This window comes from Streptacidiphilus pinicola, from assembly GCF_003258295.1.
Taxonomy (GTDB): Bacteria; Actinomycetota; Actinomycetes; order Streptomycetales; family Streptomycetaceae; genus Streptacidiphilus; species Streptacidiphilus pinicola.
The window spans coordinates 1-57,671 of the sequence record NZ_QKYN01000117.1 but is presented as its reverse complement, the minus strand read 5'-3'; the positions used below and the strand labels follow the sequence as shown (position 1 = coordinate 57,671).

Annotated in this window: 44 protein-coding genes and 1 pseudogene (1 of these 45 running past the window's edge); 26 read left to right on the top strand and 19 right to left on the bottom strand. The window is 71.8% G+C overall.

Annotated elements, in window-relative coordinates; all coding sequences use genetic code 11:
• The 3 genes from DN069_RS28290 to DN069_RS28280 form a co-directional block, all read left to right on the top strand.
• A protein-coding gene (locus tag DN069_RS28290; RefSeq protein WP_111505666.1) for an anti-sigma factor family protein crosses the window boundary here: on the top strand, window positions 1–375 show its 3' portion. It extends 354 nt beyond the left edge of the window; only the last 375 of its 729 coding nucleotides appear in the window; its start codon lies beyond the left edge, outside the window; its stop codon occupies window positions 373–375.
• Window positions 376–444: 69 nt separating this feature from the next.
• On the top strand, window positions 445–2,292 hold the full coding sequence (locus tag DN069_RS28285; RefSeq protein ID WP_111505664.1) for an ABC transporter ATP-binding protein: 1,848 nt from the start codon (window positions 445–447) through the stop codon (window positions 2,290–2,292).
• Entirely contained in the window at window positions 2,289–4,172 is a 1,884-nt protein-coding gene (locus DN069_RS28280; RefSeq protein ID WP_111505662.1) for an ABC transporter ATP-binding protein, read from the top strand. The genes DN069_RS28285 and DN069_RS28280 overlap by 4 nt, the downstream gene beginning before the upstream one ends.
• 5 nt (window positions 4,173–4,177) lie before the next feature.
• Here DN069_RS28280 and DN069_RS28275 read toward each other — a convergent pair whose 3' ends face one another.
• A complete protein-coding gene (locus DN069_RS28275; protein ID WP_133260064.1) occupies window positions 4,178–4,915 on the bottom strand; it encodes a hypothetical protein in 738 nt (245 codons plus the stop codon).
• Window positions 4,916–5,514: 599 nt separating this feature from the next.
• Between DN069_RS28275 and DN069_RS40385 the strand changes: the two genes are divergently transcribed.
• The gene (locus DN069_RS40385; RefSeq protein WP_165845676.1) at window positions 5,515–5,985 is read left to right on the top strand and encodes a hypothetical protein; all 471 of its coding nucleotides are present in this window, start codon (window positions 5,515–5,517) and stop codon (window positions 5,983–5,985) included.
• Here the strand turns inward: DN069_RS40385 and DN069_RS28270 are convergent.
• Both DN069_RS28270 and glgP read right to left on the bottom strand, forming a co-directional pair.
• Window positions 5,918–7,726: a bifunctional metallophosphatase/5'-nucleotidase gene (locus DN069_RS28270; RefSeq protein WP_111505658.1), complete on the bottom strand. Its 1,809-nt coding sequence runs from the start codon at window positions 7,724–7,726 to the stop codon at window positions 5,918–5,920. The genes DN069_RS40385 and DN069_RS28270 overlap by 68 nt on opposite strands.
• A gap of 184 nt (window positions 7,727–7,910) precedes the next feature.
• Window positions 7,911–10,583 carry an alpha-glucan family phosphorylase gene (glgP, locus tag DN069_RS28265; protein WP_111505656.1) on the bottom strand — a complete coding sequence of 891 codons (2,673 nt, stop codon included), beginning with the start codon at window positions 10,581–10,583 and terminating at the stop codon, window positions 7,911–7,913.
• 677 nt (window positions 10,584–11,260) lie between these two features.
• On the opposite strand from glgP, the gene DN069_RS28260 reads away from it, so the two are divergent.
• The 10 genes from DN069_RS28260 to pyk all read left to right on the top strand — a co-directional run bounded on the left by DN069_RS28260 (window position 11,261) and on the right by pyk (window position 28,184).
• The gene (locus DN069_RS28260) at window positions 11,261–13,246 is read left to right on the top strand and encodes an alpha-1,4-glucan--maltose-1-phosphate maltosyltransferase (protein ID WP_111505654.1); all 1,986 of its coding nucleotides are present in this window, start codon (window positions 11,261–11,263) and stop codon (window positions 13,244–13,246) included.
• Window positions 13,243–14,982 (top strand): maltose alpha-D-glucosyltransferase, encoded by a 1,740-nt coding sequence (gene treS, locus DN069_RS28255; RefSeq protein WP_111505652.1) that lies wholly within the window; start codon window positions 13,243–13,245, stop codon window positions 14,980–14,982. The genes DN069_RS28260 and treS overlap by 4 nt, the downstream gene beginning before the upstream one ends.
• A gap of 147 nt (window positions 14,983–15,129) precedes the next feature.
• Window positions 15,130–16,680, top strand: a complete 1,551-nt coding sequence (locus DN069_RS41030) for a maltokinase N-terminal cap-like domain-containing protein (protein WP_207892290.1) — start codon at window positions 15,130–15,132, stop codon at window positions 16,678–16,680.
• Between the two features lie 3 nt (window positions 16,681–16,683).
• On the top strand, window positions 16,684–19,035 hold the full coding sequence (glgB, locus tag DN069_RS41025; RefSeq protein WP_424556333.1) for a 1,4-alpha-glucan branching protein GlgB: 2,352 nt from the start codon (window positions 16,684–16,686) through the stop codon (window positions 19,033–19,035).
• A gap of 28 nt (window positions 19,036–19,063) precedes the next feature.
• Complete coding sequence (aroA, locus tag DN069_RS28240) at window positions 19,064–20,302, top strand: 3-phosphoshikimate 1-carboxyvinyltransferase (RefSeq protein ID WP_111505650.1); 1,239 nt, start codon at window positions 19,064–19,066, stop codon at window positions 20,300–20,302.
• 323 nt (window positions 20,303–20,625) lie between these two features.
• Window positions 20,626–22,119, top strand: a complete 1,494-nt coding sequence (locus DN069_RS28235; RefSeq protein WP_279387937.1) for an APC family permease — start codon at window positions 20,626–20,628, stop codon at window positions 22,117–22,119.
• 92 nt (window positions 22,120–22,211) lie between these two features.
• A complete protein-coding gene (locus tag DN069_RS28230) occupies window positions 22,212–23,192 on the top strand; it encodes a hypothetical protein (protein ID WP_111505646.1) in 981 nt (326 codons plus the stop codon).
• Between the two features lie 109 nt (window positions 23,193–23,301).
• Complete coding sequence (gene pta / locus DN069_RS28225; protein WP_111505644.1) at window positions 23,302–25,461, top strand: phosphate acetyltransferase; 2,160 nt, start codon at window positions 23,302–23,304, stop codon at window positions 25,459–25,461.
• A complete protein-coding gene (locus DN069_RS28220) occupies window positions 25,458–26,741 on the top strand; it encodes an acetate/propionate family kinase (RefSeq protein ID WP_111505642.1) in 1,284 nt (427 codons plus the stop codon). Before pta ends, DN069_RS28220 begins: the two co-directional genes overlap by 4 nt.
• A gap of 18 nt (window positions 26,742–26,759) precedes the next feature.
• On the top strand, window positions 26,760–28,184 hold the full coding sequence (gene pyk, locus DN069_RS28215; RefSeq protein WP_111505640.1) for a pyruvate kinase: 1,425 nt from the start codon (window positions 26,760–26,762) through the stop codon (window positions 28,182–28,184).
• 75 nt (window positions 28,185–28,259) lie between these two features.
• On the opposite strand, the gene DN069_RS28210 is transcribed toward pyk, so the two are convergent.
• From DN069_RS28210 to DN069_RS28185, 6 genes are all read right to left on the bottom strand, one after another.
• On the bottom strand, window positions 28,260–28,919 hold the full coding sequence (locus DN069_RS28210; protein ID WP_111505638.1) for a hypothetical protein: 660 nt from the start codon (window positions 28,917–28,919) through the stop codon (window positions 28,260–28,262).
• A gap of 60 nt (window positions 28,920–28,979) precedes the next feature.
• Window positions 28,980–29,606: a spherulation-specific family 4 protein gene (locus tag DN069_RS28205; RefSeq protein WP_243639824.1), complete on the bottom strand. Its 627-nt coding sequence runs from the start codon at window positions 29,604–29,606 to the stop codon at window positions 28,980–28,982.
• A 71-nt stretch (window positions 29,607–29,677) separates the two neighbouring features.
• Window positions 29,678–30,985 (bottom strand): hypothetical protein, encoded by a 1,308-nt coding sequence (locus tag DN069_RS28200; RefSeq protein ID WP_111505636.1) that lies wholly within the window; start codon window positions 30,983–30,985, stop codon window positions 29,678–29,680.
• Window positions 30,975–31,568, bottom strand: coding sequence for a DUF6114 domain-containing protein (locus DN069_RS41020; RefSeq protein WP_207892289.1), 594 nt, complete (start codon window positions 31,566–31,568; stop codon window positions 30,975–30,977). The genes DN069_RS28200 and DN069_RS41020 overlap by 11 nt, the downstream gene beginning before the upstream one ends.
• 123 nt (window positions 31,569–31,691) lie before the next feature.
• A complete protein-coding gene (locus tag DN069_RS28190) occupies window positions 31,692–32,327 on the bottom strand; it encodes a DUF6230 family protein (protein ID WP_111505634.1) in 636 nt (211 codons plus the stop codon).
• Window positions 32,328–32,875: 548 nt separating this feature from the next.
• Window positions 32,876–33,856, bottom strand: coding sequence for a tetratricopeptide repeat protein (locus tag DN069_RS28185; RefSeq protein WP_111505632.1), 981 nt, complete (start codon window positions 33,854–33,856; stop codon window positions 32,876–32,878).
• A gap of 302 nt (window positions 33,857–34,158) precedes the next feature.
• On the opposite strand from DN069_RS28185, the gene DN069_RS28180 reads away from it, so the two are divergent.
• The gene (locus DN069_RS28180) at window positions 34,159–34,782 is read left to right on the top strand and encodes a TetR/AcrR family transcriptional regulator (protein ID WP_111505630.1); all 624 of its coding nucleotides are present in this window, start codon (window positions 34,159–34,161) and stop codon (window positions 34,780–34,782) included.
• An 80-nt stretch (window positions 34,783–34,862) separates the two neighbouring features.
• Window positions 34,863–35,726 (top strand): hypothetical protein, encoded by an 864-nt coding sequence (locus DN069_RS28175; protein WP_111505628.1) that lies wholly within the window; start codon window positions 34,863–34,865, stop codon window positions 35,724–35,726.
• A gap of 78 nt (window positions 35,727–35,804) precedes the next feature.
• Here the strand turns inward: DN069_RS28175 and icmA are convergent, their stop codons facing one another.
• The 4 genes from icmA to DN069_RS28155 all read right to left on the bottom strand — a co-directional run bounded on the left by icmA (window position 35,805) and on the right by DN069_RS28155 (window position 38,912).
• Entirely contained in the window at window positions 35,805–37,508 is a 1,704-nt protein-coding gene (gene icmA / locus DN069_RS28170) for a coenzyme B12-dependent isobutyryl-CoA mutase large subunit (protein ID WP_111505626.1), read from the bottom strand.
• A 142-nt stretch (window positions 37,509–37,650) separates the two neighbouring features.
• Window positions 37,651–37,998, bottom strand: a complete 348-nt coding sequence (locus tag DN069_RS28165) for a DUF3817 domain-containing protein (protein WP_111505624.1) — start codon at window positions 37,996–37,998, stop codon at window positions 37,651–37,653.
• Window positions 37,999–38,032: 34 nt separating this feature from the next.
• Window positions 38,033–38,560, bottom strand: a complete 528-nt coding sequence (locus tag DN069_RS28160) for a MarR family winged helix-turn-helix transcriptional regulator (protein ID WP_111505622.1) — start codon at window positions 38,558–38,560, stop codon at window positions 38,033–38,035.
• Window positions 38,561–38,603: 43 nt separating this feature from the next.
• Window positions 38,604–38,912, bottom strand: a complete 309-nt coding sequence (locus DN069_RS28155) for a DUF3817 domain-containing protein (protein ID WP_279387936.1) — start codon at window positions 38,910–38,912, stop codon at window positions 38,604–38,606.
• A 98-nt stretch (window positions 38,913–39,010) separates the two neighbouring features.
• Here DN069_RS28155 and DN069_RS28150 point away from each other — a divergent pair.
• Window positions 39,011–39,760: pseudogene (locus tag DN069_RS28150) on the top strand (DUF2127 domain-containing protein); the annotation flags it as partial.
• 182 nt (window positions 39,761–39,942) lie between these two features.
• Window positions 39,943–40,464 carry a MarR family winged helix-turn-helix transcriptional regulator gene (locus tag DN069_RS28145; RefSeq protein WP_111505620.1) on the top strand — a complete coding sequence of 174 codons (522 nt, stop codon included), beginning with the start codon at window positions 39,943–39,945 and terminating at the stop codon, window positions 40,462–40,464.
• Here DN069_RS28145 and DN069_RS28140 read toward each other — a convergent pair.
• A complete protein-coding gene (locus DN069_RS28140; RefSeq protein WP_111505618.1) occupies window positions 40,461–41,291 on the bottom strand; it encodes a MerR family transcriptional regulator in 831 nt (276 codons plus the stop codon). The two genes, DN069_RS28145 and DN069_RS28140, sit on opposite strands and share 4 nt — an antisense overlap.
• 128 nt (window positions 41,292–41,419) lie before the next feature.
• Here DN069_RS28140 and DN069_RS28135 point away from each other — a divergent pair, with 128 nt between their 5' ends.
• The gene (locus tag DN069_RS28135; RefSeq protein WP_111505616.1) at window positions 41,420–41,788 is read left to right on the top strand and encodes a nuclear transport factor 2 family protein; all 369 of its coding nucleotides are present in this window, start codon (window positions 41,420–41,422) and stop codon (window positions 41,786–41,788) included.
• 7 nt (window positions 41,789–41,795) lie between these two features.
• Here the strand turns inward: DN069_RS28135 and meaB are convergent, their stop codons facing one another.
• Together meaB and DN069_RS28125 are read right to left on the bottom strand one after the other, a co-directional pair.
• Complete coding sequence (gene meaB / locus DN069_RS28130; protein WP_111505614.1) at window positions 41,796–42,749, bottom strand: methylmalonyl Co-A mutase-associated GTPase MeaB; 954 nt, start codon at window positions 42,747–42,749, stop codon at window positions 41,796–41,798.
• A 335-nt stretch (window positions 42,750–43,084) separates the two neighbouring features.
• Window positions 43,085–44,293 (bottom strand): acetyl-CoA C-acetyltransferase, encoded by a 1,209-nt coding sequence (locus DN069_RS28125; RefSeq protein ID WP_111505684.1) that lies wholly within the window; start codon window positions 44,291–44,293, stop codon window positions 43,085–43,087.
• A 229-nt stretch (window positions 44,294–44,522) separates the two neighbouring features.
• Here DN069_RS28125 and mce point away from each other — a divergent pair, with 229 nt between their 5' ends.
• The 3 genes from mce to DN069_RS28110 all read left to right on the top strand — a co-directional run bounded on the left by mce (window position 44,523) and on the right by DN069_RS28110 (window position 51,399).
• Window positions 44,523–44,960 carry a methylmalonyl-CoA epimerase gene (gene mce / locus DN069_RS28120; RefSeq protein ID WP_111505612.1) on the top strand — a complete coding sequence of 146 codons (438 nt, stop codon included), beginning with the start codon at window positions 44,523–44,525 and terminating at the stop codon, window positions 44,958–44,960.
• Window positions 44,961–45,234: 274 nt separating this feature from the next.
• Complete coding sequence (locus tag DN069_RS28115) at window positions 45,235–50,340, top strand: hypothetical protein (protein ID WP_111505610.1); 5,106 nt, start codon at window positions 45,235–45,237, stop codon at window positions 50,338–50,340.
• A gap of 123 nt (window positions 50,341–50,463) precedes the next feature.
• Entirely contained in the window at window positions 50,464–51,399 is a 936-nt protein-coding gene (locus DN069_RS28110) for a coiled-coil domain-containing protein (RefSeq protein WP_111505608.1), read from the top strand.
• Window positions 51,400–51,516: 117 nt separating this feature from the next.
• Here DN069_RS28110 and DN069_RS28105 read toward each other — a convergent pair whose 3' ends face one another.
• The gene (locus DN069_RS28105) at window positions 51,517–52,311 is read right to left on the bottom strand and encodes an alpha/beta fold hydrolase (protein ID WP_111505606.1); all 795 of its coding nucleotides are present in this window, start codon (window positions 52,309–52,311) and stop codon (window positions 51,517–51,519) included.
• Window positions 52,312–52,380: 69 nt separating this feature from the next.
• On the opposite strand from DN069_RS28105, the gene DN069_RS28100 reads away from it, so the two are divergent.
• Both DN069_RS28100 and DN069_RS28095 read left to right on the top strand, forming a co-directional pair.
• Window positions 52,381–53,340 carry an ABC transporter ATP-binding protein gene (locus tag DN069_RS28100; RefSeq protein WP_111505604.1) on the top strand — a complete coding sequence of 320 codons (960 nt, stop codon included), beginning with the start codon at window positions 52,381–52,383 and terminating at the stop codon, window positions 53,338–53,340.
• Window positions 53,337–54,101: an ABC transporter permease gene (locus tag DN069_RS28095; RefSeq protein WP_424556334.1), complete on the top strand. Its 765-nt coding sequence runs from the start codon at window positions 53,337–53,339 to the stop codon at window positions 54,099–54,101. The genes DN069_RS28100 and DN069_RS28095 overlap by 4 nt, the downstream gene beginning before the upstream one ends.
• 4 nt (window positions 54,102–54,105) lie before the next feature.
• Here DN069_RS28095 and DN069_RS28090 read toward each other — a convergent pair whose 3' ends face one another.
• Window positions 54,106–54,435 carry an ATP/GTP-binding protein gene (locus DN069_RS28090; RefSeq protein WP_111505600.1) on the bottom strand — a complete coding sequence of 110 codons (330 nt, stop codon included), beginning with the start codon at window positions 54,433–54,435 and terminating at the stop codon, window positions 54,106–54,108.
• Window positions 54,436–54,676: 241 nt separating this feature from the next.
• On the opposite strand from DN069_RS28090, the gene DN069_RS28085 reads away from it, so the two are divergent.
• Window positions 54,677–55,930, top strand: coding sequence for an LLM class flavin-dependent oxidoreductase (locus DN069_RS28085; protein ID WP_111505598.1), 1,254 nt, complete (start codon window positions 54,677–54,679; stop codon window positions 55,928–55,930).
• 28 nt (window positions 55,931–55,958) lie between these two features.
• On the opposite strand, the gene DN069_RS28080 is transcribed toward DN069_RS28085, so the two are convergent.
• Complete coding sequence (locus tag DN069_RS28080) at window positions 55,959–56,351, bottom strand: SCO5389 family protein (protein WP_111505596.1); 393 nt, start codon at window positions 56,349–56,351, stop codon at window positions 55,959–55,961.
• Window positions 56,352–56,712: 361 nt separating this feature from the next.
• On the opposite strand from DN069_RS28080, the gene nucS reads away from it, so the two are divergent.
• Entirely contained in the window at window positions 56,713–57,372 is a 660-nt protein-coding gene (gene nucS / locus DN069_RS28075; RefSeq protein ID WP_111505594.1) for an endonuclease NucS, read from the top strand.
• Window positions 57,373–57,671: the final 299 nt, after the last annotated feature.

Below are 57,671 nucleotides of genomic sequence, written 5' to 3'. Positions count from 1 at the left end.
CTGGCCGGAGCGGCGGCGGCCGTCGGCGCATGGGTGTACGTGGGGGGCGCACAGCCGACGACGCCCACCGCAGCGAGTCCCACCACGACGGTGTCCGCCGTGGACCCGGGCACCCACGTGACCGCCTCGGCGGCACTGACGCCGGAGAACTGGGGCACCCAGGTGCAGCTCAAGCTGGGCAACCTGCCCCTGGGGGTCACCTGCCACCTGGTCGTCCACGCCCGGGACGGCCGCACCGAGACGGCCGGCACGTGGGGGTCCGGCTACAGCGCGGCGACCACGGTCCCGGCCTCCACCTCCGTCGGCTCCTCGGACATCCAGAGCCTGGCCGTGGTGGACGGCAGCGGAAACGTGCTGGTGCAGCTGCCAGGATGAGGAGGGCCGCCCTGTAAGGGGCGGAAATTGGGATGAGGGCTGTCAGTCCCTCCGTCTACAGTCCGAAAGGTGTCGACGCAGCCGGAACCCCAGCCCTCCCCCCGACCCCCCGACCGGAACCGCAAGCACTCCGCGACCCGCTCGCTGCTGCGGCTGTGGCCGTACGTCCGGCCGATCCGCTGGCGCCTGACGGCCTCCACCGTCTCGGCGCTGCTCGCCTCGCTCTCGGCGCTGGTGATCCCGCTGGTGCTGAAGAACATCGTCGACGGCCCGGTCGCCCACCGGGACACCGGCGGGCTGTGGCAGCAGGGTCTGCTGCTGCTCGTGCTCGGCCTGATGGAGGCGGGCCTGTTCGGCATGCGCCGCTGGTTCGTGGCCCGCCCGCTGGCCGACGTCGAGCTGCGGATGCGCGCGGACCTCTACGCCAAGCTGCAGCGGCTGCCCGTCTCCTTCCACGACCGATGGGCCTCGGGCCAGCTGCTGTCGCGGGCGACGTCCGACATGTACACCATCCGGCTCTTCCTGGCCTTCCCGCTGGTCTTCCTGATCGTCAACTCCTCGGTCTTCCTGACCGGGATCGGCATCATGTTCGGCCTGGACTGGCAGCTGGCGCTGATCACGGTGCTTCCGGCGGTCCCGCTGATCCTGCTCTGCTCCTACTTCGAGCGCCGCTACTCGGCCGCCGCCCGCCTCGCCCAGGACCAGAACGGCGACCTGGCCACGGTGCTGGAGGAGTCGGTGCTGGGCATCCGGATCCTCAAGTCCTTCGGCCGGCACCGCACCATGGCCGCCCGCTACCGCGCCCAGGCCGAGCTGCTGCGCGAGACCGAGCTGAAGAAGGCCCGGCTGCTGGCCGACCTCTGGGCGGTCATCGTCGGCCTGCCCGAGCTCGCCCTCGGCGTCTCGCTGGCGGTGGGCGTGGTCCAGGTGGCCCACGGCAGCACCACCGCGGGCACGCTGGTCGGCTTCCTCTCCACGGCGCTGTCGCTGCGCTGGCCGGTCGAGTCGCTCGGCTGGTTGCTGGCCTACAGCAACGAGGCCGCCACCGCGACGGATCGTTTCTACGAGGTCATGGACGCCCGCCCGGCGGACGCGGCGGACGACACGGTCCCCGGGACCGAGGCCTCCGCCGACGCCCGCGAGCCGGTCGTCACGTCGACGCGGGACGGCATCCGGCTGGAGGGCGTGCGCTTCCGCTACCCGGACGCGCCCGCCGACTCCGCCGACCTGCTGAGCGGCCTCGACCTGCACGTCCGCTCCGGCGAGACGATGGCGCTGGTCGGCCTGACCGGCAGCGGCAAGACCACGCTGACCGCGCTGCTCCCCCGCCTCTACGAGATCGACGGCGGCCGGATCACCCTGGACGGCACGAACATCCGCGAGATCCCCCGCGCCCGGCTGCGCGAGCTGGTCTCGATGGCCTTCGAGGACCCGACCCTCTTCTCCGCCTCCGTCAGCGAGAACGTGCTGATGGGCGCGCCCGACGCGGGCGAGGAGGCGCTGCAGCGGGCGCTGGACGTCGCGCAGGCGCAGTTCGTCCGCACCCTGCCCGAGGGCCCGGCGACCCAGGTCGGCGAGCAGGGCCTGAGCCTGTCCGGCGGCCAGCGCCAGCGGCTCGCGCTGGCCCGCGCCGTCGTCGGCGCTCCGGACTTCCTGGTGCTGGACGACCCGCTGTCCGCACTGGACGTCCACACCGAGGCGCTGGTCGAGCAGGCGCTGCGCCAGGTGCTCGCCGGCACCACGGCGCTGGTGGTCGCGCACCGCCCCAGCACGGTGCAGCTGGCCGACCGGGTGGCGCTACTGGCCGACGGGCGGATCACCGCCGTCGGCACCCATCACGAACTGCTGGAGTCGAGCCCGGAGTACCGGGAACTGATGTCGGGCGAGCGAGCCGAGGACGGGAGCCTGGTGCGATGAGCGTCACCGAGACCGAGGAGAGCCGGGCCGTCACGGAGCAGGGCCCCTCCCCCGACGCGGTCCTCGCCGAGGAGGACCGGATCCCGCCCGCGTCCGCTGACGGCGAGGACATCCCCGTCCCGCCCGGCGCGCCCCGGGCGCTGCTGCGCTCGCTGCTCGGCCCGCACAAGGCGCGCGTCGCGCTGGCGATGTTGCTGATCACGCTCCAGCAGGCGGCACTGCAGGTGGGCCCGCTGCTGGTGTCGTACGCCATCGACCGCGCCATCCCGGCCCTGCGCGACCACGACGCCGGCCCGCTGATCGCGGTGGCCGCGGGCTACCTCGGCTGCGCGGCGATCGCCACGCTGCTGCAGCGCAGCTTCATCCGGCTCTCCGGGGTGGTCAACCAGGCCATCCTGCTGGAGATGCGCAAGCGGATCTTCCGGCACGCCCAGGCGCTCTCGCTCGACTTCCACGAGCGCTACACCTCGGGCCGGATCATCTCCCGCGCCACCAGCGACGTCGACGCCGTGCGCGAACTGCTCAACGAGGGTCTGCAGGAGCTGCTCTCGGTGATCCTCTCGGTGCTCTACATCGCCGTGCTGCTGCTGGTCATGGACTGGCGCCTGGGCCTGGCCTCACTGGCCTCGGTGGTGCCGATCTACTTCTTCACCCGCGGCTACCGGCGCCGCTCGCAGGTCATCTACCGGCGCTCGCGCACGGCGGTGGCCCAGGTCATCGTCCGTTTCACCGAGACCATGAACGGCATCCGCCCGGTCCAGGCGTTCCGCCGCGAGTCCGCCAACGAGCAGGCCTTCGCCGTCTCCAACGGCGAGTACACCGAGGCCAACGCGCAGGGTCTGCTGTCGATGGCCCGGTTCGTCGTCTCCTCGCGCGCCACGGCCAACATCTGGATCACCGGCGTGGTGATCTGGGGCGCGGTGCTGGTCACCCAGGGCAGCCTGCAGCTGGGCGTGCTGGCCGCCGCGGTGCTGTACCTGCGCCGGCTGTTCGACCCGGTCGACCAGGTGGCGATGTTCCTGAACAGCTATCAGTCGGCCTCGGCCGCGCTGGAGAAAATCGCCGGTCTGCTGGCCCACGAGCCGTCGGTGCCGGAGCCCGCCGAGCCGGTCACGCTGCCGGCCAGGACGGACGACGCGCTCCCGGGCCGCGCGGTCGACTTCGACGGCGTCGCCTTCGCCTACCGCACCGGCAAGCAGGTGCTGCCCCGCTTCGACCTGCGCCTCCCGGCCGGTCAGAGCGTCGCCGTCGTCGGCGCGACGGGCGCGGGCAAGTCCACGCTCGCCAAGCTGCTGGCCCGCTTCTACGACCCGACCGAGGGCCGCGTCACCCTCGACGGCGTGGACCTGCGGGACCTGGCCACGCCCGAACTGCGGCGCGGCGTGGTCATGGTGACGCAGGAGTCGTTCCTCTTCTCCGGCACGGTGGCCGAGAACATCGCCATCGGCCGCCCCGACGCCTCCCGCGAGGAGATCGAGGCGGCCGCGAAGGCGATCGGCGCGTACGAGTTCATCGCCGCGCTCCCGGAGGGCTTCGACACCGACGTCCGCAAGCGCGGCGGCCGCATCTCCGCCGGCCAGCGCCAGCTGGTCGCCTTCGCCCGCGCCCTGCTGGCGGACCCGGCGGTGCTGATCCTCGACGAGGCCACGTCCTCCCTGGACGTCCCCGGCGAACAGGCGGTCCAACGCGCCATGTCCACGGTCCTCTCGGGCCGCACGGCGGTCATCATCGCCCACCGCCTCTCCACGGTGGAGATCGCCGACCGCGTCCTCGTCATGGACCAGGGCCACATCGTCGAAGACGGCACCCCAGCCGACCTGATCGCCGGCACCGGCCGCTTCGCGCGTCTGCACGCGGCCTGGCGCGACAGCCTGGTGTAGCTCGCTCAGCCACGGACGGTGTAGTACAACCACGCACCGTCCGTGGCGACGTTCTCGTCGTCGCCGCCGTAGCGGACGTCGAACCGGTACAGGTGGCCGGTCTGCGAGTTGTCGAGCAGCAGTCCGACCCCCGCCCTGCCGGTCCCGTCCAGCGGCAGGGACACAGAGGTGGAGATGGTGCGCCAGGCCCCACGGACGTACTCCTGCACCCGAAAGACCACGGACTGCGAGGACTTGTCGTCGGGGGCCACCACGACGCTCAACTGCGGACGGCTCCAGGCGCGGAAGACCCGGTACATGGTGCGCCCGACGTGAGTGGTGCGGTAGTAGCCACCGAGCCGCTCGTTCAGGCCGGCCCGGACGGCGACCGACCGGGAGACCTGCCTCGAACCGTTGGCCTTGTCCCAACCGGTCACCTGGAACGTCGTGTCCTTCCAGAGGCGGAAGTACTCGACGACGTCTCCCTTGGCGTCGACGACACCGGTCTTGACCACGGGCCTCAGGTCATTGACCGACTCGGCGACGATGGTCGCGGAGTCGCCGGCGCCGGCGGCATCGGCCCCGACATGGACGGTGACCTTCGCCCAGGCCCCGTAGGCATAGGTGGAGGCGTCGGTGGTGACCGAGACGGGAGGTGCGAAGTCGGGGGCGGCCGCGCCCGCCTGGACGGTCGCCAACGGGAGACCGCTGCTCAGGACGCCGAGAAGCACAGCAGCTCGTGCGGCGAGACGGATGTGCGGCATGCGAAATCCCCTGGGTTGACGCGAAGCTGACGTTCGGGTGGGCTGGACAAGCAGCGCGCACCCTAGCGCAGGACGTGTTCTTCAGCCACTGGTGATCCGCAGGATCCCCGTAGGAGTAGGACGCGAAGGTCTGGGCGCCCAGGGGGCGGGTGGGGCCGGAGGCGGTGAAGGTGCAGATCCTGCCGTCCGCGAGCGAGAGTCGCGGCAGGGCGGCCGACTTGACGTCGCCGCTCCAGACGAGGTGGCAGCCGTTGCCGTCGGGGTTCAGGTCGACGCGGCTCAGGTCGACGCTGGCTCAGGCCGCCGGTGAACGCGGCGGAGGCGGGGATGCTCGCCGGGGCGCGAATGGTGGGCACACCGAAGAGGGCCGCTCGGCTGGAGAACCGGTGGAGCGGCCTCGAAGGACGGAGGAGTTCCGGTGCAGGCCGCGTCAGCCGACGCGGCGACAACTCGTGGTGGTGACACGGCCATGGTCCACATGGCGGCGGCTCACCAGCAGGTTCATGGCGTGCACCCTAGCCGCGCCGCGCGACCGGCGCGAGGGAGCGACCACGGTCCGAGACGGCGACAGCGAACGGCCGCGGTGCCAGCATGGAGGCATGGGCAAGCGAACGGATCCGGCCAGGGTCGTACGCCTGGCCGGACAGAGATCCCTCGGGTTCCTGTTGGACGAGGGCTGGGCCGGGCCGGTCGAGATCCCCGGTGGGTTGGAGTACCTCGGCCCGGCGCTGAGCGTGCGGCTGACGGTCGACGACGGGCCGACGCTGACGCTCGGAACGCCGGCGCCGGACGGACCGCGGGCGACGCTCGCCGCGGTGTGGAACGCCTGCGGGCTGCCCGCGCCGGTACCGCGCCCGCGGGTCGACGAGCTGACGGACGCGCTGCGCGCGGTGCTGCCCCTTGTGCAGGGCCCCGGCCGTGACGCCGTGTTGCGCGACGCGGCACGCGGACTCAGGAGGCTGAGCCCGCGTGCCCCGGGCGGTGTCCAGGGCCCGGCTCCCCTCACCCGTACAACGGAACACCCTGGCGGACCAGACGCCAGCCGTCCGCGGAGAAGTCCTTCGGGTTGATCTCGCCCTTGGCCTGCACCCAGGCAATGATCGTGTTGCGGATCTCGTCCGAGGAGCTCCACAGCAGTTGGGCCGAGGCCACGTGCGGGAAGTTGCCGCCTCCGTTGGCGCGGTAGTTGTTGACCGCCAGGACGAACTGCGCGGTGTCGTCCAGCGGAGCCCCCTGGAACCGCAGGTTCTTGATGCGTGAACCCACCGGCTCGGAGACGTCGATGTCGTAGGTGACGCCGTACACCTCGTCGAAGTTGTAGTCCGGGATGCCGCCCGCGTTCGTCAGCGCCGCCTCGTCGATCGGCGCGCCCACGGCGAGGGTGTTGAAGTACTCGGCGGTGAACTCCAGGTAGTCGCGGATCTGCGCACCGGTCATCAGCTTGGCTTCGAGGGTGTTCTCGTAGATGTACAGTCCGGCCGCGTCGCGCAGGCGGACCGTGCCCGCCGGGAGGTCGGCCGTCCGGTTGAACGGCGCGGCCTGTGCCAGCACCGGCAGCTTCGCGTAGGAGCCGCCCGCCAGTGCCGCCTTGACGGTGTCCGCCTGGACGCGGCCGATCAGGTCCACGATCGGCACGCACTGGAACGGCGCGCGGGCGATGGAGAGGTTCTCCGTGCAGGTGCCGATGGTCTGGTTGACGTAGCCGCGGACGGCGGCGTGCTCCTTGGCCACCAGGGCGGCGATGTGCGGGTCCTCGTCGACGGTGTTGCTGTTGAGCGTCGTCGCCGTGCAGGAGGTGACCTGCCACGCGTGGTCGACGAACGTCACCTCGAAGTCGAAACGGGTCAGGCGGTAGCCCCAGCAGTACGGCTCGGAGAGCACGACGGGCTTGCCGGTCGCCTCGTTCACCACGATGCGCTGCGAGACCTCCTTGTGGGTGTGGCCGACCAGGACCGCGTCGATGCCCGGCACCTGCGCGGCCATCGCGCCCGAGGCGTCCTCGGCGTAGGGGATCTGGTCGCCGTACGAGGTGGGCTCGTCGATGCCCGAGTGCGCGGAGACGATCACCACGTCCGCGCCGGCGCTGCGGACGCGTGGCACGTGGATCGCGGCCTGCTCCGGGATGCCGTTGAAGGTCATCCTCCCGGAGACGTTGTCCTTGTCCCAGATGGCGATACCCGGGTTGGTGAGCCCGAGGATGCCCACCCTGAGATGCGGGCCGTGCGGCACGCGGAGCTTCTTGACGACGTAGGGCGGGAAAGCGGGACGGTTGGTCTTCGCGTCGATCGCGTTCGCCGCCAGCAGCGGGAAGTCGCACTGCCGCTCGAAGGCGCGGACGGTCTCGATGCCGTAGTTGAACTCGTGGTTGCCCAGTGCCGCCGCGTCGTACCGCATGGCGTTCATGGCCAGCGCCATCGGGTGACGCGGCGCCTTGCTCTCGGGCTTGGCCGCGATCGGGTCGACACGGGCGTAGTAGTAGCTGAGCTGGGTGCCCTGGATGATGTCACCCGCGTCGATCAGCAGGACACGCTCCGCGCCGACCTCCTCGCGGATCTGCCGCACCAAGGTGGCGATCTTGGCCAGACCGACGTCGTTCTGCGCCTTGTCCTCGTACTCGGCGTCGGTGAAGTAGTCCCAGTTGAGTGCATGGCCGTGCACGTCGGTGGTGCCGAGAACGGTGAACGTGTACGTGAGCGGCCGGCGACGCTCCTCCGCCGCCTGGGCTGGGTCGGCGGACACGGTGGCGGCGACAGCGGCACCGGCCGCGACCGCGGCGGTACCGGCGACGAAGTCGCGGCGCTTCAGGGACATTCAGGGCTCCCGATCGTGGACGACGGATCTACGCGCGGTGCACAACGCGCGTAGAATTCTGCCCACAAAACTTCTGGGGGGAAAGGGCCCTGACGGATCTTCCGGTGACGTCCGCTCAACGGGCAAGCAACAGGGGCGTGGGGTCCGATGCGAGCCGGACCCCACGCCCCTGGTGGCGCAGCGACTACCGCAGCACGCCGTCCGAGAAGCCCGTCGTCTCCGCCGGAACGGTGACGAGGCCGAGCTCCGCCTCCGAGGCCAGCAGCCGGTGGCTCGGCAGGATGCGGACGGTGTAGCCGAACGGGCCGGTGCGGCTGAGCTCCAGCGGGCCCTCGTAGCGCCAGCGGCCGTCGACGTCGGCTCGGTCGGCGGGCTTGAGGGAGACCGTGGAGAGCTCCGAGATGACGTCGGACTCGTCGACGCGCCCCGAGACCGCCTGCACATCCACGTCGGCCGGGTCCAGGCCGTCGAGGTGGACCTGCACCCGCAGCGTCAGCGTGGAGCCGAGCTCCGGCGCGTCCGCGCCGCCCGCCGCCTCGACGTGCTCGACGCGGACCTGCCCCCAGCGGGCGCGGATCCGGGTCTTCCACTCCGCGAGCTCCCGCGCGCCCGCGTAGGGCTCACCGGTCTCGCCGACGGCGGCCAGCGCCCGCCGCGACTCGGCTGCCGGGGCGTAGAGCCGCTCGACGTACTCGCGGACCATGCGGCCCGCCAGCACCTTCGGGCCCAGGGTGACCAGCGTGTGCCGGACCATCTGGATCCAGCGGCGCGGCAGCTCGGTGGCGTCCCGCTCGTAGAAGCGCGGCGCGACCTGGTACTCGATCAGGTCGTAGAGCGCACCGGACTCGATCTCGTCGCGCCGGTCCTCGTCGACCTCTCCGTCGGCGGTGGGGATGGCCCAGCCGTTGGAGCCGTCGAACCACTCGTCCCACCAGCCGTCGAGGACGGAGAGGTTGAGGGCGCCGTTGAGCGCCGCCTTCATGCCGGAGGTGCCGCAGGCCTCCAGCGGGCGCAGCGGGTTGTTCAGCCAGACGTCGCAGCCCGGGTAGAGCTTCGCGGCCATGTCCATGTCGTAGTCGGGCAGGAAGACGATCCGGTGCCGCACCGCGTGGTCGTCGGCGAAGGCGACCAGCTTCTGGATCAGCGCCTTGCCGCCGTCGTCCGCCGGGTGGGCCTTGCCCGCCACGACGATCTGGATCGGCCGGGTCGGGTGCAGCAGCAGGCCGCGCAGCCGCTCCTGGTCGCGCAGCATCAGGGTGAGCCGCTTGTAGGACGGGACGCGCCGGGCGAAGCCGATGGTGAGCACGTCCGGGTCGAGCACGTCACCCGTCCAGCCCAACTCGGCGTCGACGGTCCCGCGCTGACGCCAGGAGGCGCGCAGCCGGGCGCGGGCCTCGGAGACGAGCTGGGCGCGCATCCGGCGGCGCATCTCCCAGATCTCGCTGTCCCCGATGTGGTCGATGCCGTCCCAGCGGCGGGACTCGCCGAGCATCATCGCGTCGTCGATCCGCTCGGCGCCGATCTCGCGGGCGGCGAGGCGGACCACCTCCGGGTCGATCCAGGTGGGCGCGTGGACGCCGTTGGTGATCGAGGTGATCGGCACCTCGGCGGCGTCGAAGCCCGGCCACAGGCCGTTGAACATGCCCCGGCTGACCTGTCCGTGCAGCTCGCTGACGCCGTTGGCGCGCTGGGCCAGGCGCAGGCCCATCGCGGCCATGTTGAACAGCGCCGGGTCGCCGCCGGACCAGCTCTCCGTGCCGAGCGCGAGCACCCGGTCGACGGGGATGCTGGGCCCACCCTCGGTGGCGCCCACCGCGCCGGTGGCGAAGTGACGCTGCACCAGCTGCCGCTCGAACCGGTCGATGCCGGCGGGAACGGGCGTGTGAGTGGTGAACAGGGTTCCGGCGCGGACCGCCTCCAGGGCCGCGTCGAAGTCGAGGCCGGCGCCGCCGTCCTCCTCCGGACGGGTGAGTTCGCGGATCCGCTCCAGGCCGAGGAAGCCGGCGTGTCCCTCGTTGGTGTGGAAGACCTCGGGCTCGGCGTGTCCGGTGAGCCGGCAGAAGGTGCGCACCGCGCGCACGCCGCCGATGCCGAGCAGCATCTCCTGCAGCAGCCGGTGCTCGCTGCCGCCGCCGTAGAGACGGTCGGTCACGTCGCGGGCGCGGGCGTCGTTCTCCTCGATGTCGGAGTCGAGCATCAGCAGCGGCACCCTGCCGACCTGGGCCTTCCAGATCTGCGCGTGCAGGGCGCGGCCGCCGGGCAGGGCCAGGGCCACGATGCTGGGGCTGCCGTCCGGCTCCCGCAGCAGGCTGACGGCGAGTTCGTTGGGGTCGAGCAGGGGGTAGCGCTCCTGCTGCCAGCCGTCGCGCGAGAGCGACTGGCGGAAGTAGCCGTGGCGGTAGAGCAGGCCGACCCCGATGATCGGGACACCGAGGTCGCTGGCGGCCTTCAGGTGGTCGCCGGCCAGGATGCCGAGGCCGCCGGAGTACTGCGGCAGCGCGGCGGTGATGCCGAACTCGGGTGAGAAGTAGCCGATGGCGGCGGGCAGCTCGCGGCCGCGCTGCTGCTGGTACCAGCGCGGACCGGCGAGGTAGTCGCGGAGGTCCTCCTCGGCGTCGTGGAGTCGGCGCAGGAACCGCCGGTCGGTCGCCAGGGCGGCGAGCCGCTGCCCGGAGACCGCCCCGAGCAGGCGGACCGGGTCGCAGCCGGTGGCCTCCCAGACATCGGGATCGACCGATCGGAACAGCTCACGCGTCTCCGGATGCCATGACCAGCGCAGATTGAGTGCCAACTCACCGAGGGCCTGGAGTGGTTCGGGCAGGACGGTGCGGACCGTGAAACGTCGGATTGCCTTCACGCAGCCGAAGATAGCCGCGCCGTCAGGCCCTCGCCGGGAGACGGGGAGGCGCACTGCCGCCGTTCGGCGCATTGGTGCGATCGGCGGCGCTCCGCTTCACTCGTGCGGGGGTACGGCGCACGCGGGCGCACGCCGGAGTGCGGGAGCGCACGATCGTAGGAATTCACGACTCCGTCACACGGCCGTCCAACCAGTGATGGCCAACTGCCGTGGTCCGTGGCCGAAATGCGCCGCTACCCGCGCGTAGCACCCGCGTTCGGTGCGAGGATCGGAGCAGGTCGACGCGGGCGCGCGGACCTGCGCTCCGCCGATGCGGAGCGGACGGTTCTGCGTGTCCACTGCTCGCGCGCGATCGTTGTCAACATGACGACGTTCGACAGCCGGCAGGTTGCCGGGCGGCGAGGTCGGGGAAGGCTCCTCTGGGTCGCTCCCGAGGCCTCTTCGTCGGGCCCCAGCACTGCCGCAACGCCCTCGGCACCACCCCCGGCACCACCTTCACCCAGCGTCACCCTCACTCTGCGTCACCATCACCCGGCTACGTGTTTCTGATGAGCCATTAGGTCGCTTGGCTCCTTTGACACCCCTTTTGTCCCAAGATCTCCAGCACCTCGGCTTTACCTTGTGTTTGCCCAACCCCCGCCCTGCGTGATGCCGCACGAAAGGACGACCAGCTCCAGATGATCGGCCGAATTCCCGTACTGGATGTCAGCCCCTCGGTGGACTGCGGACGGCGCCCGGCCAAGTCCGTGGTCGGCGAGGTCTTCGAGGTCAGCGCGACCCTGTTCCGCGAGGGTCACGACCTGATCGGAGCCAATGTGGTGCTGCGCGACCCGCGCGGCCGCAGCGGCCCGTGGACGCCCATGCGCGAGCTCGCTCCCGGCACCGACCGCTGGGGCGCGGAGATCACCGCCGGCGCCCCCGGCCGTTGGACCTACGCGGTGGAGGCCTGGGCCGACCCGGTCGCCACCTGGGAGCACGCCGCCCGCATCAAGATCGCGGCCGGGGTCGAGCCCGGCCTGATGCTGGAGGAGGGCGCGCTGCTGCTGGACCGCGCCGCCGCCGGGGTGCCGAAGAAGGACGGCAAGGCCCACGTGCTCGCCGCCGCCGAGCTGCTGCGTGAGTCCGAGCTGTCACCCATGGAGCGGCTGGAGGCCGCCCTGGGCCCGGAGCTGCGTGCCGCGCTCGCCCGGCACCCGCTGCGGGAGCTGGTCTCCGCCTCCCGCCCGCTGCCGCTGCAGGTCGACCGGCCGCGCGCGCTGTTCGGCTCCTGGTACGAGTTCTTCCCGCGCTCCGAGGGCGCCAAGGTCGACCCGACGGGCCGTCGCCGACCCGTCAGCGGCACCCTGCGCACCGCCGCCGAGCGGCTGCCGGCCGTGGCCGCGATGGGCTTCGACGTGGTCTACCTGCCGCCGGTTCACCCGATCGGCCGCGCCTTCCGCAAGGGCCCGAACAACACGCTGGACGCCGGCCCGCACGACGTCGGCTCCCCCTGGGCGATCGGCTCGCCCGAGGGCGGGCACGACGCGATCCACCCGGACCTCGGCACCATGGCGGACTTCGACGCGTTCACCGCCCGCGCCGCCGAGCTGGGCATGGAGGTCGCGCTCGACTTCGCGCTGCAGTGCTCCCCCGACCACCCCTGGGTCGAGAAGCACCCGGAGTGGTTCACCCAGCGTGCCGACGGCACCATCGCCTACGCCGAGAACCCGCCCAAGAAGTACCAGGACATCTACCCGATCAACTTCGACCGGGACTTCGACGGGCTGGTCGCCGAGACCGTCTCGCTGCTGCGCCACTGGATGTCGCACGGCGTGCGGATCTTCCGGGTGGACAACCCGCACACCAAGCCGGTCGTCTTCTGGGAGAAGGTGCTCGGCGAGATCGCCAAGAACGACCCGGACGTGCTCTTCCTGGCCGAGGCGTTCACCCGCCCGGCGATGATGCACACCCTGGCCAAGGTCGGCTTCCACCAGTCGTACAGCTACTTCACTTGGCGTAACACCAAGCAGGAACTGACGGAGTACCTGTCCGAGCTCTCCGGGGAGTCGGCCGCCTACATGCGGCCGAACCTGTTCACCAACACCCCGGACATCCTGCACGCCTACCTCCAGCGGGGCGGCCGGGCCGCGTTCGCGATCCGCGCGGTCCTCGCCGCCACCCTCGCCCCGAGCTGGGGCGTCTACGCCGGCTTCGAGCTCTACGAGGGCGCCCCCGCGAAGCCGGGCTCCGAGGAGTACCTGGACTCGGAGAAGTACCAGCTCCGTCCGCGCGACTGGTCGCGCACGGACACGCTCGCGCCGCTGCTGACCACCCTCAACCGGCTGCGTCGCGCGCACCCCGCCCTGCAGGAGCTCCGCAACCTGCGGTTCCACCCCACCGACAACGACCAGTTGCTCGCCTACAGCAAGACCCGCGGCGAGGACACCGTGCTGACCGTGGTCACCCTTGACCCGCACCACCCGCAGGAGGGCACGCTCAGTCTCGACCCGAGCGCCCTGTCCCACCTGGCAGGGGGCCCTGACGAGGAGTGGGGTGACGGGCAGTGGGAGGTGCTCGACGAGTTGAGCGGCGCCGTCTGGCGGTGGGGACGACACAACTACGTACGGCTGGACCCCCACACCATGCCGGCACACATCCTCACGGTCCGGAGGGCCGCTCAGTGATCGTCAACGAACCCGTCCCCGACACCTTTGCCGACACCCCACAGCGCGACCGCGACCCGGAGTGGTTCAAGCGCGCCGTCTTCTACGAGGTCCTGGTCAGGTCCTTCCAGGACAGCAACGGGGACGGCGTCGGGGACCTGAAGGGTCTGACCTCCAAGCTCGACTACCTGCAGTGGCTCGGCGTGGACTGCCTCTGGCTGCCCCCGTTCTTCGCCTCGCCGCTGCGGGACGGCGGCTACGACGTGGCCGACTACACGGCCGTGCTGCCCGAGTTCGGCGACCTGGCCGACTTCGTCGAGTTCGTGGACGCCGCCCACCAGCGCGGCATGCGCATCATCATCGACGTCGTCATGAACCACACCAGCGACCAGCACCCGTGGTTCCAGGCCTCCCGCACCGACCCGGACGGCCCCTACGGCGACTACTACATGTGGGCGGACAACGACAAGCTCTACCAGGACGCCCGGGTCATCTTCGTCGACACCGAGACCTCCAACTGGACCTACGACCCGATCCGCAAGCAGTACTTCTGGCACCGCTTCTTCTCCCACCAGCCGGACCTGAACTACGAGAACCCCCAGGTCCAGGAGGAGATGCTGGCGGCGCTGCGGTTCTGGCTGGACCTCGGCATCGACGGCTTCCGCCTCGACGCGGTGCCCTACCTCTACGCCGAGGACGGCACCAACTGCGAGAACCTCCCCGCCACCCACGAGTTCCTGAAGCGGGTGCGCGCGGAGATCGACGCCGAGTACCCGGACACCGTGCTGCTGGCCGAGGCCAACCAGTGGCCCGAGGACGTGGTCGACTACTTCGGCGACTTCTCCCGGGGCGGCGACGAGTGCCACATGGCGTTCCACTTCCCCGTCATGCCGCGCATCTTCATGTCGGTACGGCGCGAGAGCCGCTACCCCGTCTCCGAGATCCTCGCCAAGACGCCGGCCATCCCCTCCGGCTGCCAGTGGGGCATCTTCCTGCGCAACCACGACGAGCTGACCCTGGAGATGGTCACCGACGAGGAGCGCGACTACATGTACGCGGAGTACGCCAAGGAGCCGCGGATGCGCGCCAATGTCGGCATCCGCCGGCGGCTCGCCCCGCTCCTGGACAACGACCGCAACCAGATCGAGCTCTTCACCGCGCTGCTGCTCTCCCTGCCCGGCTCCCCCGTCCTGTACTACGGCGACGAGATCGGTATGGGCGACAACATCTGGCTCGGTGACCGCGACGGCGTCCGCACGCCGATGCAGTGGACGCCGGACCGCAACGCGGGGTACTCCGCGGCCGACCCGGGCCGGCTCTCGCTGCCGACCATCATGGACCCGGTCTACGGCTACCAGGTGACCAACGTCGAGGCGCAGATGGCGAACCCCAGCTCGCTGCTGCACTGGACCCGCCGGATGATCGAGCTCCGCAAGCTCAACCCCGCCTTCGGGCTCGGCTCCTATGCGGAGCTCCCGTCCAGCAACCCGGCCGTGCTCGCTTACCTGCGCTCCTACGGCGACGACCTGGTCATGTGCGTCAACAACTTCTCGCGCTTCGCCCAGCCCACCGAGCTGGACCTGCGCGAGTTCGAGGGGATGCACCCGGTGGAACTGATCGGCGGGGTGCGGTTCCCGGCGATCGGCCAACTGCCGTACCTGCTCACTCTTGCGGGTCACGGCTTCTACTGGTTCCGCCTGCGGCCGGGGGACATGCCCGTCCCAGTGAACTCTGTTCCATCGCACGCTCGTCCGTAACCGGAGCCTCGTTCCCCCGTCCTGCGCAACGCCGTCCTCGCCGGGCGTGCCGACGATGCCACGTCCGTCCGTTCCGGGAAAAATGGTTCAACCGGTGATGACCGCCCTCATCACCGGTTGTACCGGCCTTTCCGGGGAAAGGGAGACATGTCCGACACCTCCCGCCCGCGTGCCGTGACCACACCCGTCCCGCCCACTCCCGCGACCGGCTACCGCCCGCTGGTCGAGGCCACCCTGCCCCTGCTGCGCGACTGGCTGCCGCGCCGCCGCTGGTTCGCCGGCAAGGGCCACCCGATCTCGGCGATCACCCCGCTGGCCGTCACCGCCCTGCCCGGCCCGACCGGCCTGGCCCGGGGCACCGGCACGCTGCTGCACCTGCTGCTGCGCGTCGAGCAGCGTCAGCCGGGCGGCGGCGCGCCCGTCGTCGACGTCTACCAACTCCTGCTCGGCGCCCACCCCGACGGGCCCTCCGGCCTGCACGGCGCGGACGTGCCCCAGGACGCCGTGATCGGCCGGATCACCAGCGGCCCGCACGACGGGCTGGTCACCTACGACGCAGCCTACGACCCGGCACTGACACGCCGGCTGCTGGCTCTGCTCACCTCGCCGCAGCGGCTCGGTCCGCTGCGCTTCTCCACGCTCGGCGGACGCCTGCCCGCGGCGGCCCCCGGCCGGGTCGGCACCGCCGAGCAGTCCAACACCTCGATCATCTACGACGCCGGCGCCCCCGCCGAGGCGGCGATCCTCAAGCTGTTCCGGCGGGTCGCCCCCGGCCTCAACCCGGATCTGGAGCTGTCGCTGGCGCTCGGCCGGGCCGGCAGCAGCCGGATCCCGGCGCCGCTGGCCTGGTTCGAGGCGGAGCTGCCGGACGCCCCGCAGGAGGCCCCGGCGACGCTGGGGGTGCTCACCCACTTCCTGCGCGAGGCCGAGGACGGCTGGGAGCTGGCGCTGCGCCAGATCCAGCTGCTCGACGCCGATCCGTCCCGCGTCGGCAACTTCGCCGCAGAGTCGTTTCTGCTCGGCCGGGCCACCGCCGACGTGCACCTCGCGCTGGCCCGCAGCCTCCCGGTGACGGTGCTGCGCCGGGCCGAGGTCGAGTCGATGGCGGAGACCATGGCGCTGCGCCTGGACGCCGCCTGCCTCGCGGTCCCCGCGCTGGGCCGGCACCGGGACGCGCTGCGGCAGGTCTTCCGCGACCTGGCCCTCGCCGCACGCGGCGGCCTGCGGCTGCGCGCCCAGCGCGTGCACGGCGACCTGCACCTGGGTCAGGTGCTGCGCAGCGCCCGCGGCTGGGTGCTGCTGGACTTCGAGGGTGAACCGGCCAAGACGCTGGACGAGCGGCGCCTGCCGCAGCCCGCCGTCCGGGACGTCGCCGGGATACTGCGCTCCTTCGACTACGCCGCCGCCCACGCCCGCCTCGCCGACCCGGCCGTCGCCGCGACCTGGGCGGCCCGCAACCGCGAGGCCTTCTGCGCCGGCTACGCGGCCACGGGCGCGGAGGACCCCACCCTCGACCCGGTGCTGCTGCGCGCCTTCGAGACCGACAAGGCGGTCTACGAGGTGGTCTACGAGGCGCGGCACCGCCCCGACTGGGTCAGCATCCCCCTGGCCGCCTGCGCCCGACTGGCCACGACGACGGCACACCCCGCGGCCGTCACCCCGGACACCCCGACACGACAGACCCCGACGGAGGCATAGATCGTGACCCGGTTCGACGTACCCGCCACCTTCAAGGGAGCGCACACCAAGACCGGCGGGGGTGCCGCCGCCAGGAAGGCGGCCGCCGGCACGGACCGCGGCGCGCGGAAGGCGGTGGACGCCGCCGCGAGCGAGCCGCTGCCCGTCGCGGACGCGGAACGGCCCGTGCCCGAGGCGCCGCTCGCCCCCGGCGAGGTGGAGCGGCTCGTCGGCGGTTGGCACCACGATCCGCACGGGCTGCTGGGCGCGCACGACACGGTCTACGGCACGGCCGTGCGCGTGCTGCGCCCGCTGGCCGAGCGCGTCGTCGTCGACACCGGGACCGCCACGTTCGAACTGACCCACCAGCAGGACGGGCTCTTCACCGGCCTGCTGCCCAAGGGCAGCGTCACCGAGGGCTACCTGCTCCAGGTCGGCTACGCCGGAACGGAGCACGAGCAGGAGGACGGCTACCGCTTCCTGCCCACGCTCGGCGAGACCGATCTGCACCTGATCGCCGAGGGCCGCCACGAGCAGCTGTGGCGGGCGCTGGGCGCGCACCCGCGGCTGATCGAGGGAGTGAACGGCACCGCGTTCGCGGTGTGGGCGCCGAACGCGTCCGGGGTGCGGATCGTGGGCGACTTCAACGGTTGGAACGGGGCCGCGCACCCGATGCGCTCGCTCGGGGCCAGCGGGGTGTGGGAGCTGTTCGTGCCCGGCGTCGGCGAGGGCACGACGTACAAGTTCGAGATCGCCACCCGCGACGGGCGGATGCTGCAGAAGGCCGACCCGCTGGCCCGCCGCGCCGAGTGCCCGCCCGCGACGGCCTCCGTGGTCACCTCCTCGCGCTACGAGTGGCACGACGCGGACTGGATGGCGACCCGCGGCCGACTGCCGCACCACCAGGCGCCGATGAGCGTGTACGAGCTCCACCCCGGCTCCTGGCGGCCTGGCCTGACGTACCGCCAGCTCGCCGACGAGCTGCCGGGCTACGTCCGCGACCTCGGCTTCACCCATGTCGAGCTCATGCCGGTGATGCAGCACCCCTTCGACGGCTCCTGGGGCTACCAGGTCTCCGGCTACTTCGCGCCGACGTCGCGGCTGGGGACTCCGGACGACTTCCGGTATCTGGTCGACGAGCTGCACCGGGCCGGTATCGGCGTGATCGTGGACTGGGTGCCCGCGCACTTCCCCAAGGACGACTTCGCGCTGGCCCGCTTCGACGGCGAGCCGCTGTACGAGCCCGCCGACCCGCGTCGCGCCGAGCACCCGGACTGGGGCACCCTCGAGTTCGACTACGGCCGGGCCGAGGTGCGCAACTTCCTGGTCGCCAACGCCGTCTACTGGGGCGAGGAGTTCCACGTCGACGGCCTGCGGGTCGACGCGGTGGCCTCGATGCTGTACCTGGACTACTCCCGCGAGCACGGCGAGTGGCTGCCCAACGAGCACGGCGGACGCGAGAACTGGGACGCCGTCAGGTTCCTGCAGGAGATGAACGCCACCGTCTACCGGCGCTGCCCCGGCATCGTGACCGTCGCCGAGGAGTCCACCGCCTGGCCCGGCGTCACCGCGCCCACCGACCACGGCGGCCTCGGCTTCGGCCTCAAGTGGAACATGGGCTGGATGCACGACTCGCTCGTCTACATGAGCAAGGAGCCGGTGCACCGCAGGTTCCACCACAACGACATGACCTTCTCGATGGTCTACGCGTACAGCGAGAACTACGTGCTGCCGATCTCGCACGACGAGGTGGTGCACGGCAAGCGGGCGCTGGTCTCCAAGATGCCGGGCGACTGGTGGCAGCAACGCGCCAACCACCGCGCCTACCTCGGCTTCATGTGGGCCCACCCGGGCAAGCAACTGCTCTTCATGGGCAGCGAGTTCGCCCAGGGCGCGGAGTGGGACCACAAGGAGGGCCCGCAGTGGTGGGTGCTGGACCCGAAGTGGCCCGCACACGCCGAGCACGAGGGCGTGCGGGACCTGGTGCGCGACCTCAACCGGCTCTACCTGGACACCCCGGCGCTGTGGCAGCTGGACGGCGACCCGGCCGGCTTCTCCTGGCTCGACGGCGGCGCGGCGGACGACAACGTCTTCTCCTTCGTCCGCTACGACACCCAGGGACGGCCGCTGGTCTGCGTCAGCAACATGTCCCCGGTCGTCCGACACGGCTACCGGGTGGGGCTGCCGACGGTCCGGGCCGACGTCCGGGACGCGCGCTGGCTGGAGATCCTCAACACCGACACCGCTGTCTACGGTGGCAGCGGGGTGGGCAACCCCGATCCGGTCAAGGCCGAGCAAGTCGAGTGGAACGGCCGCGACACCAGTGCCGAGCTGACCCTGCCGCCGCTTTCCACCATCTGGTTGAGCCCCGCGTAGTCGAGCGTGCGGCCGTATCCTCGGCCGCATGACCGTCGTCGAGATCCCCGGGTCCAAGTCCGTCACCGCGCGCGCCCTTTACCTCGCGGCGGCCGCCCAAGGCACCACCACGCTGCGACAGCCGCTGCTCTCCGACGACTCGGAGGGCTTCGCCGAGGGACTGATCTCCCTCGGCTACGCGGTGGACCGGCAGCCGGGGGCCTGGACGATCGAGGGGCGCCCGGCCGGCCCCGGCGTCGCCGAGGCCGACGTCTTCTGTCGTGACGGCGCGACGACCGCGCGCTTCCTGCCGGCCCTGGCCGCGGCCGGGCACGGCTCGTTCCGCTTCGACGCCTCCGCGCAGATGCGCCGTCGCCCGCTCGGCCCGCTGACCGAGGCGCTGCGCGAGCTCGGCGTGGACCTGGTGCACGAGGAGGCCGAGGGTCACCACCCGCTGCGGATCGAGGCCCGCGGCATCAAGGGCGGCCCGCTCACCCTGGACGCCGGCCTGTCCTCGCAGTTCCTCACCGCGCTGCTGCTGACCGGCCCGCTGACCGAGCGGGGCCTGGACATCACCGTAACCGACCTGGTCTCCGTGCCGTACGTGGAGATCACGCTCGCGATGATGAACCGCTTCGGCAACCCGGCGCACCGCGAGGGCGACACCTTCGTCGTCCCGCCCGTTCCCTACACGGCGACGGACTACCTGATCGAGCCGGACGCCTCCACCGCCAGCTACGTCTTCGCCGCCGCCGCGCTGACCGGCAACTCCGTCACCGTGCCGGGGCTCGGCACCGACTCCCTCCAGGGCGACCTGCGCTTCGCCGAGGTGCTGCGGGAGATGGGCGCCGACGTCTCGATCACCGCGGAGGGCACGACCGTCACCGGCACCGGCGGGCTGCGCGGGGTCACCGTCAACATGCGCGACATCTCCGACACCGTCCCGACGCTGGCGGCGATCGCGCCGTTCGCCGACGGCCCGGTGCGGATCGAGGACGTCTACAACACCCGGATCAAGGAGTGCGACCGCCTGGCGGCCTGCGAGCAGAACCTCACCGCGCTCGGCGTCCCGGTCAGCACGGGCCGCGACTGGATCGAGATCCGGCCCGCGCAGCCGCGGGGTCCGGTCGAGATCGCCTGCCACGGCGACCACCGGATCGCGATGTCCTTCTCGGTCACCGGACTGCGCACCCCCGGCATCACCCTGGACGACCCGGGCTGCGTGAAGAAGACCTTCCCGGGCTTCCACGAGGCCCTCGCCGAGTTGCGCGCGGAGTGGGGCGTCTGAAGAGTCGTCCGCAACGGTTTTCGTGACATGGGCCGGAAATCGCCACCGATTCCGTAGCCCAGGAAAGCCACTGAACGAATTCCGCCAAACCATTGCCAGTTTCGGTCCGCTAGCGGCACCATGTGGCACGCGCTGGAGCCAGAGGTGTCCGAGCGGCGACCCCGCTTCCGGAAACACCAGCGACACAAGGCTGTTGCCCAGCTCGCGATCACACCTGCTTGAGTGCGTCCGGCATGCCTGCGTGCCCGCGCACATCCATCCCCACCAACCGCCGGCCGAGGCGTCCCTCCCCCACACCCTCGGCCGGCGCAGGAGAGGTTCCGTTGAGCGAGTTCACCCCGACCGAAGGCAGAGGCGGCCTCAAGGCCGACGTCCTCGGCACCTTCGACACCATCGTCATGGCCATCGCGGGCAGCGCCCCCGCCTACTCGCTGGCTGCCAGCACCGTCGCCCTGCTCGCCGCGGCCGGTCTCTTCAGCCCCGCCGCCCTGCTGTGGTGCGCGATCCCGATGCTGGGCATCGCCTGGGCCTTCAACTACCTCGGCCGGTTGGACGTCAACGCGGGCGCCAGCTACTCCTGGGTCGGCCGCGCACTGCACCCGGCGCTCGGCTTCGCCGCGGGCTGGTCGCTGGTCGTCTCGGCGCTGATCTTCATGGTCGCCGGCTCGCTCCCGGCAGGTCAGTACACCCTCTCCCTCTTCTCGGCCTCGCTCGCCGGCAACACCTGGGCCTGCGTGGGCGTCGGCGCCTTCGTCTTCCTGGTGATGGCCCTGCTGGTGCTGCTCGGCGCGCGGATCACCGCGCACGCGCAGTGGATCATGACCGGCATCGAGGTGCTGATCCTCGCTGGCTTCGGCATCGCGGCGCTGATCCACGGCGGCAGCGCCGCCCACTTCCAGTGGTCCTGGCTGTGGGGATTCGGCCACTTCGGCGGGTTCAGCGGCTTCGCCGGTGCGGCGCTGGTGGCCGCCTTCTACTTCTGGGGCTGGGACGTCACCGCCAATCTGAGCGAGGAGACCACCGACTCCAAGAAGAACTCCGGCATGGGCGGTCTGCTCGGTGTCGCCGCGGTCTTCGCGCTCTTCGAGATCGTCACCATCGCCGTCAACATGATGGTCAGCCAGAAGGACATCGCAGGCGGCGCGCCGTTCCTCAACACCCTGGGCGAGGCGGTCTGGCCCGGCGCCGGCGGCAAGATCATGGTGCTGGCCGTCGTCCTCTCCACCGTCGCCACCCTGGAGACGACGCTGATCCAGATCAGCCGCTCGCTCTTCGCCATGGGCCGCGACAAGACCCTGCCGGCCGTCTTCGGCAAGACTCACGCCCGCTGGCAGACCCCGTACGTGGCGCTGGGCGTCATCGTGGTGATCTCGCTGGGCCTCTTCGTGGCCTCCAGCGCGCTGGGGTCGGTCACCAAGATCCTCGGCGACGCGGTGGCCGCGATCGGTCTGCAGATCTGCGTCTACTACGCGCTGGCCGGCATCGCGGTGGTCGTCGCCTACCGCAAGGTGGCGTTCAAGTCGCTCCGCAACCTGATCTTCGTCGCGGTCTGGCCGGGCGCGGGCGCGGTCTTCATGGGCTTCCTCTTCATCGAGAACTGCATGAACCTGCCGCTCACCCAGATCCTGATCGGCCTCGGCGCCCTGGCCCTCGGCATCGTCCCGCTGGCGATCTACTGGGCCAAGGGCAGCAGCTTCTACACCAACCCCGGCGCCCGTCTGGACGCCGCGCTCGCCGACGCGGTCGACGCCGAGTTCGGCAGCTCCTCCCTCAAGACGACCGCCCCGCACGGCGGCGGCGTCGCCACCGATCTATGACGATCCACCAGCACCAGTAGCCGCAACCGGCAGTCGGAAACGACTGCCGGTTGTCGGCTTTCCGCATTCGGCACTCATGCAGGGGAGCCACCATGGCCCGCGCCTCACGACGCCGCACCACCGCACCGCAGTTCGACCCGACGTTGGGCGACGTGGACCTCGCCACGGCCCGCCGGGACCTCGTCGTCGGCCGCTGGCAGGGGGCGCGCGACCTGCTGCGCGACACCGGCGCCGACTGGGACCGGCGCACCCACCGGCTCCGGCTGCTGGCCGACGCCGCCGCCTCCACCCGCACCGTCGAGTCCTGGCAGGTCGCCGAGCCGAACAGCCACGACGCGCTGGCGCTGCGCGCCGAGACCGAGGTGCAGCGCCTCTTCCTCGCCGTCTCCGGGGCCGCGTCCAAGCAGAGCAGCGGCACCCCACCACCGGCGCAGGACGCGCTGGAACGGCGCGAACTCGACCGCACCGCGCGGATCTGCCTGCAGGCCGCGGAGCGGAACCCCGTCGACCCCACCCCGTGGGTCTCGCTGATGACCCTGGCCCGCCTCTACGGCGGCGGCCACCCGCACGTCTGGCACTGGTGGCGCGAGCTCCAGGCCCGCGACCAGTTCAACCGCGAGGGCCACCACCAGGTGCTGCGCCACCTGTCCGCGCGCTGGCACGGCAGCTACGGCGAGATGTACAACTTCGCCCGCGACAGCGCGGCGTTCGCCCCCGCGGGCTCCCCGCTGGCCGCGCTGACCCAGGCGGCACGCGCCGAACACTTCCGCCACCGGGTCGAGTCGGAGGGCGCGGCGGCGGTCGGCCTCACCTACCACTGGACCCACGAGGTCGCGGTCCAGGCTCTGCACGGCACCCTCCGCGGCTGGATCGCCCACCGCGCCCCGCGCGAGTTCGCGGCGGACGTCACCGATCTCAACCTGCTCCTGCACGGCCTCGTCTTCGCGGGCCTCCTCAGCGAGGCCCAGCAGGTCTCCACCCTCCTGGGCGACCGCCCCACCCGCGTCCCCTGGTCCTACTGCGGCGACGCGATGGGACTCTTCCAGCACTGGCGCACCCAGCTCGGCGGCTAGCAGGAGATGTGGGACCTTGGTCACCAGTTCCCTGGTGCGCGCCACGCTGTCCGAAATGCGAAGGTAGGCTCGAAGCCGCTCGGACAAGGACTGTGAACGGAGTGCCTCGGTGGCCCGCAGTGTCTACGTGACCGGTATCGGGAGGGGAGACGGCCGGCAGGCCGTCGAGCTGGGAGTCATGGAGCTGCTGACCCGGCACGTCGACCGGGTGGGTCTGTTCCGGCCCCTGGTGCACCCGCCCACCGACCACGTGGTCGAGCTTCTGCGCGGGCGCTATCGCGTCGACCTGCCGCGGGAGGCCCTGTACGGGCTGAGCTACGACGAGGCCGCCGCCATCCAGGCCGAGCGCGGCCAGGAGGAGCTGGTCGGGCTGCTGGTGGACCGCTTCCGCGCGGTCGAGCGCGACTGCGAGGCGGTGCTGGTCCTCGGCACCGACTTCGCGTCCACCAACATCCCCGACGAGCTCGCGCTCAACGCGCGGCTCGCGAACGAGTTCGGCGCGGGCGTCCTGCCCGTCATCGGCGGCCACCGCGAGAGCGCGGAGACGGTCGTCAACGAGGTCCGCAACGCGCACCGCTCCTACACCGACCTGGGCTGCTCCATCCTCGCGATGGTCGCCAACCGCGTCGCACCCGGCGACAAGCAGGCCGTGGCCCGGCGGTTGGCCAAGGGGCCCGACGTCCCCTGCTACGTGATCCCCGACGACCCCGCGCTGTCCGCGCCCACCGTCACCCAGGTGGCCGAGGCCACCCACGCGGAAGTGCTGCTCGGCGACCCGGCGGGCCTCGCCCGCGACGTGCGCCGCTTCGTCTTCGGCGGCGCGATGCTGCCCAAGTTCCTCGACGCGCTCTCCGACGGCTGCCTGGTGATCACCCCGGGCGACCGGGCCGACCTGCTGATCGGCTCCCTCGCGGCCCACGCCGCCGGAGCGCCGCCGATCGCGGGCGTGCTGCTGACGCTGGGCGAGACGCCCGGCCCGACGGTGATGAAGCTCGCCGAGCGGCTCGCCCCCGGCACCCCCGTGCTGGCAGTGCAGGAGGGCAGCTACCCGACCGCGATGGACCTCTCCACGCTGGAGGGCAAGCTGACCGCGGCCAGCCCGCGCAAGGCCGAGACCGCGCTCGGCCTGTTCGAACTGCACGTGGACACCGCCGAGCTGACGGACCGGATCGAGCTGACCCGCACCGAGCGGGTCACCCCGATGATGTTCGAGCACGAGCTGCTGGAGCGCGCCCGCGGGGCGACGCTGCGCGAGATCGTGCTGCCGGAGGGCGCCGAGGAACGGGTGCTGCGCGCGGCCGAGGTGCTGCTGCGCCGCAACGTCTGCCACCTCACCCTGCTCGGCGCCGAGGACGCGGTCCGCCGCAAGGTCGCCGAGCTGGGACTGAACCTCACCTTCGAGGTGGAGGACGTCGCCGACGAGGCGAACGGCGCCCGGGCCCGCGCACGGATCATCGACCCGGTCACCTCCCCGCTGCGTGACCGCTTCGCCGAGGTCTACGCGGAGCTGCGCAAGCACAAGGGCATGACCGTCGAGCTGGCCCTGGACGTCGTCTCGGAGGTCAGCTACTTCGGCACGCTGATGGTCCAGGAGGGCCTGGCCGACGGCATGGTGAGCGGCGCGGTGCACTCGACGGCGGCGACGATCCGCCCCGCCTTCGAGATCATCAAGACCTCGCCGGAGGCGAAGATCGTCTCCTCGGTCTTCTTCATGTGCCTGGCCGACAGGGTGCTCGTCTACGGCGACTGCGCGGTCAACCCCGACCCGGACGCCGAGCAGTTGGCCGACATCGCGATCCAGTCCGCGGCGACCGCGGGCCGCTTCGGCGTCAGCCCGCGGGTGGCCATGCTCTCCTACTCGACCGGCACCTCCGGCTCCGGCGCGGACGTCGACAAGGTCCGCAAGGCCACGGAGCTGGTGCGCGGGCAGCGCCCGGACATCCAGGTCGAAGGCCCGATCCAGTACGACGCGGCGGTGGACCCGTCGGTGGCCCGGACCAAGCTGCCGGGCTCGGCCGTGGCCGGGCAGGCGAGCGTGCTGATCTTCCCGGACCTGAACACCGGCAACAACACCTACAAGGCCGTGCAGCGCTCCGCCGGGGCGATCGCGGTCGGGCCGGTACTGCAGGGGCTGCGCAAGCCGGTCAACGACCTGTCCCGCGGCGCGCTGGTGCAGGACATCGTCAACACCGTGGCGATCACCGCCGTCCAGGCCCAGCAGGCGGCCGCGCACCAGGCCGCCGCGCGGCAGAAGGAGAACGGGCAGTGAGCGACGCCACGCGGGTCCTCGTCCTCAACTCCGGCTCCTCGTCGGTGAAGTACCAGCTCATCGACATGGCATGGGGGTCCCCCCGGCCGGAGGCTGGGGGAGGCGCCCGGCTGGCCTCCGGCATCGTGGAGCGGATCGGCGAGGGCCAGGGCCGGATCAAGCACGAGCCCGCCCGGCACGCGCCGCGCGAGCGGTACGAGTCGTTCCCGGACCACGCCGGCGCGCTCGCCGCCGTCGCGGACGAGCTGGCCGCGGACGGGCTCGGCCTGGACTCGCCGCGCCTGGCGGCCATCGGCCACCGCACCGTGCACGGCGGCACCCGCTTCACCGAGCCGACGCTGATCACCGACGAGGTGGTCGAGGAGCTGCGCGAGCTGATCCCGCTGGCCCCGCTGCACAACCCGGCCAACATCACCGGCATCGAGGTGGCCCGCAAACTCCGCCCCGACCTGCCGCAGGTGGCCGTCTTCGACACCGCCTTCCACGCCGGGATGCCCGAGTACGCGGCCCGCTACGCGATCGACCGGGCCGTCGCCGACGCCCACCAGGTGCGCCGGTACGGCTTCCACGGCACCTCGCACCAGTACGTCTCGCGCCGCACCGCCCAGCTGCTGGGCAAGGATCCCGAGGCGGTGAACGTGATCGTGCTGCACCTGGGCAACGGCGCCAGCGCCTCCGCCGTCGCCGGCGGCCGCTGCGTGGACACCTCGATGGGCCTGACCCCGCTGGAGGGCCTGGTCATGGGCACCCGCTCCGGCGACCTGGACCCGGCCGTGGTCTTCCACCTGCACCGCGTCGGCGGGATGTCGATCGACGAGATCGACACGCTGCTGAACCGCCGCAGCGGCCTGCTGGGCCTGTGCGGGGACAACGACATGCGGGAAATCGGGCGCCGAATGGCGGAGGGCGACGACGCGGCCCGGCTCGCCTTCGACATCTACATCCACCGGCTGCGGAAATACATCGGCGGTTACTACGCGGTAATGGGCCGGGTGGACGCCATCGCGTTCACCGCCGGGGTGGGTGAGAACTCCGCGGCGGTGCGCGAGGCGGCGCTGGCGGGGATGGAGCCCCTGGGCATCGAGCTGGATTCGGTCCGCAACGCGGTGCGCGGCAGCTCGCCCCGGCTGATCTCCTCGGACGCCTCTCGGGTGCAGGTCGCGGTGGTCCCGACCGACGAGGAACTGGAGATCGCCCAGCAGACCTTCTCCGTTGTGCGCCGGAGTGAGGGCGTCATGCACGGAAAGACGTGGAATGCGCCGAATGAGCTCGAAAGGTAAGCCGATAAGATGAGCCATATGCGCCGAGCCAAGATCGTTTGTACTCTGGGTCCCGCGACGGATGGATTCGAACAGCTCAAGTCGCTGATCGAAGCCGGAATGAACGTCGCCCGACTGAATATGAGCCACGGCAGCCACGCCGAGCACGAGAACCGCTACAAGAACGTCCGGGCGGCCGCCGAGGCCGCCGGACGCGCCGTGGGCGTGCTCGCCGACCTGCAGGGCCCCAAGATCCGTCTCGCCACCTTCGCCAACGGTCCAGTGACCGTGGAGAACGGCGACACCTTCACCATCACCACCGAGGACGTCCCCGGCGACCAGCACATCTGCGGCACGACCTACAAGGGTCTGCCCGGCGATGTGAAGCCCGGCGACCCGGTGCTCATCAACGACGGCGTCATCGCCCTGGAGGTCGTCAGCGTCGACGGCCCCCGCGTGGTGACCCGCGTCGTCGAGGGCGGCGTGCTCTCGAACAACAAGGGCATCAACCTGCCCGGCGCGGCGGTCAACGTCCCCGCGCTCTCCGAGAAGGACGTCGAGGACCTGCGCTTCGCGCTGCGCCTCGGCGTCGACATGGTCGCCCTCTCCTTCGTCCGCAACGCCGCGGACATCGAGGACGTCCACAAGGTCATGGACGAGGAGGGACGCCGCGTCCCGGTCATCGCCAAGGTCGAGAAGCCGCAGGCCGTCGAGGCGATGGAAGAGATCGTCATGGCCTTCGACGCGGTGATGGTCGCCCGCGGCGACCTCGCGGTCGAGTACCCGCTGGAGAAGGTCCCGCTGGTGCAGAAGCGTCTGATCACGCTCTGCCGCCGCAACGCCAAGCCGGTCATCGTCGCGACCCAGATGATGGAGTCGATGATCACCGCGTCCCGGCCGACCCGCGCCGAGGCCTCCGACGTGGCCAACGCGATCCTGGACGGCACCGACGCGGTCATGCTCTCCGCGGAGTCCTCGGTCGGCAAGTACCCGATCGAGACCGTGCAGACCATGGGCCGGATCATCGAGGCGGCCGAGGAGGAACTGCTCGCCCAGGGCCTGCAGCCGCTCAACCCGGGCCGCAAGCCCCGCACCCAGGGCGGCTCCATCGCCCGAGCGGCCTGCGAGCTCGGCGACTTCCTCAACGCCAAGGCCCTGGTGGCCTTCACCAAGTCGGGCGACACGGCGCGCCGTCTCTCCCGCTACCGCTCCCCCATCCCGATCATGGCCTTCACCCCGGAGACCTCGACCCGCAACCAGCTGGCGCTCAGCTGGGGCGTGGACACCTTCGTGCTCCCGCAGGCCCCCAACACCGACGCCATGGTCGACCAGGTCGACGAGGCCATGATGGCCCAGGGTCGGTACGGGAAGGGCGACACCATCATCGTCACCGCCGGCTCCCCGCCCGGCATCATCGGCACCACCAACATGGTCCGGGTCCACCACCTGGCCACCGGCGACTGACGCCTCCCCGCACCACCCTGACGGCCCCCCGGCGCACCCGCGCCGAGGGGCCGTCCGCATGCTCGGGCGCGGCCGTCAGTGCGCCACACCGCCGTAGCCGACCGTCCAGCCCGGGCCGAGTTCGCCGGCCAGCGCGGTCGCGAGCCGCGCGCCCTGGGTGACCAGCTCCTCGCGGGTCGGCGCCGCTTCCGCGCCGTGCACCCCGATCAGCGCGTCGACATGCCGCCGCACCCCCGCCGACCAGCCGTAGAGGCCGTCCACCAGGGCGTCGCCGATCGGCAGGGCGAACCAGGCGTCGTCGGGGGCGAAGTCGCGCCGCGGGTCACCGTCGAACCGCAGCGGCCAGAAGCCGTACTCGGCGCAGACCTCGACCGTCCGCGAACCCTCCGGCGGCTCGTGCGGGGCCACCCGCCAGTGGAACGCGTCGCACTGCCAGCAGACCAGCTGCCAGCAGTCGTGCACGTGGTCGTGGCAGCGGACCAGCCATCCGGGGCCGAGCTCCCCCGCCAGCCTCCTGGCGACGCGTCTCCCCGCCCGCAGGTGACGCCGTATCGGCTCACTGCTCCGGGGCAGCCCGGCCGGGAACGCGGCGACCCAGGCGCCCAGCTCGGAGCGGAGCTCCGCGGACAGCCCGAGCTCGGGAGCGTCCGGGGTGACGGGCTCGCCCGCCGGTCCCCCGACGCTCAGCGGCGACGGTGCGTCAGGGCGCAGCCAGATCTGCTGGAACTCGTGCATCCCGCCAGCCTCGCCCGCCCCCGGGCGCGGATCAACCACCGCCCGGCGGGATCGGGACCGTCACCCGGCCGTCCTGTCGGGGGCGTCGGCCACGGCGTCGAGGGGTCCCAGCACGGCCCAGGGGTTGGGCAGAGTGCCGGGGGTGGCGTAGCCGTGGACGGCCGCGTGCGGCGGGGCCGCGTGGACGAGGTGCGTGCCGGCGTCCGCCGGGCGGGCCGCGTAGGCGCTCCAAGGGCCCTCGAAGGTGACCACCAGGTCGGCCACGTCGAGGTAGGCCGGGTCGGGCGGCAGGCCGGGGTTGAGGGCGACGTAGGCGGCGCCCAGCGAGCGGGCCGCGACGGTGAGGCGGGCGTAGTGTGCCAGGGCCGCGGAGCCGTCCGGGGTCTGGTCGAGGAAGACGCCGTCGACGGCGTACCACTCGCGGTGGCGGGCGATCTCCGCGACGACCTCGGCGTGCGGGCGGCGGCCGTAGTCGGTGTCCACGTAGCCGAGGACGCGGGTCGCCGACAGGCCCGCGCGCACGGTGGCGTACGCCGGGTCCGGGGCGGGGCCCGGGCCGCTGGCGGGGTTGATCACGACGGCCGTCAGCCGCGGCGCCGCCGCGCGCAGCACCGCCCATGACGCCGGGTCGGCCTCCGGATGGAAGTACGCGGGCACCAGCAGCCGGGGTATCGCGTCGTCGCTCACGCCCGGTTCAACGAGTCCGCGGGCATGAGGAAACCCCCTCCGGGCGAACCGGAGGGGGCCTCGGGAAAGCGCTACTGACCGAGCGGCGTGTAGTACAGGTGCATGCCGGGGATGGTCAGGTTCCCACCGAACTGGCCCTGCTGGATCGCCGTCACGTCGCCCAGCTCGAGGGTGAGCGGGATCGGGACGGAGCCGATCAGGTTGTAGAGCCACTGCGGCAGCGTGTCCGGCGTCAGGTCGATGCCGATGATGCCGCCCAGCGGGATGCCCTCGGCCGCCAGCAGCGTGCCCTTGAGCTCGGTGACGTACATCGTCACCGTGCCGCCGCGCATCGTCGAGGTCGACCCGGGCGAGCCCTTGACGTGGACCTCCTGGCCGCGCTGGTTCGCGGACATGTCCAGGTCGCCGATGTTGACCGCCTCGGCGGTGAACTTCAGCACGCGCTCGGTGCTGCCGTCCGCCAGCGGGATGGTGACCACACCGTGGAACTCGGTGTTGATCAGCTTCAGGTCCGAGGAGTGCAGCGTCCACTTCTCCACCGGCATGGTGCCGGCCGCCAGCTGCGAGCTGACCGAGGTGTCCATCGGCGCGGCCAGGTGGCTGACGTCGCACGCCTTGTTCGGGTCGCTGCTCGCCGACGCGCTGGGCGTCGCCGACGCCGACGGCGTCGGCAGCAGGCTCGGCGTCGAGGACGCGGACGGCGTGCTGCTCGGCGTGGGCGTGGCCGAGGTGCTGGGCGCCGCGGCCGTGCGGGCCGCCGCGTGCGCCAGCGGGACCACGCTGGGCGTGCCGGAGGGCGACGCGGACGGCGTGGCCGAGGGGGCCGTCGTGGTGGCGGCCGTGTGGCCGCCCAGCAGACCGCCCAGCAGGCCGCCGAGGAGGCCGCCGGAGGAGGAACCGCTGCTCTGCGAGGGGCTCGGCGAGGGCGAGGGCGTCCCGCTACCGCCGGTACTGCCACCGGTGCTGCCGCCACCGGAGCCGCTGGGCTGCGAGGGCGTGGACGTGGGGGTGGACGAAGCGCCGCCCTGCGACGTCTTCGCGCCCGTGCCCGCCGTCTTCGCCGCGGCGCCGGTCGACGGAGTCGACGAGGCGGACGGGCTGGACGAGGTCGCGCCGGTGGTCGTGCCGGGCGCGCCCTTGGTGCAGTTCGCACCGGTGGCCTCCGGCGCGGCTGCCGGAACCGCCTTGGGCGCCACCTTCGGGGCGTCCGCGGCGAAGGCCAGCTTCGGCGCCAGCGTGCCCATGAGCAGGGCCGTCGGCATGGCGGTCAGGGCGATGGCGCGGCCGACGGGGCGCTGGATGCGCCCGCGCACGGTCTGCCGGGGAGCAGCGTGGCGGCCGGAGTTACGGCCTGGCTGCTGCTCGTTCTCACTCGACACTCTTGCTCTCCTCCTGCGGCTCCTGCGGCTGCCACTGCTGCTGCGGCGCCGTCGGCTGCGCGGCCGGACCGGCCGCGCCCGCCTGCTGGGTCGGAAGAACCACCTGGGTGTCCGCCTCCGCCGAACGCTCGGCGACCGCCGCGTCCGCGGCGCCCTCCCCGGCCGGCTGCGGCGTTGCCTTCAGCGGGGCCCAGGAGCACGCGAGCGCGCCGCCGAGGATGCCGAAGATCAGGCCCAGCCCGAAGCCGCCGAAGTTGGAGACCGGCAGCGAGATGATGCTGAGCACGATCGCGGCGATGCCCGCGAAGACGCGGATCATCGGCTGGAACCAGCACGAGATGCCGAGTGCCATCAGCAGCAGGCCGATGACGGCCGAGCCCGCGCCCGCGGTGGTGGACATCTGGATGCGCAGAGCACCGAGGCTGAGGGTGGCATAGGGGAAGTAGAGGATCGGCCCCGCGGCGAGCAGGACCAGCAGGCCGCCCCAGAACGGGCGGGTCCGGCGCCAGGCGCGGAAGGCAAGGCGGGCCTTGTGGAACCCACTCATCGGATCGGGCTGCGCCGTCGTCGTCGCGCTGGTCACGTGGCAGCTCCCAGGGGGTGTAGCTCGTCGGGGTTGGAGCTCGATGGCTCAAAACTCGAAAGGGGGACGGCGGGGAGGGGACAGGCCCTCCCCGCCGAGAGACCTCGGATTACCTCGGATGCGTCAGAAGCAGGGGTTGTCGCCCGACGCGAGGTTGAGGTGCATGTTGGCCAGCGCGAAGGTGCCGGCCGAGGTGGCCCACGCGGTCTGCTTCACGTTGGTCAGGTCGGCGGAGTCCGCCTCCTGGCCGAAGCTGCCCGCGAAGCCCTGCTGGGCGGCGGAGGTGGAGTCCACCGGGCCCTTGCTGATGGCGCCGCCGGCCACACCGATGTTGATGTTGTTGAAGGTCGCGGTGTCGGCCTTCAGGTCCGTCATGTCGATGAACAGCTTCGACGCCTGGACCGGCGTACCGGCGTCACCCGCGGTGATCTTCAGGGTGAAGTTGCCCAGCGGGCCAAGCGGCACGGCCACCGACTGGCACAGGTTGGTGATCGTGGCGCTGTTGAACCCGGACACCGCGACCGGCATCGCGGTCTTGACGCCCTTCTGGTCCACCACCGTGTCGACGGTGCCGTACTGCGAGAAGCCGTTGCCGTGCAGCGAACCCGCCTGCACCTTGAACGACGAACCGGAGAGCGCGAACGAAGCGGCCAGCGCACCCTGGGCAATGCTGACGCCGACGGCGGCCGTGGCGGCCAGGGTCGGCACCATGACGACGGCGAACCGCTTCCAGCGGGTCTTGCCGAAGGTCTGGGACATGAGTCGAGATCCTCCTTCTCGGACGTACATCTCCCGGCCTGGTGTGGGGGCCCGACCGGAGATGGGGAGAAGAGCTACGTCCTCGGGAGGTGAGAGCACCCCCGAGCGACAACCACTCGTGCGTGCCGAGGGGCACGCCCGTTGCGAGTACAGGCTCCATCCGTTGGACGGAGACCCCCCTGTCCTCAACTCAGACGCCGGCGAACCGACGTCCGCCCGGTGGGGATTCCGCCGCCCGTTCCCGACCGGCTGCCGGGGAAACGAGTGATGGACCGAGCGTGCTGATCGTGGTCCATGTGGAGCCGCTGCACAAGTGGTTCATTACCGATGAGTAAGGAACACGTGAACTGGACACCATGGCTCGAAGCATTCGTTCTGACGCTCCGTAACGGTGATCACGTGACACTCGGGGCCAACCCGCAGGAAAGGCTGGCAGAACGGGCAAAGGCGGCCACGGAAAGTGACCGCCCTGCCGCAATGTCAAGATTTGATAAACCTAATCCCGGGGTCGACACATCGTCGCAACACGCTCACAAACGTGACACCCGTTAGAAGAGCTTGCGTGCCAGCGCGCTCCGCGCCTTCACAACCCGCGCATCATCCGCCCCAATGACCTCGAAGAGCGACAGAAGGTGCAGCCGCACCCGGTCGCGCTCCTCGCCGAAGGTGCGGCCCACGGTGTCGACCAGGCGTCCGAAGGCGTCGTCCACATGACCGCCCACCAGATCGAGGTCGGCCGCGGTGATCTGAGCCTCGACGTCGGCCGGCCGCTCCGCGGCGGCGGCGCGCACCGCGCCCGGGTCGACGCCCTGCACCCGCTGCAGCAGCTCCGCCTGAGCGAGGCCCAGCTTGGCCTCCTCGTTGCCCGGCTGCCCGGCGAGCACGTTGCGGTAGGCCTGGATGGCGCCGCCCAGGTCGCCCTGGTCCAGCGCCTCGTGCGCCAGCGCGACGGCCGGGTCCACCGGCGGCTCCGCCTCCTCGACCGCGACGGCCGGCTCGCCCTTGCCACTGCGGACGCCGGGCTCGCCGGCGATGCCGAAGCGCTCGGCGGCCTCCTTGATCAGCTGGTCCAGCAGCGGGCGGATCTCCTCCGCCATGGCCGGGCCCTCGAACAGCGGGATCAACTGGCCGGCGACGACGACCAGCACGGTCGGCAGGTCGCGCAACTGCAGCTGCTGGGCCAGCCGCTGGTTCTCCCGGACGTCCACCTCGGCCAGCACGAAGCGGCCGTCGTACTCCTCGGCCAGCGCCTCCATCACCGGGACCTGCTGCTCGGCCGGGCCGTAGCCCTCGGCCCAGAACAGCAGCAGCACCGGGACCTCGGCGGAGAGCGGGATCACCTGGGCCTGGAAGTCGGCCTCGGTGACGGAGAAGACCAGGGGCTCGACGGCGGCGTCCGCCCCGCCCGCCTCGGCCTTGCGGGCGCGCTCGGCGCGCATCTCCTCCGCCTTGGCGGCGGCGTCGGCGGACGCCTTGACCGCGGCGAGGTCGACCGCGCCGCGCAGGGACATGTTGTTCCGTGGCTGCATGCGTCTATCCTCCCCCGTCGCGCGGTCCGTTCGCACCAATACCCCCGCCGTCCCGTTGGATGCAGGACTCCGGGGGCCGTGCTGCGGTGGTGCCTGGTCGTGCAAGTCAGCGAGCGCGGATCCCCATCCGCGCGGCAGCGTGGTTGTCACTCTTTCGCTACGAGTCGTAGCGTATATCCACCCCCCACCCCGGCGCAGCCGGAATCGGGTGAGCTGCGCCACTCTTCCCGACCGTGTCTCGGCCTCCTGAGTACCGACGAGTAGCCTTCGTTAACCCAGCCGTCACACAAGGAGCCGCAGACGTGACCCCACCGTCCGGCCCCCGCAAGGGCCGCCCGCGCAACGCCGACGCGGACGGCGCGATCCTCGCGGCGACCCGCGAGGCGCTCGCGGAGTTGGGTTGGGGCGGTCTGACCATGGGCGACGTGGCCGTCCGCGCCGGCGTCGCCAAGACCACGCTCTACCGGCGCTGGCCCTCCAAGAACGAACTCGTGGTCGCCGCGGTCGCGGAACAGCTGGACGAACTGGAGATGGCCGACCTCGGCAGCCTGCGCGCCGATATCGAGGCCGTGGTCGCCCAGTTCGCGTCGCTCCTCTCCGCGCCGGAGACCCAGGCCGCCCTGCTCGCCCTCTTCGCCGAGGCCACCCGCGACCCGCTGCTGCGCAGGCGCGTCCGCGAGGCCATCATCGAGCCGCAGAAACGTCTCGTCCTCGCCGGCCGCGCCGCGGCCCAGTCCCGCGGCGAACTCCCCCTCGACACCTGCGAGGAGACCGCCTCCGCCGCGGTCGACATCATCTTCGACACCGTCGCCGGCACCGTCGTCCACCGCATGCTGGTCAGCGGCGAACCGGCCACCCCGGATTGGATCAGCTCCTTCGCCACCCTGCTGCTGGCCCCGCTCGCGGGAATCGGCGCGGGCACGTAGATCATCTCCGGCTGACCCTCGGTCAAAGACCCTCAGGCCATCGAGAACGCTCTCGACCTCTGCCGACGGATGTTCCCGTGATGTACAGCCTGCTTCTCACCGGCCCCCTCGACCGCGACGACCTGCGCGCCGCCCTCGCGCGGCCGTTCGCGGCTGCGCCGAACGATGTCGACGTCTCGGCCGCAGATGACGAAGACCGCGACTGGGAGACGCTGGTCGCCTGCACTGTCGAGCCCGTGAGCGGCGACGTCACGTGGAGCCTGGAGGTCGTCTGCGAGGCGGACGACCGTTCCCTGCCCGACGGGCCCGGGCTGGCCCGTGTCGTGGCCGCGGCGCTGGGGCAGCCGGTGCTCTGCCCCGCGCAGCCCTTCCCACCCAGCGCCTACTGGCTGGCGGCCCCCGGCGGGCTGCTGACCCGGGCCCGCCTCTACGACGTCGACGACGACACGGGTGAGGAAGGGGCACCGCGTCACGTCATCGACGCTGTCGGCGATCCCGTCCCCGAGATGCCGCAACTGCGGGTCGCCCCGCAGCCCGAGGTGATCCGCGAGCACCCGATGCCGACCCCCGTCAGCGACGGCCTCGCGCTGCCGGACCCGCTGCCCGACGGCCTGCGCCGGGCTCGCAACGAGCTGGGGGCCTGGGAGTCGCTGGTCGCCCGGATGACGACCGGCTGGCCGCCGGACTGCTGGTACCCGGCCGCGTACTTCCGCGAGGACCTGGAGGTGCGCGACCGTCTCGGCCTGCTCCTGGCAGGCCCGGGCGCTGAGCTCCTGCTCGCCGCCTTGGAGGAGGTCGACGCCGCCTTCCGTGCGGCGACGCAGGAGGACGGCGGAGCCTCCCTCGCCAAGGCGTTGGACCTGCCCCGCGTCAACCTGGCCTTGCGCGGCTGGTGGTGGCAACGCGCCCCCCAGCCGCTCCCCTGGCGCGATCAGCCGGGCTGACGGAAGCCCGAAGGGCGGGGATCGTGGGCTTCCACCCACGATCCCCGCCCTTCACCGCATCAGCCCGGCTGCTCCGGCTCAGAAGCCGGCCGGCTCCACGTAGACGCCCCACTCGTCGCGCAGGACGTCGCAGATCTCGCCCAGGGTGGCCTCGGCGCGGACGGCGTCGAGCATCGGGGGGATCATGTTCTCGCCCGCGCGGGCGGCGGCGAGCATGGCGTCGAGGCCGGCCTTGACGGCCGCCTCGTCGCGGGAGGCCTTGCGGTCGGCGAGGACGCGGACCTGCTCGCGCTCGACCTCGTGGCTGACCCGGAGGATCTCCAGCGGCGGGGTCACCGAGCCGGTCGCCGTGTTGACGCCGACGACGCGCTTGTCCCCCTTCTCCAGCGAGGTCTGGTACTGGAAGGCCGCCTCCGCGGTCTCGCCGGTGAACCAGCCGTTCTCGATGCCGCGCAGGATGCCGGAGGTCATCGGGCCGATCGGGTGCTGCTTGCCCGCGCCGACCGCGGCCGCGCCCATGTCCAGGATCTTCTGGAAGATCGCCTCGGCCTGGGCCTCGATCCGGTCGGTCAGCGCCTCGACGTACCAGGAACCGCCCAGCGGGTCCGCGACGTTGGCGACGCCGGTCTCCTCCATCAGCACCTGCTGGGTGCGCAGCGCGATCTCCGCCGCCTGCTCGCTCGGCAGGGCGAGGGTCTCGTCGAGCGCGTTGGTGTGCAGCGAGTTGGTGCCGCCCAGCACCGCCGAGAGCGCCTCGACGGCGGTGCGCACCACGTTGTTGTACGGCTGCTGCGCCGTCAGCGAGACGCCCGCCGTCTGGGTGTGGAAGCGCAGCCACTGCGCCTTCTCGGTCTTGGCGCCGTAGACGTCGCGCAGGCGCTTGGCCCAGATCCGGCGCGCGGCACGGAACTTGGCGATCTCCTCGAAGAAGTCGAGGTGCGCGTCGAAGAAGAAGGAGAGGCCGGGGGCGAAGACGTCCACGTCCAGCCCGCGCGACAGGCCCAGCTCCACGTAGCCGAAGCCGTCGGCCAGGGTGAAGGCCAGCTCCTGCGCGGCCGTCGCACCCGCCTCGCGGATGTGGTAGCCGGAGACCGAGAGGGGCTTGTACGCCGGGATGTTCGCGGCGCAGTACTCCATCAGGTCGCCGATCAGGCGCAGGTGGGGCTCGGGGGCGAAGAGCCACTCCTTCTGCGCGATGTACTCCTTGAAGATGTCCGTCTGCAGCGTGCCGTTGAGCACGCCCGGGTCGACGCCCTGGCGCTCGGCGGCGACGAGATACATGCAGAAGACCGGGACGGCCGGGCCGGAGATCGTCATCGAGGTGGTGACGTCCGCCAGCGGCAGGCCGCGGAAGAGCACCTCCATGTCGGCGGCGGAGTCGATGGCGACGCCGCAGTGGCCGACCTCGCCGAGCGAGCGCGGGTCGTCGGAGTCGCGGCCCATCAGCGTCGGCATGTCGAAGGCGACGGAGAGGCCGCCGCCGCCCGCGTCCAGGATCATCCGGTAGCGCTCGTTGGTCTGCTCGGCGTTGCCGAAGCCGGCGAACTGGCGGATGGTCCAGGTGCGGCCGCGGTAGCCGGTCGGGTAGAGGCCGCGGGTGAAGGGGAACTCGCCGGGCCAGCCGATGTTCTCGAAGCCGGGGTAGGTCGTGCCCGCGGGCGGGCCGTACGCCGGCTCGACCTCGTCGCCGGAGAGCGTGGTGAAGTCCGCGTCCCGCTTGCGGGAGGCGTCGTAGCGCTGCTGCCACCGCTCCCGAGCGGCATCCATCTGCTCTGCGTCCATCGGTGGTGGCCCCTGCCCTTCAGATGTTCGGACGTCCTAGTACCTCAATTTACTCGGACGTCCTACTACCTGTCGATGGAGACATGGCGCACAGCGCCCCACGGTCCGGTGAACCGTGGGGCGACAGAGGAGGAAGGAGCGCTCAGGCGCTGACCAACCGGTCCTGCTCCTGGGCGGCGAGCTGGGCCTTCATCTCACGCACGACACGGCGCTCGACGAAGAAGACGGCGGTGGGGATGGTCCCGGCGAGGACCGTCCAGACGATCTTGCCCATCGGCCACTCGAGCTTCATGCCGAGGACGAAGGCGACGACGACGTAGGCCATGTACAGCCAGCCGTGCAGGGTACCGATGATCATCACCGGCGTGTGGGTGGCGCCGAAGCCGTAGGCGGCGATGCAGGCGACGCAGAGCAGGACCAGGCCCACGCCGGTCACGTACGCCAGTGCACGGTAGGCCGTGAGCAGGGAGGTGGGGTTGGACTTGTTCATAGTCATCGAGAGTAGACCGGCAAAAGTCGATCTCTCACACCGCCCCGGACTCCTGGGAGTCCTCGAAGTCCCCTGCGGCTATCCGCAGCGGGCGCAGCATCTCGAACAGCTGCTTGCAGCCCTCGGCGTCGTAGCCGGTCAGGCCGAAGTCCATGGCCATCAGGTCCCGGGTGGCCGCCTCGACCACGTCCCGCCCCTTGGGCGTGATCGCGGCCAGTACGCCTCGGCCGTCCAGCGGGTTCGGGCGGCGGGTGACCAGACCGGCCGCCTCCAGGCGGTCGACGGTGTTGGTGACGCTGGTCGGGTGGACCATGAGCCGCTGCCCGATCTTGGACAACGGCAGCTCGCCGGCCTTGCTGAAGGTGAGCAGCACCAGTGCCTCGTAGCGGGCGAAGGTCAGCTTGTACGGCTTGACCACCGCGTCGACCTGCGCCAGCAGGATCTGCTGCGCCCGCATCACCGACGTGATCGCCGCCATGGACGGAACCGCGCCCCAGCGCCGCGCCCACAGTTCGTCGGCGCGTTCGATGGGGTCGAAGGACAGGCTCAGCGGCTTCGGCACGCTGACACCGTACCGCTTGGTCAGGAGTGTGCGACCAGCCGTCTCACGCCATGGTGGGCGCGGTCTCCCGCTCCTCGCGGGCCAGCAGCCGCTCGGCGTACAGGCCGCCGAAGGGGATCACCGACAGCGCCATCACCCAGGCGAAGCGGCCGAAGCTCCAGCCCTGCTCGCGCCAGGCCAGCAGCGCGAAGATCGCGTACGCGATGAAGAGGCAGCCGTGCAGCGGGCCCAGCACCGGCACCGCGTTGAAGTCCGAGTTGTACTTCAGGTAGGTGCAGACGAGCAGCAGTACGAAGGAGACGCCCTCCGGCATGGAGACCAGACGAAGGCGGTGGACGGCGGTGGTCTTCACTACGAACCTCTCGGAAATGTCGCAATCTCGCGCCAAGGGCGCCGGTTCAGTATGACTGACCGGTAATTCCCGCCCGAAGCGGGCTATTCTCCATGGCCATGACGAGGGACTGGGACCGCCGACACTGCGCCCGCAAGGGCCACATCACCTACGCACCGACCGAGCCCGAACTGCGGGACCGGTTGCACGTGGCGACGGCGGTGGGCGAGGCCTGGCGGTGCCTGCGCTGCGGGGACTTCGCGATCGGCGCCCCGCACGGCGCCGGCCAGGCCGCCGACGCCCCCTACGTTCCGCGCGGCAAGGCCCTGCGGGACCTGTTCATCCTGCGCTTCCTGGCCGTCGAGCGGCTGGTGCGCGGCGTCTTCATCGTGCTGGTGGCCTGGGCGGTCTGGAAGTTCAGCAACAGCCAGACCTCGGTGCAGCAGCTGTTCAACGACGACCTGACGCTCTTCCGCCCGATCGCCCAGCACTACGGCTTCGACCTGGACCACTCGGCGGTCGTCGACTCGATACAGAAGACCTTCCAGTACAAGCACAGCACCCTGCTGATCACCGCGGTGGCCCTGGTCGCCTACGCCTTGATCGAGATCGTCGAGGCCTTCGGCCTGTGGGCGGCCAAGCGCTGGGCGGAGTACCTGACGGTCGTGGCGACGGCCGCGTTCCTGCCGCTGGAGATCATCGAGCTGACGCACAAGGTGAGCGGGTTCAAGATCGGCACGCTGGCGCTGAACGTGCTGGCCGTCCTCTACATCCTGCTGGCCAAGCGCCTCTTCGGCCTGCGGGGCGGCGCGAAGGCGTTCGAGGCGGAGCGGCACGGCGCCTCGCTGCTGGAGGTGGAGGCGGCGGCACACCAGGCCTCGCTCCGGGAGCGGGAGGCCCAGGTGGCCGAGGGTGCGGCCGGAGCGCTGGCGAATGTCCACCGGACAGTGCCACTCGATCGGGTGGCACCGCAGCGGGGCGGGGCCGTGGATCAGCCTTCGAGGATCGTTGAATAGTACAATTTTCAACTAAACGACGTATGATCAGGGCTATGGACACCACCACCGCCCCGGCCGTCCTCTCCGAGTCCCCCACCAAGGGCCCGCAGGACGACGCCCCGTGGCTCACCGCGGAGGAGCAGCGTCTGTGGCGAGCCCACCTGGAGGTCAGCCGGCTCCTGATGTACCAACTGGAGCGTGAGCTGCAACCCTACGGGCTCTCGAACAACGACTACACCATCCTGGTCGAACTCTCCGAGGCTCCGCAACGCCGCATGCGGATGACCGACCTTGCGGTCGCCACACTCCAGTCGAAGAGCCGCCTCTCGCACCAGATCACGCGCATGGAGGCGGCCGGCCTGGTCGCCCGGGACACCTGCCCGGGCGACCGCCGCGGCCTGTTCGCGGTGCTGACCGAGCAGGGCTGGCAGACGATGCGGCGCATCGCGCCGCAGCACGTGCGCAGCGTCCGCGAGCACTTCATCGACCGCTTCGACGAGGACCAGGTCGCCTCCATGTACGAGGCCCTGGCCCCCATCGCGGAACACCTGCGCGAACTGCGCGGCCGGGGTTAGCCGGCACTGCCGCTCGGGCGGAAGACGGGCCAGCAGATCTCGGTGTGCCAGCGGGTCTCGTCCGGCGTCTCCCGGCGGCCGACGAGGTAGACCTCGCGTACCGGCCCGTCGACGGCGAGCGCGTGCCGGGCTACGTACCCGGCGAGCGCGCCGTAGCTGCGGTCGGCCTCGATCGGGCGGCCGTGATGCCCGATCACGGCCAGCTCCGCGGCCGGGAGCACCGACGGCCCGACCCGGCCGATGGGCCGGACCGGGCCGTCGCACGGCACGAACACGGTCGCCACGCCGCGGTGCCGGGTGAACATGTCGTCGTCGAAGAGCCCGCAGGCGGGCCCGGTCTCGCGCAGCCCCTGCCCGGCCAGGGTCGCGTACAGCTCCCCCAGCGCGCCCTCGCTCCACGCCCGGCAGTCCTGCGAGTCCACCGTCGCCGAGACCGCCGCGGCCCGGACGGCCGGCACGCTGCGCAGCTGGACCGCGGGCACGTCGGCGGGCGGACCCGTCAGCAGGTCCCGCAGCGAGGACACCGCGAGCTGGGTCCGGCCGAGCTCCTCCTCCAGCCGGCTCAGGTGCGCGCCGATGTGCCGGTTGCGGTCGTCCGCGTCCGACGCGGCCAGCACCGCCTTGACCTCCTCCAGGGGCATCCCGAGGTCCCGGAACCGGCGCACGACCTGCGCGGTCGGGATCTGGTCGACGCCGTAACGCCGGTACCCCGTCTGCGGATCGACCTCCGCCGGCGCCAGCACTCCGATGTCGTGGTAGTGCCGCAAGGTCTTGACGGTGAAGTGGGTGGCGCGGGAGAAGTCCCCGATCGACAGCTGGCTCGTCACCCAACCGATTCTGGACCCTCCGGTAGGGGGAGAGTCCCGCCTTCCCCACCTACTTGACCCTCCCGCGAGGGCCGCCGCCAACGTGGTGGCCACGTCAGAGACGCACCAGCGAGAAGGAGTCGAGAGCCATGTCGTCGATCGTCGAGCGTTACCTCGCCGTGTGGAACGAGCCGGACCCGGTCGCCCGCAAGCAGGCCGTCACCGAGCTGTGGACCGAGGACGGCGTCGAGTACGTCGAGGGCAAGCAGTTCCGGGGCCACGACGGCCTGGTGGAGCGGGTCGCCGAGGCGCACGAACGGTTCGTGGCCTCCGATGGGTACCGGATCACCCACGACGGGAGCACCACCCCCAGCGAGGACGTGGTCGTCCTCACGGTCCGGCTGACCCGCCCGGACGGCGGGACCGACTGGGCGGCCAGGGTCTTCCTGCTGCTCGACGCGGACGGCCGGATCCGCGAGGACTACCACCTCACCGTCCAGCCGCTGCCGCCGTCCTGAGGCACGGTCAGTTGGTGACGGAAGCGATCAGGTCGTCCGCCGCGGCGTACGAGTCCAGCTCGCCGCGGGCGACCTTCTCCGCGAGCGCGTCGAGGTGACGGTCGCCGTGCAGGGAGCCGAAGCGCTCGCGCAAGGTGGTCAGGGCGATGGCCTCGATCTCCTGCGCGGCGCGGCGCAGCCGGCGCTTGGCCAGCTCGCCCTGCTCGGACATCCAGGCGTAGTGCTTGTCGAGCGCCTCGACCACCTCGTCGACGCCCTCGTGCTTGGCTGCGACCGTCTTCACGATCGGCGGACGCCAGTCGCCCGCGGAGCGGGCCTCACCGAGGCCCAGCATGTGGTTGAGCTCGCGGGCGGTGGCGTCGGCGCCGTCGCGGTCGGCCTTGTTGACCACGTAGACGTCGCCGATCTCCAGGATCCCGGCCTTGGCGGCCTGGATGCCGTCGCCCATGCCCGGGGCGAGCAGCACGATCGTGGTGTCCGCCTGCGCGGCGATCTCCACCTCGGACTGCCCCACACCGACGGTCTCGACCAGGATCACGTCGCAGCCGGCCGCGTCCAGCACGCGGATCGCCTGCGGCGCGGACCAGGCCAGACCGCCGAGGTGGCCCCGGGTGGCCATGGACCGGATGAACACCTCAGGGTCGGTGGCGTGCTCCTGCATGCGGACCCGGTCCCCGAGGAGGGCTCCGCCGGAGAACGGCGAGGACGGGTCGACGGCGAGCACCCCCACCCGCTTGCCCTGACGGCGGTACGCCGTCACCAGCGCCGAGGTCGACGTGGACTTCCCCACACCCGGCGAGCCGGTCAGCCCCACGACATACGCCCGCCCGGTCAACGGCGCCAGCGTGGCCATGACCTCCCGCAGCTGCGGGCTGGCGCCCTCGACCAGCGAGATCAGCCGCGCGACTGCGCGCGGCCGCCCTTCTCGGGCCTGCGCGACCAGGGCGGGGACGTCGATCATCGTGCTGAGCTCCAGTTGTGAATCGGACGGACCAGTTGCACTACCTGTGGGGGCGCGAGGCTGTACCGATTCTGCCGCTCCACCGCACGGGCCCTCCCACGGACAGTTGCACTGTCCAGGGGCGCAACCGCAGGCGGGAGCAGCCCCGACCCGACTCGCGCCCACGCTGGGGGTACCTCCCGGCCGAAGGCTGGGGGAGGAGCCGCACATCAGCAGAGCCCCGCGCCCCTGGAAGTGCAACCACAGGCGGGAGCATCAGTGAACCGCTCGCGCCCACCCGCCGGAGGCGCACATCAGCAGAGCCTCGCGCCCCTGACGGCTACGCCGTCGGGGGTTCAGGCCTTCGGGACGCGGACGATGAGGGCGTCGCCCTGGCCGCCGCCGCCGCAGAGCGCGGCCGCGCCGACGCCGCCGCCGCGGCGCTGGAGCTCGAGAGCGAGCGAGAGCACCAGACGGGCGCCGGACATCCCGATCGGGTGACCCAGCGCGATCGCGCCTCCGTTGACGTTCACCTTGTCGAGCGAAATCCCCAGGTCCTTCACCGACTGCACGGCGACGGCCGCGAACGCCTCGTTGATCTCGACCAGGTCGAGGTCCTCGACGCCGATGCCCTCCTTGGAGAGGGCGTGCTGGATGGCGTTGGACGGCTGCGACTGCAGCGAGTTGTCCGGGCCCGCGACGTTGCCGTGGGCGCCGATCTCGGCGATCCAGGTGAGCCCGAGCTCCTCGGCCTTGGCCTTGCTCATCACGACCACCGCGGCGGCGCCGTCGGAGATCTGCGAGGCGGAACCGGCCGTGATCGTGCCGTCCTTGGTGAAGGCCGGACGCAGCTTGCCGAGCGACTCGACGGTCGTGTCCGCGCGGACGCCCTCGTCCACCGAGAAGAGCACCGGCTCGCCCCTGCGCTGCGGGATCTCCACCGGGACGATCTCGGCCTCGAAGACGCCGTTCTTCTGCGCGGCCGCGGCCAGCTGGTGCGAACGGGCGGCGATCTCGTCCTGCTCCGGGCGGGCGATGCCGAGACGGGTGTTGTGGATCTCGGTGGACTCGCCCATCGGGATGCCGTCGAAGGCGTCGGTCAGGCCGTCGTGGGCCATCGCGTCCAGCATCTCGATCGCGCCGTACTTGAAGCCCTCGCGGGACTTGGGCAGCAGGTGCGGGGCGTTCGTCATCGACTCCTGGCCACCGGCCACGACGATGTCGAACTCGCCCGCGCGGATCAGCTGGTCGGCCAGCGCGATCGCGTCCAGGCCGGAGAGGCAGACCTTGTTGATGGTCAGCGCCGGGACGTTCATCGGGATGCCGGCCTTGACCGCGGCCTGGCGGGCGGGGATCTGGCCGGCGCCGGCCTGCAGCACCTGGCCCATGATCACGTACTGGACCTGGTCCCCGCTGACGCCGGCGCGCTCCAGCGCGGCCTTGATCGCAACGCCGCCGAGGTCGGCGCCCGAGAACCCCTTGAGCGAGCCGAGCAGGCGGCCCATCGGGGTGCGGGCGCCCGCGACGATCACGGACGTGGTGGCGCGGCTTGCCGTGTTGCTCATGGTGGTCGAGCCCCTTTGCTGCGACGGGAACTGGCGGGCGACGGTGTGCCACGGCACCGAGTGCCAGTTGGGAGTTTTCCGCTCAATGTACTGACCGGCCGTGGGGCCGTCACCCGGCACACGGTGTGATCACGGGCACGGTCGGCACGGGTTTCGCCAGGACACGAGTTGCGCTCTATTGGAAGGAGCGTTGACAGGCCCAGCTTCATTCCCTCAGGAGGACCTCCCCGTGCTCACGCGCATCGACCACATCGGTATCGCCTGCTTCGACCTGGACAAGACGGTCGAGTTCTACCGCGCGACCTACGGCTTCGAGGTCTTCCACACCGAGGTCAACGAGGAGCAGGGCGTCCGCGAGGCCATGCTGAAGATCAACGAGACCTCCGACGGCGGCGCCAGCTACCTGCAGCTGCTGGAGCCCACCCGCGAGGACTCCGCCGTCGGCAAGTGGCTGGCCAAGAACGGCGAGGGTGTGCACCACATCGCCTTCGGCACCGCGGACGTCGACGCGGACGCGGCGGACATCCGTGGCAAGGGCGTCCGGGTCCTCTACGACGAGCCGCGTATCGGCTCGATGGGCTCCCGGATCACCTTCCTCCACCCCAAGGACTGCCACGGCGTGCTGACCGAGCTGGTCACCTCCGCCCCCCAGGCAACCCACGAGTAACGAACCTCTGGGCACGTACAAAGAGAAAATCCGCCCCACCCCCCTGCGCTCACCCCCGGTGACGTGAGAAAATGCCCCGGTGCCACGGGCCCGGTTGCCGGGGGGTGCGGGTGGGGTGAGCGAGACACCGAGTGGCCCACTCTTCCCCACGATCTGCCACCATTCTCCCTGAGGCATAGGGTTCACCAAGGAGCTCACCCGGACGGCGGAGCGGGATACACCCGAACCGCGCACGGTGCGGCGACGCGATCATGGAGACGGATGGGACCGCGGAGTGCGGGGCAACGACGGCTACGAGGTTGACGATCACCTCGCCAAGTTCGAGGCCGACTTGGAGCGGCTTCGCAAGGAGCGCGAGAAGGCCGTCACACACGCCGAGGACCTCGCCTACCAGGTCGAAGTCCTCCGCGCCAAGCTGCACGAGGCTCGGCGCCAGCTTGCCCAGCCGCGTGCTTTCGACTCCGTGGCCGGGCAGGCCGAGCAGATCCTGCGCAACGCCGAGGCCCAGGCCGAGCAGCTGCGGCAGGAGGCCGAACGCATCCGGATGGAGGCGCAGAACGCCACCGCCCGGCTGATGCAGGAGGCCGCGGACCGCTCCTCGCGGCTGCAGGCCGAGTGGCAGGCCGAGGCCGAGGCCCGGCGCCGCCATCTGGAGGCCGAGCTCGCCGAGCTGCGCCGCAGCGCCGAACAGCACGTCAACGAGAACGTCTCCTGGGCCGAGCAGGCCCGCGCCGGCACCGAGGCGCAGGCGCGTCAGGTGCTGGACGAGGCACGCGCCGAAGCCGAGCGCATGCTCGGCATCGCCCGCGCCGAGGCGATGGCCGTCTCCGAGAACGCCACCTCGCAGGTCGCCGCCGACGTCGAGTCCACCCGGGCCGAGGCCGACTCGGTGCTCCAGCGCGCCCGCACCGAGGCCGAGCGGCTGCTGAACGCCGCCGCCGCACAGGCCCAGGACGCCACCGAGCGCGCCGAGCGGGTCCGCGCCGACGCCGGGGTCGAGGCCGACGGACGGCTGGCCGCCGCGCAGGAGGAGATCCAGCGGCTGCGTGACCAGGCCGCCGCCCTGCGCGGCGAGGCCGAGCACCTGCGCGAGGAGGCCGAGGCCCGGCTGGCCGGTGTGGAGGCCGCCGGCCAGCAGCGGACCGACACCGCCAAGGCCGAGGTCGCCCGCATGGTCGCGACCGCGACCAGGGAGGCCGACGAGGTCAAGGCCGAGGCCCAGCGCCTGCTGGAGGAGGCCCGCGACGAGATCGAGCGGCTCAAGGCCGAGGCCCTGGAGTCCGCCCGTACCGAGGGCGCCGCCACCGCGACCGTGCACCTGGCCAAGGCCGCCCGCACCGCCGAGGACGTCGTCTCCCGCGCCACCGCCGACGCCGAGACGGTCCGTCAGAACGCCGCCGAGGAGGCGGAGCGGATCCGCACCGAGGCCATGGCCGAGGTGCAGCTGCTGCGCGAGCAGGCCAGGGCCGCCGCCGAGCAGGCCCAGGGCATGGCCCTGGACGAGATCGCCGCCCACCAGGACGCCGCCGCCCAGCTGCGGGCCGAGGCCGAGCGGCTGCGCGCGGAGTCCGCCGTCGACGTCGAGCGGACCCTGGGCGAGGCGCGCCGTCAGGCCATAGGACAGATCGAGGAGTCGGCGCGCAGCGCGGAGGAGCTCCTGGTCAAGGCGAAGGCCGACGCCGACGAGCTGCGCGGCGGGGCCGCCGAGGAGGTCGCCGCCACCAAGGCGCGTGCCGCCGAGGAGGCCCGCGAGATGCAGGCCCGCGCCGAACAGGTGCTGGCCCGCGCCAAGACCGAGGGCGACCGGATCCGCGGCGAGGCCGAGGGGGTGCGTGACACCGAGGCCGCCAAGGGCAGCGCCAAGGCCGAGGAGATCCGCGCCGCCGCCCAGGCCGCCGCCGACGAGACCCACCAGGCGGCCGTCACCGCCGCCGACGAGCTGCACGCCCAGGCCGCCGCCGACGCCGAGCGCGTCCGCACCGAGGCGCGGCAGGAGCGCGACGAGATCCTGGCTGCCACCGAGCGGCTGGCCGGCGAGCGCGCCCAGCAGGCCGCGGCCGACGCGGAGAAGGCCGCCGAGGACGCCCGCGCCGCCGCCGAGCTGCGCGAGCGCACCGGCACCGAGGTCGCCGAGTCCCGCGCCCAGGCCGAGAACGAACTGGCCCGGATGCGCGCCGACCTCGACTCCGAGATCGAGCGGCTGCGCGCCGAGGCCCAGGAGACCGTCGACGCGGACCTGGCGAGCGCCAAGGCCAAGACCGACTCCGCCGAGTCCGACGCCGAGCAGATCCGCGCCGAGGCGCGCGACGCCGCCGCCCAGGACATCGAGGACGCCAGGACCCTGCGCGAACAGGCCGCCGCGTCCATCGCCGAGGCCGAGGCCGAGGCGGAGCGGATCCGCGAGGCCGCCCGCGACCTTGAGGCCGACCTGGTCAGCCGCCGGGAGGCGGCCGAGGCCGAGGCCGAACGCCTGGCGGAGGAGGCGCGCCTGGCCGCCGAGCAGCAGGCGAGCGAGCTCGCCGACAAGCGCGTCACCATGCTGGCCACCGCCAAGGCCGACGCGGACATGATCCGCGACCGCGCCCGGGAGGCCACCGAGCAGGCCGAGCAGGAGCGCGCCGCGCAGCTGGCCGAGGACGCGCAGCAGCGCGAGACGTTGCTGGCCACCGCCCAGGCGGAGGCCGAGCAGCTGCGGCTGACGACGGAACAGCACGACGCCGAGGCCGCGGCCCAGCGCGAGGCCCTGCTGGCCGCCGCGCAGGCCGAGGCGGACCGGCTGGCGGCGGAGGCCCAGGCCGCCGCCGAGCAGCTGCGGCTGACGACGGAACAGCAGGACGCCGAGGCCGCAGCGCAGCGTGAGGCCCTGCTCGCCGCGGCCCAGGCCGAGGCCGAGCAGCTCGCCGCCGAGACCCAGGCCGGCGCCGAACAGGTCCGGCTCAAGCTGGAGCAGCACGAGGCGGAGGCCGCCGCCCGGCGCGAGGCCCTGCACGTCGAGGCGCAGACCGCGGTGGAGCAGGCCCGGCAGGCGGGGATCCAGCACGCCGCCGACCTGGCCGACCTGCGGGCCAGGGCCGAGCGTGAGCACGCCGAACAGCGCGAGTCCGTGCTGGCCGACGCCCACGGCGAGGCGGACCGGGTCCGCGCGGAGGCCCGCGAGGCCGCGTCCGTGGACCTCGCCGACGCCAAGAACTCCCGGGAGACCGCCGCCAAGGCGCTCACCGACACCGAGACGGCCGTCGCCGAGCTGCGCGAGGAGGCCGCCAAGGTCCTCGCCGACGCCGAGGCCAAGACCGCCGCCGACCGTGAGGCACTGGACGCGGAGTTCGCCGAGCTGCGCGCCCAGGCCGACCAGGCCGCCGCCGGCATCCGCGAGGCCGCGCAGGCCGCCGCCGAGGAGATCCACGCGCAGGCGCGCCGCGACTACGACGAGGCCAGCGCCGAGCTGGCCCGGATCCGGGCCGAGGCCGACGCCGGGATCGAGGCCGAGCGCGCGGCGATGATCGAGCAGCGCACCGCGGCCGACGCGCGCACCGCCGAGATCATCGCCCAGGCCGAGCAGGACGCAGCCCAGCACGCCGCCGACCTGGCGGCGCTGCGCGCGGAGACCGAGCACGAGCTCGCCGACCGCCGCGACGCGGTGCTGGCCGAGGCCCACGGCGAGGCAGACCGGGTCCGCGCCGAGGCGCGCGAGGCCGCGTCCGTGGACCTCGCCGAGGCCAAGGCGTCGCGCGAGGCCGCCGGCAAGGCGCTCACCGACACCGAGACGGCCGTCGCCGAGCTGCGCGAGGAGGCCGCCAAGGTCCTCGCCGACGCCGAGGCCAAGACCGCCGCCGACCGCGCGCTCCTCGACGCCGAGCTCACCGAGCTGCGGACCGACGCGGAGCTGACCGCGGGCGAGACCCGCGACGCCGCCGAGCGCGAGGCCGCGCAGGTGCGCCAGCTGGCCACCACCGAGGCCGCCCGGCTCCGCGCCGAGGCCGCGGACGACCGCGAGCGGGTCACCTCGGAGCTGGCCGCGCTGCGCGCCGAGGCGGCCGAGGCGTTCACCGAGGAGCGGGCCCGGATCGAGGCCGAGCGCGAGCGGAACGAGCGCGAGGCCGCGAGCCGCATCGCCGCCGCCGAGGACGAGGCCGCGCAGATCCGGCAGTCCGTCGCCGGCCTCTACGAGGCGGCCGAGGCGCAGACCACGCAGACCCGCGCCGACGCCGAGCGTGAGGCGGCACAGATCCGCGAGCTGGCCACCACCGAGGCCGCCCGGCTCCGCGCCGAGGCCGAGCAGCTGCGCGAGCAGGCCGAGCAGGAGTCCCAGCGGCTGCGGGCCGAGGCCGAGGAGCTGCGCGCCCGCGCCGCCGAGGAGTCCACCCGGGCCCTCGCCGAGGCGCAGGAGCTGGCCGAGTCGGTCTCCGCCGACGCCGAGACCGCTGCGCTGGCCACCACGGCCGCCGCGGAGGAGCAGGCCGACGCCATGGTGTCGGCCGCCCGCAAGGAGGCCGAGCGGATCACCGGCGAGGGCGCCGCCGAGGGCAGCGCGCTGGTCGAGCAGGCCCGCCGGGACGCCGACCAGATGCTGGTCGAGGCGCGCGGCGACGCCACGCAGATCCGCGAGCGCGCCGAGGAGCTGCGCGAGCGCACCCACGCCGAGATCGAGGCGCTGCACGAGCGGGCCCGCAAGGAGTCCGCGGAGGCCATGCGCGCGGCCGGCGAGCGGGTGGACCGGCTCATCGCCGACACCAGCGAGCAGTTGGACGCCACCAGGGCCGAGGCCGAGCGCGAGCTCGCCGTGGCCAAGGAGAAGGCGGCGGAACTGCAGGCCGAGGCGTCCGCCGAGGCCAGCAAGGTCCGTATCCAGGCCGTCAGGAAGGCCGAGGGGCTGCTCAAGGAGGCGGAGGCCCGCAAGGCCGAAGCCGACTCGGCCCTCGAGGCCGCCCGCGAGGAGGCCGAGCGGCAGCGCGGCTCCGCCGCCGAGGCCGCCGAGAAGACCCGTCAGGAAGCCATCGAGGCAGGCGAGGCGGAGCTGGACCGGGCCCGCGCCGAGGCCGAGCAGACCGTCGAGGAGGCCAGGTCCGAAGCCAAGCGGATCACCGACGAGGGCCGCAGGGAACTCGACGAGCTGGTCAGCCGCCGCAAGGACATCAACACCGAGATCGCCCGCGTGCAGGACGTCCTCCAGGCCCTCGAGGCCTTCGAGGCGCCAGGCGGCGCGGGCAAGCCCAGCGGGGGAACCGGCGGCACCGGCAACGGTCCGTCAGGAGGGGCGAGCAGGACCAACGGGGACAGCAACAACAGGCCGGGTGGTGGCCGCGGCGGCACCCCAGCGGGGGTCGGCGCGGGAGCAACCCGTCCGGGTGGCAAACGTGCCGGCACGCAACCACCCGATTGAGCGGACATTCTCCACTCTTCATCGGCTTTGGGCCGATGACACACCGAATCCGTGCCAGGATTCGCCCTATCACCTCACCTCAACCATCCGACTCTCCGGGCATACGACAGGAACTCCACCCCTATGAGCGACACACACTCTCCGCACGGCTTCGACGTTGTGCGCCGCGGGTACGAGCGGGCTCAGGTCGACGAGCGCATCAGCAAGCTGGTCACGGACCGCGACGGCGCCCTCAACCGGATCGGCGCGCTGGAGAAGCGCATCGAGGAGCTGCATCTCGAGACGCAGACCGCACAGGCGCAGATCACGGACGCCGAGCCGTCCTACGCCGGCCTGGGCGCGCGGGTCGAGAAGATCCTGCGCCTGGCCGAGGAGGAGGCCAAGGACCTGCGCGAGGAGGCCCGTCGGGCCGCCGAGCAGCACCGTGAGCTGGCCGAGGCCGCCGCCCAGCAGGTCCGCAGCGAGGCCGACGGCTTCGCCAAGGACCGCAAGGCCAAGGCCGAGGAGGAGGGCGCTCGCATCGTCGAGAAGGCGAAGAGCGACTCCGCGCAGCTGCGGGCCGAGGCCGGCAAGGACGCGCAGAACAAGCGCGAGGAGGCCGACGCCCTCTTCGAGGAGACCCGCGCCAAGGCGGCGCAGGCCGCGGCCGACTTCGAGACCAACCTGGCCAAGCGCCGCGAGCAGTCCGAGCGCGATCTGGCCGCCCGTCAGGCCAAGGCCGAGAAGCGCCTCGCCGAGATCGAGCACCGCGCCGAGCAGCTCCGCCTGGAGGCGGAGAAGCTCCGCACCGACGCCGAGCGTCGCGCGCGCCAGACGGTCGAGACCGCCCAGCGCCAGGCCGAGGACATCGTCGCCGACGCCAACGCGAAGGCGGACCGCGTCCGCAGCGAGAGCGAGCGCGAGCTCGCGGCGCTGACGAACCGTCGCGACAGCATCAACGCCCAGCTCACCAACGTCCGCGAAATGCTCGCTACCCTCACGGGCGCGGCGGTCGCCGCCGCTGCCGCCCCGGACGACGACGTCATGGGCCGCGGCGTCCCGGCCCAGCAGTCGCGCTAAGCGCGCCAGCGCTTCAGGGGCGCGGGGCCGTACCGACATGCGGCTCTGCCGCACGGGCGCGACCAGGTAGTTGCACCGTCCAGGGGCGCGGGGAACCGCGCCCCTGGGTGTTGCCACTCAATCAATCGTTGAAAGGAAGCCCCGGACGGCCGCGTTGAAGGCCTCCGGGACCTCCAGCGCGGAGAGGTGGCCTGCGCCCGGAAGGATCGTCAGGTCGGCTTGAGGGAGCGCGGCGGCGAGGGCCTCTGCGTCGGGGATCGGAGTGAGGGCGTCCTCGTCGCCGACGATGACGAGGGCCGGGACATCGACCGCGCCCAAGGACTCCAGGGAATCCGGGCGCGCCGCCATCGCGCGCTGCGCCCAGGCGACCGCGGCCGGGGAGGCTGCGGAGATCAGCTCCGCGACGTAGTCGACCAGCTTGGGGCAGCGCTTCGCCGTGGTCGAGCCCAGCAGCGGGCTGGGCAACTGCTCGTCCACCAGGAGGCGGACGCTGTCGCGGGCGAGGACCGCCTTCGCGACCCGTTCGCGGTTCGCGCGGGCCGTGTCCGTGTCCGCCGAGCCCTTGGTGTCGGCGAACAGCAGGCCGGAGAGGCGATCGGGATAGCGGCGGGCGAAGGCCATCGCGATGTAGCCGCCCATGGAGAGGCCGCCGATGACCGCCTGCTCGATGCCCGCGGCATCCAGCAGCAGGGCGATGTCGTCGGCCAGCAGATCCAGCGACGGGGCGTCAGCGCCCAGCGGCGTGCCGCCGAAGCCGCGGAGGTCGACGGCGAGGACGCGGGCGTCCGTGCCGTCGGGGCCGGGGAGCTCGTCGAGCTGGGACTCCCACATCCGGGCCGACAGCGGGAACGCGTGAAGCAGCACCAGCGGCGTGCCGGAGCCGGCCTCCCGCACCGAGAGTCGTTCGGTCATGGGGACAGCGTATGCACCGATCGGTGCTTCGGGACCTCATCCGCGGCGTTCCTGCCCTAGGGTGAACTCATGATCGAGGTCAACGAGCTGACCAAGCGGTACGGCGACAAACTCGCCGTCGACCATCTCAGCTTCACCATCCCCCAGGGCGTGGTGACGGGCTTCCTCGGCCCGAACGGCGCCGGCAAGTCGACGACCATGCGCATGCTGCTCGACCTCGACCGGCCGACCTCCGGGACGGTCCGGATCGACGGAAAGCACTACGGCGAACTCCGCGAGCCGCTGAAGTACATCGGCGCCTTGTTGGAGGCCAAGGCCGTGCACCCGGGGCGTACTGCTCACAACCACCTGCGGTGGATGGCGGCGAGCAACCGCATTCCGGCCCAGCGGGTGGACGAGGTTCTGGCTCTGGTCGGCCTCACGGCCGTCGCCAAGAAGCGCTCCGGCGGCTTCTCGCTCGGCATGGGTCAGCGGCTCGGCATCGCCGCGGCGCTCCTCGGCGACCCGAAGATCCTGATGTTCGACGAGCCGGTCAACGGGCTGGACCCGGAGGGCATCGTCTGGGTCCGCAATCTGATGAAGTCGCTCGCCGCCGAGGGTCGCACGGTCTTCGTCTCCTCGCACCTGATGAGCGAGATGGCGCTGACCGCGGAGCACCTGATCGTCATCGGCCGGGGCAGGCTCCTCGCCAACCTGCCGATGAACGAGTTCATCGACCAGAACTCCCGCTCCTTCGTGCGGCTGCGCACCCCGCAGCCGGAGCAGCTGCTGGACGCGCTCTCCCGCGAGGGCATGACCGCCTCCCTCGACGGCAACGGCGCGTGGGAGGTCGAGAACGGCGACATGGCACGCATCGGTGACCTCGCGGCCGCCAACGGGGTCACCCTGCACGAACTGAGCCCGCAACGCGCCTCCCTGGAGGAGGCGTTCATGCGGATGACGGCCGAGGCCGTCGAGTACCACACCGAGACACCCGCACCGGAGAACCCTCCGGCGGCCTGGGGCGAGAACTGGAAGAAGGAGAGCTGACGATGTTCCCCGCACTGCTCTCCGAGTGGATCAAGGTCAAGACGGTCCGGTCCACCTTCATCACGCTGCTGCTCACCTTCGTCGTCACGGTGGGCCTGGGCGCGCTCGTGTCCGCCCTGTTCGCCGCGAACTTCAACCACACGTCCGCGGCCGACCGCGCCACCTTCGACGCGACCAGCGTCAGTTTCAGCGGCATCGGCCTGGGGCAGCTCGCACTGATCGTCTTCTCGGTGCTCGTCGTCACCAGCGAGTACAGCAGCGGCATGATCCGCGCGACGCTGGCCGCCGTGCCGCAGCGGCTGACCCTGCTGCTCGCCAAGGTCGTGACGGTGCTGGGCCTGGTGGCGGTGATCTCGCTGCTGACCGCGTTCGTCAGCTTCTTCCTGGGCCAGGCCCTGCTCGGCAGCCATCGCGTGTCCATCTCGGACCCGGGAGTGACCCGTGCGGTCTTCGGAATGGCGATCTACATGACGCTGCTGGCCCTGCTCTCCGTGGGCGTCGCCTTCATGGTGCGTCGCCCGATCCCGGCGCTGGCCATTCTGATGCCGTTCTTCTTCCTGATCTCGCCGATCCTCAACGCGGTGCCCAAGGTCAAGAACGTGGCGCACTACTTCCCGGACGTGGCCGGGCGGCAGCTGTTCTCGGTGCGCGCCAGTTCGGACGTCCCGTACGGGCCGCTGGCCGGCTTCTTCATCGTTCTCGCCTGGGCCGTGGCCTGCATCGGGATCGGCTACCTGCTCTTCAAGCGCCGGGACGCGTAGTCCCTCAGTACCTCGGAGCGCCGCGTCCCCGCAGCTGGTTGGGGGCGCGGCGTTCGCGGTTGGTCCAGCAGGCGCGGTGCCAGTGGCGGCGGTCGTCGACTCCCCCGGCGGCACCCATGGACAGCACGGGCCAGGCGACGACGTGGCCGACGCCGGATGGGATCTCCTGGTCGCAGCCGGGGCAGCGGTAGCGCTTGCCGCTGTCGCCGGCGACCGTGCGGACCTGCCACTCCTCGCCGGCATAGCTCTCGGTGCGTTCCAGCCAGGTGCCGCCGGTAACCGTACGGGCGTTCTTCGGTTCGTCCCCGCGGGGACGACTTCGGCGAGGAGACATCATTCTCCCTGACTTGGCGGCATGCTGGTCCCACAAGGGTAGTGGAGCGCGTAGCGCGGGCCCCCGAACGCGCCGGGGGTGGCTTTTACCACAGAGGCCGGATTCCTGCCAGGGCGCAAGGGCAAAACCACCCGATATCCCGTCGAAGCCCGGATTCCGCTGTGCCTGTGGCACATGACGTGAGTTACTCCTGTGGTAGTCGCGGGATCGAAGTTCCCCGTGGGGCCAAGGAGTTGATTCCATGTCCGCCGTGCACGCCAGCGCCGTACCCACCCTCGCGCCGTACAAGCTGCCGCGGCAGCGAAGCGCGCGGCCGGTACCGGGCGGGCTCAGCACCGGAGTGTTCCTGCTCTCCGCCCAATTTCCGGGCCAAGGGCATGCCGAGGCCTTGGAACGCACCGTGTCGGCGGCGGTGGCCGCCGAGCAGGCCGGGCTGGACAGTGTCTGGCTGGCCGAGCACCACTTCGTGCCGTACGGCGTCTGCCCGGACGCGGCGACGCTCGCGGGTCTGCTGCTCGGCCGCACCCGGCGGGTGCGCATCGGCACCGCCGTCAGCGTGCTGCCGACGCACCATCCGGTGCGGCTCGGCGAGCAGGCCGCACTGCTGCACCTCACCTCCGGCGGCCGGTTCACGCTCGGCGTGGGCCGCGGCGGGCCGTGGGTGGATCTCACCGTCTTCGGGGGTGGCGCGGAGGCCTACGAGCAGGGCTTCCCCGAGTCCCTCGACCTGCTGCTGCGCTGGCTGCGCTCCTCCCGGGTCGGCGCCTCCGGCCCGCGCTACGACTTCCCCGAGGTCGCGGTCGTCCCGCGCGCCACGGAGCGGCCCATCCAGCCGCACCGCGGCGTCCGGCAGACCGGCGCCGTCCCGCGGACGGACCGTCAGACCGGCTCGGCGCAGCACGCCTTCGCGGAGACCTCCCCGGCGCCGCTGTCCGTCACGGCCGGCGGCGCACGGACGGCCGGGGGGCCGCCCGTGGTGATCGCCTGCACCTCCCTCGGGACGGTGCGCCTCGCCGCGCAGCAGGGCTTGCCGATGCTGCTCGGTATGCACTCCGGCGACGAGGACAAGGCGGAGATGGTGGCCGCCTACCGCACCGCCGCGCTGGAGGCCGGCCGCACGCCGGACCAGGTGGCCCGGATCGAGGCCGAGCATGTCGCGGCGGGCGTGGCCCAGGTCGCCGACCGCACGGCCGACGCCAGGTCCCGACTGCTGCGCGCGATGCCGGACTTCTTCCGCTTCGGCCTGGGTGCGCACCGCACCGTGGACGGACGCGAGCGCCGGATGCGCGACCCGGAGCAGTACACCGAGTTGCTCTGCGACCTGCACGCCGTCGGGACACCGAGGCTCTGCGCCGACCGGCTGCTCGCCACGCACGAGCGCACCGGGATCCGGCGTTTCGCCCTGCTGGTGGAGGGCTCCGGTGACCGCACCGAGACGGTGGCCAACATCGCCCGACTGGGCGCGGAGGTCCTCCCCCAGCTTCCGCAGGATTAGCGGCTTCGCCGCTCGTTCTCAACCGTCGCTAGCAGTCGCGCAGCTCGGGCGACTGGTTGAGCAGCTGCGCCCGCACCGAGGTGAACCTGGCATAGCGGGCATCGGCCTCGGGGCCCGGCGCGAACACCGCGACCCGATGACAGTTCTGAAACGCGAGCCGCACCCCGAAGTGCCGTTCCAGCGAACCCCTGATGGCGTCGCTCGCCAGGGCGCGCAGCAGCTGACCGCGCTCCTGCTCGGACGGCGGGGGGACCTGGTTGTCGGCGAACTCACCGCCGTCGACCTCCCGCTGGAGCACCAGCGAGCTGATCAGGTCCCAGGCATAGGGCAGGGAGGTGCGGACGCAGTCGACGAATTCCCGCTCGTCGACCTCGCCTCGTTCGGCCTTCTCAAGCATGGCCGGTGAGACGTCGAGCGACATGGGTTCTCCTCTCGCAGGGCCCCCGGGGCGGCTCCCCCAGGGGGTGGTGCAGAGCGGACGATGGCACCGCTACCAGCGTCCCAGGGAACGGCCGAACAGGGAGCAGAATGTGGCAATCTCCCTACCCTGAGTGGCCGTGACACACCGTAAGCCCCCGTAAGCAGTGGCACCAGAGCACAGCGAATGGATCAAGCCAGAGTCGAGTATGATCCGACAGTCACCATTCCACTGCGCTGCGTGGTCGGCGATTCCTGTGAGTGACAACGCCGACGGTGCCGGATCCGGTTTCCGCGCGCCGCGTGAATCCCTCTCTTGCCCCGGAATCGCTTCGAATGGCCTTCGTGGGCTAGCGTGGTCGGCCGTGCGTCTCGTCATTGCCCGCTGCTCCGTCGACTACGCAGGCCGGCTCACCGCCCACCTGCCGTCCGCCCCTCGGCTCATCCTGGTCAAGTCGGACGGGAGTGTCGCCGTGCACTCCGACGACCGCGCCTACAAGCCGCTCAACTGGATGTCACCGCCGTGCTCCCTCAAGGAGGAGGACGGACGCTGGACAGTGGAGAACAAGGCTGGCGAGAAGTTGATCATCACGCTGGAAGAAGTGATGCTCGACTCCACCCACGAGCTGGGTGTGGACCCCGGTCTGATCAAGGACGGCGTCGAGGCGCATCTGCAGGAGCTTCTTGCGGACCGCATGGAGGTCCTCGGCGAGGGCTGGACGCTGATCCGCCGCGAGTACATGACGGCCATCGGCCCGGTGGACATCCTCTGCCGGGACGCCGAGGGCACGACGGTCGCGATCGAGATCAAGCGCCGCGGCGAGATCGACGGCGTCGAGCAGCTCACCCGCTACCTCGAACTCCTCAACCGCGACCCCCTGCTGGCGCCCGTGAAGGGCGTCTTCGCGGCCCAGCAGATCAAGCCCCAGGCCCGCGTCCTCGCCGCCGACCGCGGCATCGACTGCGTCGTCCTCGACTACGACGGACTCCGCGGCATCGAGGACGACAAGCTCAAGCTCTTCTGACTCCCGGCTTGTTGCAGCACAGCGGGAGCGCGAGACTCCGCTGATGCGCGGCGCCCCCGGCCGAAGGCCCGGGTGACGGAATCCGACCGAAGCCTGACGGGGCACCCCCGCCAAGGCGCGGGCGACGGCACTCCCGCCGAAATCCTGAGGAAGGCACACCTGCCGAAGCCCGGTCGGCGCACCCCGGCCGAAGGCCTAGGGAGCGCGCGTCCCCGCAGGGGGCCGAACTCCGGCGGAGGTCAGCGCCCCTGACGGGCGATCAGCTCGGGGAGGGGCTGGCCGGGGTGCGCCGACCGGGC

Coding starts and splice junctions, on each gene's coding strand:
- DN069_RS28280 (WP_111505662.1), top strand. CDS start 2,289: ATGAGCGTCACCGAGACCGAGGAGAGCCGGGCCGTCACGGAGCAGGGC.
- DN069_RS28275 (WP_133260064.1), bottom strand. CDS start 4,915: ATGCCGCACATCCGTCTCGCCGCACGAGCTGCTGTGCTTCTCGGCGTC.
- DN069_RS40385 (WP_165845676.1), top strand. CDS start 5,515: ATGGGCAAGCGAACGGATCCGGCCAGGGTCGTACGCCTGGCCGGACAG.
- DN069_RS28270 (WP_111505658.1), bottom strand. CDS start 7,726: ATGTCCCTGAAGCGCCGCGACTTCGTCGCCGGTACCGCCGCGGTCGCG.
- DN069_RS28260 (WP_111505654.1), top strand. CDS start 11,261: ATGATCGGCCGAATTCCCGTACTGGATGTCAGCCCCTCGGTGGACTGC.
- DN069_RS41030 (WP_207892290.1), top strand. CDS start 15,130: ATGTCCGACACCTCCCGCCCGCGTGCCGTGACCACACCCGTCCCGCCC.
- aroA (WP_111505650.1), top strand. CDS start 19,064: ATGACCGTCGTCGAGATCCCCGGGTCCAAGTCCGTCACCGCGCGCGCC.
- DN069_RS28230 (WP_111505646.1), top strand. CDS start 22,212: ATGGCCCGCGCCTCACGACGCCGCACCACCGCACCGCAGTTCGACCCG.
- pyk (WP_111505640.1), top strand. CDS start 26,760: ATGCGCCGAGCCAAGATCGTTTGTACTCTGGGTCCCGCGACGGATGGA.
- DN069_RS28210 (WP_111505638.1), bottom strand. CDS start 28,919: ATGCACGAGTTCCAGCAGATCTGGCTGCGCCCTGACGCACCGTCGCCG.
- DN069_RS28190 (WP_111505634.1), bottom strand. CDS start 32,327: ATGTCCCAGACCTTCGGCAAGACCCGCTGGAAGCGGTTCGCCGTCGTC.
- DN069_RS28185 (WP_111505632.1), bottom strand. CDS start 33,856: ATGCAGCCACGGAACAACATGTCCCTGCGCGGCGCGGTCGACCTCGCC.
- DN069_RS28175 (WP_111505628.1), top strand. CDS start 34,863: ATGTACAGCCTGCTTCTCACCGGCCCCCTCGACCGCGACGACCTGCGC.
- icmA (WP_111505626.1), bottom strand. CDS start 37,508: ATGGACGCAGAGCAGATGGATGCCGCTCGGGAGCGGTGGCAGCAGCGC.
- DN069_RS28165 (WP_111505624.1), bottom strand. CDS start 37,998: ATGAACAAGTCCAACCCCACCTCCCTGCTCACGGCCTACCGTGCACTG.
- DN069_RS28145 (WP_111505620.1), top strand. CDS start 39,943: ATGGACACCACCACCGCCCCGGCCGTCCTCTCCGAGTCCCCCACCAAG.
- DN069_RS28135 (WP_111505616.1), top strand. CDS start 41,420: ATGTCGTCGATCGTCGAGCGTTACCTCGCCGTGTGGAACGAGCCGGAC.
- meaB (WP_111505614.1), bottom strand. CDS start 42,749: ATGATCGACGTCCCCGCCCTGGTCGCGCAGGCCCGAGAAGGGCGGCCG.
- DN069_RS28125 (WP_111505684.1), bottom strand. CDS start 44,293: ATGAGCAACACGGCAAGCCGCGCCACCACGTCCGTGATCGTCGCGGGC.
- DN069_RS28110 (WP_111505608.1), top strand. CDS start 50,464: ATGAGCGACACACACTCTCCGCACGGCTTCGACGTTGTGCGCCGCGGG.
- DN069_RS28105 (WP_111505606.1), bottom strand. CDS start 52,311: ATGACCGAACGACTCTCGGTGCGGGAGGCCGGCTCCGGCACGCCGCTG.
- DN069_RS28100 (WP_111505604.1), top strand. CDS start 52,381: ATGATCGAGGTCAACGAGCTGACCAAGCGGTACGGCGACAAACTCGCC.
- DN069_RS28090 (WP_111505600.1), bottom strand. CDS start 54,435: ATGTCTCCTCGCCGAAGTCGTCCCCGCGGGGACGAACCGAAGAACGCC.
- DN069_RS28085 (WP_111505598.1), top strand. CDS start 54,677: ATGTCCGCCGTGCACGCCAGCGCCGTACCCACCCTCGCGCCGTACAAG.
- DN069_RS28080 (WP_111505596.1), bottom strand. CDS start 56,351: ATGTCGCTCGACGTCTCACCGGCCATGCTTGAGAAGGCCGAACGAGGC.